The organism is Microcoleus sp. POL10_C6, from assembly GCF_036701585.1.
Classification (GTDB): domain Bacteria; phylum Cyanobacteriota; class Cyanobacteriia; order Cyanobacteriales; family Microcoleaceae; genus Microcoleus.
Map to the genome: position 1 here is coordinate 63,247 of NZ_JAUBRB010000017.1, position 54,848 is coordinate 118,094.

Below are 54,848 nucleotides of genomic sequence, written 5' to 3' on the forward strand. Positions count from 1 at the left end.
CAATGCAGGCAGTGAAGATATTTGGGCAACTAAGTACGACAGCAATGGCAATCAGTTGTGGCTCAAGCAATTCGGGAGTCCTGAAGATGATTTCCGCCCAAACTTAGCACTTGATAGCGCTGGCAATCTCTACCTGACGGGAGAAACCAACGGCTCTTTGGGAGGCCCCAATGCAGGCAGTGAAGATATTTGGGCAACTAAGTACGACAGCAATGGCAATCAGTTGTGGCTCAAGCAATTCGGGACTGCTAAATCTGACTCCCCCTCAGACTTAGCAGTCGATAGCGCTGGTAATGTCTACCTCACGGGCTCAACCGAGGGCGCTTTGGGAGACACCAATGCAGGCGGTCAAGATATTTGGGCAACTAAGTACGACAGCAATGGCAACCAGTTGTGGCTGAAGCAATTCGGGACTGCTGAATCTGACTCCTCCTCAGAATTAGCACTCGATAGCGTTGGCCATCTCTATCTCACGGGACAAACTAATGGCGCTTTGGGAGGTCCCAATGCAGGCGGTCAAGATATTTGGATTGCTAAACTCGGCACAATCACAGAGGTAGTCACACTAACGCCGACGCCTAGTTTTACACCAACTCCTACAACAACAACAACGCCATCTGTCACACCGACACCAAAGCCGACATCAACTCCGACGCCATCTGTCACGCCAACGCCCACTCCGACAACAACACCAACGCCATCTGTCACGCCGACACCAACGCCGACATCAACGCCAACGCCATCTGTCACACCGACACTAACGCAGTCTAATTCTGATCCAATTATCGGTACTGATGGCGACGATATGCTTGCAGGCGATCGCAGCAACGATACCATCAGTGGCAAACAGGGAAATGATACTCTCAGTGATCTTGATGGCAATGATGGAATGTATGGTCATCAAGGAAATGATTTTCTCGAAGGTGGTAATGGGGATGATAGCCTTTACGGTGGCAAGGGCAATGATACTTTGCTTGGCAATAACGGTGAGGATGTTTTATTTGGCGATCGCGCTTCTGACAGTCTCATTGGCGGTGAAGGCAATGATACTCTCTACGGCGGTAAAGGAAATGATACCCTATTTGGCAGCTTGGGAAATGATTGTTTAATTGGAGGTTTGGGGAGCGATCGATTCCTCTTAGGACTTGATGTCGGAACGGATACCATTTTAGATTTTGAAGACGAGAAAGATTTACTCACACTTGCTAGCGGTATCACCTTCTCTCAATTAGCAATTACTCAAAGTAACAGTGCAACTTTAATCCAGTTTGTGCCAACAGGAGAAATCTTGGCATCTCTGAGTACGATATCGGCGAGTCAAATTAATGCTGCCGACTTCACTTTCCTCTAAAACATGACTTACCCATAAACTCTATCTGTAGGGTACATCTCGCTCTAACTTCTCAATTTTTGCTCACTTCCTCAAAAGACTCCGACCCCAAAGGACTCGGAATCCAACCTTGAATATTCTTGCGTTTCCCTAAAAGCGGCTGCGAATGTACGATCGGCAAACGCACAGCTTCCCCATGCAAAATCTCGCTAACTTCCGCATAAATTTTCGCCCTAGCTGCTTTATCCCCACTCGCCCTCCCCCGATCCAAAAGTTCCAGAACTTTCGGATTTTTCCAATTTCCCAAATCCGCCGTGGAACCCGGCCCGAAGTGAGGATAATAAAAATTGTCTGGATCGCCATAATCTCCCGTCCAACCCATCATAAAAGCTTGAAATCCCGGAGGCTTGAGCCGATCTGCTAAATAAGCAGACCAATCCTTTGTCAGCAATTTTACCCGAATCCCGATCGCGCTCAAATCCGCCGCCAAAGCCTCAGCGATCGGCTTCGGCGTGGGAAAATAGGGACGGCTGACGGGCATATACCACAAATCCAAATCAAAACCGTTCGGATAACCGGCTTTCGCGAGCATTGCTTTAGCTTGCTGCGGGTTAAATTCATAATCTTTAACTTTATCCGACCCCGCCCAATTCAGCGCAGGGGGGATAAATTGGGAATCATGTTTTCCGAGTTCTCCCCAGAAAGCTTGGACTATTGCTGGCTTGTTAATTGTTTGGGCGATCGCCCGCCTGACTTCGGGTTTTGACAAAGGTTCGTAACTCGGATTTAAGGCTAAATAACCGACATTAAAAGAAGGTCGCACAACAGCTTCTAAATTAGCATCTCCCTGAACTTCTTTCAATTGATCCGGCGTTAAATCCACAGTAAAATCAAGTTGTCCAGCTCGCAACTGAGCCAATCTCGCCGCCGGATCGTCAACAAAACGAACTACCAATTGATTGACTTTTGGTGTACCCGTTTTCCAATAATTCGGATTTTTCTCCAAAACTATGCGATCGCCCGATCGCCATTCCTGAAACACAAAAGGCCCCGTCCCCACCGCCAGCGACCCCGGAGTGCCGTATTTAGCACCCGCTTTTTTCACCGCCGCCGGACTCGCCATCCCGAAATAAGCGGAACCTATCGCCGACGGAAAAGCCGCAAAAGGTCGATTCAAAACAAATTTAATTGTAGACTTATCAACAACTGTCACATCTTTTACTAAAGAATCTTTTTCTCCCTTAAACCCGCCAAAAAAATCTTTCCAAATCGAATAATTCTTGCCCGCTTCTCGAAAACCGTTAGGATTTTTGGCATCCCACCAGCGATCCACATTAAACTTAACAGCTTCCGCGTCAAAATCCGTACCGTCGTGAAACTTTACCCCGGAACGCAACTTAAAAGTCCAAGTTTTACCATCTTTAGAACTTGACCATTCCGTAGCCAGACTCGGTTCAAGTTCCACAGTTCCCGGTTTGAAATCAGTCAAGCGATTGTAAATTTGGTCGATAACAATCACCGAATTGCCATCAGTAATATTTCCCGGTTCCAGATTTACCGGCGGCCCGCCCGCACCGTAAACTAAAGCCCCAGCCGGAACCGCAGCAGGAGTTGGCCCAGTTGGAGAATTATTGCTAACCGTGTTTGAAGGAGTGCCGCAATTTGATAAAATTACAGCCATCCCAAAAAATAAACCTAATAAAACTAAACGCCAGGATTTTAACAATCTCATTTCAATAGCTCCGGTTTAATAGTAAATTGTACTCATATCAATAAATTCTAATTTGCTCTTTCTCTCCCCTCTGTGGTCTCTGCGTTCTCTGCGGTTCATTTAGTAAATTCTATATTAACAACCCATCTAAATTAACAAACCAAATAGAGCACCCTGATGATATCATGCTGGATGGCAAAATCTCAACCCACACATTTACATTAGGTGACGCAACCAGCATGAAAGCCAACGTTTACGCCCCAGCTAGAGGGGTCATTCGATTTTAGATTTTAGATTGTAGATTTTAGATTTCCTCCATGAATCTGGGGGGAGCCTAAACATTCCTTTTGACACCCAAAATATTTTTGAATATCTGCCTATAACAACCCGATTCAGGATTCGCCAACATCAATATTTTTATCTTTCTCTGCGCCAAGAGCGCCCTCTGCGGTTCGTTGAAAAAAATTTACACTTCAAGCAATACGATGGCTATATGCGATCGCACCCACCCTACAAATCCAAACTTTCTTCACCAATACTTCCCAGTTCCCCGCTACCCAGCAACTCTTCCTCCTCTACCTCCTCGCTCCCAGAGTCGAAACTTTCTACTACAAACGGCAAACCAGCCGCCATCAAACCCCGTTGAATCAGTTCCGGCGTTTCCTCAAACAAAACAAATAGCGGATGAACAGCCTCAGCTTCATCGCTGTAAATATGTCTGTAGCGGTACGGCATCACCCATTCGTAACCTTTATCCAGCCAAACCTGAGACTGTCGCCAGCGGCCAAGCAACTCAGAAAACTCTTCGCCCGGACGATGAATGAAAATCAAAATTTCCACTCCAATTTTAACTTTCCATTCAGGATCGCACATCAAAATCGCCAAATCGCAGGGCAAACAAACTGCCTGTCCGGGCGATATGCTAGTGCCGCCGCTTCCCGCATAAGAAACCCCGTCCCGCAAGCGCGCAATTGGCAAAGGAATTGTGATTAAACTCTCATGGGCGCGGCGGATACTCGGAATCATTTCCATGTAAACCCGATATTTTTTCAGCAGGGCGATCGCGGCCGAAGATTCGCTGTACTCTGCTAGTAAAGTCTCGTAATGTGATTGTTTAACAGACATTTTCAAACCAAAGAATAAGTAATTACTAATTGCTGCTAATTGCTAATCGATCGCTTCTCGTTACTAGGAAGACCCCATTGGTGACAACTTAAGCTCAAGTTCCCCCCTTCGGGGAACTGGATATTGCCTCCAGACCTTAGTGTGTAACGCGAACAGCGATTGAAGCATTGATGGCCATGGGCTACCAATGTCTGGAGAATGCTTACAGCATTTTTATTTACAAGGTTGGAGCCATTTGCCGTCTCAAGATTAAGCCCGATACAATGCCTCTTTGTTATTTTATGCCGCTCACATGAAGTTCATGTGAGCCAAAAAGGTAATCTGGTATGTAAGGTGTGACTCTGGGAGTTCGCCTCAACTGAAGTGATCGCAGCGAGATTGCAAGAATTGCCGTCAATTCCCCAAGCTCAAGATCGCCATGCAGCAATCTTATAAATCATAAGATTGCTCATAAGTCAACCTAAAACCTAAATTTTTACAAAAATCGGCTAATTTTAAAGACTTGTTAAAGCAATGAGGGGTTGTACCCCCCAGGATTTAGAGTCAGATATTATAGATGCACCCTGATGGCTTTCCCGTTCCACAAGAACGGGATTTTTATTATTGGAAGGCCGGAGCGTTAAGTTTCACAATAGCTACTACAGATAAAATGACGTGGGGATGCCAAGATTAAAGATATAGCAGAGCTAAAGCTCAAACTAGGACGCCGATCTATCAAACCTCACCCCTAACTCTGCGAAATAACCCAAAGGCGGTAGCATAGTTTGGGAAACGGCATCAACTGAAGATGAACTTAGCGCCAGCAACAGTCCTGCAACAGGGCAAATACACAATTAACGCGACTTTAGGGATAGGAGGATTCGGCATCACTTACCGAGCTATCCACACCCATTTAAACCAAACCGTCGTACTCAAAACCCTCAACGAAAGTCTGCGCCAACACCCAGAATCTGCCCAATTTCAGCAGCAGTTTATTGCCGAAGCCCAACGCCTGTCGCGGTGTCAGCATTCCAACATAGTCAGGGTAATCGACTTTTTTGAAGAAGCCGGACAGTCTTTTATTGCAATGGACTACATTCCGGGCCAAACTCTCGCCCAAATAGTCGAAACCGATCAGCCGCTGCCAGAAGCCCAGGCCCTGCACTATATTCGGCAAATAGCCTCAGCCGTAAGTACAGTTCATCACAGCGGATTGCTGCACGGAGATATCAAGCCAGAAAATATTATCCGGCGAGCTGATTCTCACGTAGTAATGTTAATAGACTTCGGAATTCCCCGTGGCTTTACCGTCGGCACCAAACAAACCCACACTAACTTGCTCTCCCCCGGATACGCGCCGATCGAACAATACGTCTATGACGGTAAATGTACACCGGCCACTGACATCTACGCGATCGCAGCCACCCTCTACTACTTACTCTCCGGCGTGGCCCCCGTAGCTGCACCCCTGCGCGATCGCATTCCCTTGGCCGAGTTGCGGCAATTTCAGCCCAACCTCAGCCCGGGAATCGAGCGAGCCATTCTTCAAGGACTCGAAATCGACCCCCACAACCGCCCTCAGACAGTGGAAAATTGGCTCACCATGCTGCAAGAAACAGAGCGAGTATCAGTAAAAAGAAAAGGCAAGCAAAGTCTCAGATTGCCCGCACCTCCCCCGCCACAGTTGACTTTTGTGGCGTTTGTGGTAACGGCTGCAATTGCAGGCTGGATGGGTTTTGACCTAGCATCGCAGTACAACAGCACCAGTCTCAGCAATCGTCCCAAAAGTGAATCCTTCCCATCTCTCGAAGATTTGCTCAAATCCCGCGATTTGTCAGAGCCGATGTTCGGACAGCCGTCTGTCGAAAGCACCCCTCTCTACCCGATCGAACTCAACAAGCGTCCCAAACCCCCCTTAGACAGCAGCAACATTCCCGAACAGATCGACGAACCCTCAGAAACTAGCGCCGAACCTTCTGAGTCCCCAAGCCAGGAAACTCGCGCCCCAGAGCCCGAAGCGGAACCTGAGCCATCGCCGACGCCCGAGCCCGCAGAGGAGCCTTCTGAGTCTCCCATTCCAGAGCCTCAAACCGAAATCGAGCCATATCCCCAACCAGAAGCCGCACCAGTACCTGAAGTTGCGCCCCTGCCGCCAGATCCGCCCGCCACACCCGCCCCGCCTGCCCCTGAGAGTGCTAGCGCTGAAACCTTGCCGCCGTCGGAATCCCCGTCGCCAGTAATAGCCTCGCCGATCGAGCGATCGCCTGAGCCTGCGATACCGAGCCGCAGTGGCAACAATTCAGATAGTTCGATCGCACCTGATTCACCACCCCCTGTGGCAGATCCCACGATGCCTTTTCCCGAACCTGCGACAAATTAGTATGGTTTTTGTTGGTTCAAAGTGGGGACAAATACTTGGTTTTATGAGTCAGCAAATATCCGCTCAGTAGTTGAGATAATAAGGCCATACCTAACCAACGACTATCTTCCAAAAACTTCCGTCTAATCTGAAAATCCCAACAGTCGCCGTCTGAGTTTATCGAATATTTCCTATTCCCTCTGCAATCCAAATGCCCGCAAAAAAATGCAGGACTATGTTCTATTTTGATTTAAATTATGTTAGAATATGTGCGCGACGCTGAGGTGGTGTGATGTCGCGTATTAATACTGCCAAGCTGCAAACATTTTGGTACAAAGCAACCCAAACCTCGAATTTGAGCCAGTGTAAACGAGGCTTTTGGGCTAAGCCGGGGCGCGTTAGACTGTTCTAACTCTCAACAATCCCATCCCCGACAATGGGGTGTGAGTGTCAATTCCCCCAAACTTCCTTCCTTTGGGAGCAAGCATCATTGGGGACAAGCAAGTTATAATTTGTTGCGGAAGCGCACAGAGATTTTTTATGAGTAAACCCCCAGTTCATGCTTTTTTTGTAGGCAGAGCACTTGCCGAAGCATTGTACGAGCAATTAGAAAGCGCAGCAACCAACGCTTTCTCTGAACTCGGCAAATTTGACGCAGAACAAAGAGAACGCCTGCGGCAGTTCACAGATCGAGTTGTGGAGCGCGCCAATCGAGCTTCGGATGAGGCGATGCAGACCAGAACTGGCACTGTAAGCACCACCACCATTCAAGACATCCATCCTGCAGATTTGCAAGCGACTATTGACGAGCTGCGCGCCGAAGTGGCTCTGGTGCGATCGGAATTGCAGCGTTACCGCAGCAGTTTGCCATAGCGATCGATTCGACCGCAACTATTATTTACTACGTGAGCGCATGGCTTTGCGCTCCTACTTTCAATCAAAGCAACAACATAAAATAAGCAAGTTGGGAACCCAAGTGTCTGCTCTCATTGATGACTCTGTTAATCGCCATCGCTCCCCCAAGCACACTGGCGAAGCCGATGAGCCAAAAACTGCTAGTAAATCCTACAAAAGTAAAGCTTATCGCTGGAATCGCGAAAAATACTCCCGGAAGCGGCGCTTCTTCGACATTTGGGCCTTTGTTTTGCTCTGGCTGGCTTCGCTGTGGCTCGACAGCAAAAATTGGAGCTACTGGGGAGGCGTGACTGAAGAAAAGAAAGTTGCCAGACGGCGCTTTCAAGCTATCTGGGTTCGAGAAACACTCTTGGATTTGGGGCCAACTTTCATTAAAGTTGGGCAGTTATTTTCTACCCGCGCCGATTTGTTCCCGGCAGAGTTTGTCGAGGAACTTTCTAAGCTGCAAGATAAAGTGCCTGCTTTTAGCTACGAGCAGTTAGAGGTAATTGTTGAGCAAGATTTGGGCAAGACAGTTCAAGAACTCTACCGCAGCTTTGACCCAGTGCCCCTAGCTGCTGCAAGTCTGGGTCAGGTACACAAAGCTCAACTGCATTCGGGCCCGGAAGTGGTCGTCAAGGTGCAGCGACCGGGACTGCGGAAACTGTTCGAGATCGATTTGCAAATTCTTAAGGGAATTGCCCGCTACTTTCAAAACCATCCTAAGTGGGGCCGCGGCCGCGATTGGATGGGGATTTATGAGGAATGCTGTCGCATTCTGTGGCTGGAAATTGACTATCTCCATGAAGGCCGCAATGCTGATACTTTTCGGCGCAATTTTAGCAACTGTGACTGGGTGCGGGTGCCGAGGGTTTATTGGCGGTACGCGGCTCCGCGAGTGCTGACTTTGGAATACCTGCCGGGGATTAAAATCAGCCACTACGAAGCTTTGGAAGCGGCGGGTATCGATCGTAAATTAATCGCTCAGTTGGGCGCAAAAGCTTATTTGCGCCAGTTGCTCAACGACGGCTTTTTCCACGCTGACCCACACCCCGGCAACATCGCTGTTAGTGCTGACGGTTGTCTGATTTTCTACGATTTTGGCATGATGGGGCAAATCCAGTCGAACGTCCGCGAAGGACTGATGGAGACGCTCTACGGCATTGCTTCCAAGGATGGACAGCGGATTATGGATTCTCTGATCAATTTGGGAGCTTTGGTGCCTACGGGTGATATGAGTCCGGTGCGCCGCAGCATCCAGTATATGCTGGACAACTTCATGGACAAGCCTTTTGAAAATCAGTCTGTGAGCGCGATTACCGACGACCTTTACGATATTGCCTACAACCAACCTTTTCGCTTCCCAGCTACTTTTACTTTTGTAATGCGAGCTTTTTCCACAATCGAAGGGGTGGGCCGAGGTTTAGATCCCGAGTTCAACTTTATGGAGGTGGCACAACCTTTTGCCATGCAGCTTATGACTAATGGAAATGGCCATGATACAAGTAGCAGCATTTTTAACGAAATCGGCCGTCAGGCGGCTCAGGTGAGTTCGAGTGCTTTGGGTTTGCCCCGCCGGATTGAGGAGACTATTGATAAACTCGAACAGGGAGATTTGCGGATTCGCGTCCGTTCTGCAGAAACAGAGCGCTTGCTGCGCCGGATGAGCAGCGCTCAAATGGGCACGAATTATGCTTTGCTGATGAGTGCTTTTACTTTGTCGGCGACAATTTTGTTTGTTAGCAATCAAGTCTGGCCGGCTGTCGCTGTTGCCGTGCTGGCGGCGGGTGCAGGGTTTGCTATGCTGCGTTTGTTCAAGCGGATCGATCGTTTAGACAGGATGTCATAATTGTGCAATTTGCGATTTGAAATTTCAGGTTTGAGATTTCTCGCCAGCCCAAATTTGACATCGAATGTTAAGTTTTGGCTGGCTGACCACAAATTGCTGAAATTTACAGCATTTACGCCCTTTGAGGCTAAAAACCCAGTTGCTGCCTAGATTTGTGGCCAGCGAAACCTCTAATTTTGGGTAGAAATCGAGTTTTTTTTGCAGGTGCTGCTAAATTTACTGGATTTACCGAAATTTTAAGATGGGATGACCATCATACGATCTACAATATGAGGTCAAGGAAGTGCAATTTTTCCAAAACTCGCGATCGCGGGCTGCAGAATTTCAAGCCCGTTCGGGATTTAAGTTTTGGAATAAAAAATCGCACCCCATTAAATCAAGCTTTCAAGTTCGATGAGTCCAATCACCCAATCTATGAAACGCTCTTTCGCAGGTAAGACAGACACAGGGCTAGTTCGTTCCGTAAATCAGGATTCGTACTACATAGACTCTGACGGGCGATTTTTCATAGTGGCCGATGGAATGGGAGGACACGCCGGAGGTCAAGAAGCCAGCCGGATTGCGACTCAGGCGATTCAATCTTATTTGCTCGAACATTGGGAAGGGCCAGAGGATTCTCCGCTGTTGTTGGAAAAGGCTTTTTTAATTGCCAATCAAGCAATTTTGACGGATCAGCTCGACCACCCGGAGCGTGCTGATATGGGAACTACGGCTGTGGTTCTAATGTTTAGGGATGAGGGCAGACCCTGGTGCGCTAATATCGGTGACTCTCGCTTGTATCGGCTACACGGCTCTCGCTTGGAGCAGATTACTGAAGACCAGACTTGGGTGGCTCAGGCTGTGAAAAGAAAGGCTCTAACTCCTGATCAGGCTCGCACTCATCCTTGGCGTCACGTTTTATCCCAGTGTTTGGGTCGCGATGATTTGCGGGAGATAGATATTTTGCCGGTGGACGTGCAGCCTGGGGATCGCTTGCTGCTCTGCAGCGATGGCTTGACTGAAGAACTTTCGGATCCTTTGATAGCTTCGCCTCTGAAGTCGATTCGCGCCTGCGAGGGCGCTGCAACTGCTTTAATTCAAGCAGCTAAAGATAAAGGTGGACGCGATAATATTACAGTGGTGATCGTGACGATCGACCTCAAATAATATTCGATCGCCCGATCGCACCCAATTATCTAAAATTGAACAATCTAAAATCTAAAATCTAAAATCTAAAATTGAATGACCCGTGTTATCGGTTTGATCAGCGGCACGTCGGTGGATGGCATTGATGCTGCTTTGGTGGATGTGGTCGGTTCCCAAACAGACTTGAAAGTGCAATTGGTTGCCGGCAAGACTTTCCCTTATCCTGCTAATTTGCGATCGCAAATTCTCTCGGTTTGCAGTGGCTCAGCTTTGTCAATGGCTGAACTAGCAGAATTAGATGATGCCATCGCCCAAGAATTTGCCACTGCGGCATTGACAATTCAAGCAGAATATGATAAAGCGGAATTAATCGGCTCTCACGGTCAAACCGTCTACCACCGACCTACTGGGAAAGCCCAGAAAGACAGCGCAGGTGCGTTAATGGGCTACAGCTTGCAACTCGGGCGGGGCGCGCTAATTGCGGAATTGACAGGAATTACTACTGTGAGTAACTTTCGATCGGCAGACATTGCTGCAGGGGGTCAAGGAGCACCCTTAGTGTCCATAGTTGATGCCTGCCTGCTGGCGGAACCCAACATCAGCCTCTGCATCCAAAATCTGGGCGGAATTGGCAATGTTACCTATCTTCCGGCAAGAGGAAAAGGGGGAAACAATGACGAGTCTGAGATTTTCAGTCTTGGGGATGGCATATCGGGCTGGGATACAGGCCCGGCGAATTCCCTGTTAGATTTGGCAGTGCAGCACTTCTCAGGCGGCACTAAGACGATCGACGAAGGTGGAGCTTGGGCGGCATCGGGAACTCCCTGTCAAGCTTTAGTCGAGGATTGGCTCGCATCAGAGTTCTTCCGTCAAGCACCGCCGAAATCAACGGGGCGAGAGCTATTTGGTGTAGACTATTTTGACAGGTGTTTGGTCGAGGCCGAAGGTTACAACCTCAGTCCTGCTGACGTGCTGGCTACTCTGACAGAACTGACTGTTGCCTCGATCGTTCACAGTTACCAAACTTTTTTACCGGCTATGCCCGATCGAGTTTTACTATGCGGGGGCGGCAGCCACAATCTCTACTTAAAACGCCGATTGCAATCTCAATTGCATCCAGTGCAAGTGTTGACTACTTCTGAGGCAGGCTTGAATGTAGATTTTAAAGAGGCGATCGCTTTCGCGGTTTTAGCCGCATGGCGGGTTCGGGGCATTCCCGGCAATCTGCCTCAAGTTACTGGTGCCCGGACACCGGTACTTTTAGGAGAAATTAACTCTTGTTGGCACAGTTGGGCGTGATAGCATAGAGTCTGAGGGACAACGGCTGTGCGTTGTTGCACCAGCATTGTAGCCAGCAGGAAAAGCATAGGAACAGCACTGTGGCTCACACGTTTTTAATGGAATCTGGCCAATGGACGCTCGAAGGAAGCTGGATTGAGCGCAATGGCGTGCCAATTACGGTTAAAGGCAAAACTTTAGTGAGCTGGAACCGAACAGATTGGTTCAGTATGGTGACAAAGCTCGTATTTCCTGGAGGCGATCGCGAAGAGATTATTTTGCAGTACCGAGGACACCTCAACAGCGATGAACGGCAGTATACTTTTGTACTCCAACACAGCGAACTCGCCCGCGTTGAGGGCGAAGGTTGGATTGCTCCCCAGTCGATCGTCCAGCGTTATTGGGTATTGGGAGACGAACGCCAGCGGCGGACGGGTTTTGATACCCTTCACCGGGTTGATGACAACCGCTACTACCAATCTAGCGGCATCATGTCTGGTCATTACTTGACGAGTACAATGGAGGCGACTCTGGAACGTCAGCCGGAATAACTCTTTCTAGAGTCCACAGTTGCCAGTTCTAGGGATTGATGTGAAAACTGAAGGTTTTGCTAGTCGGAGGTCGCGCTCAGATGTCCGACTAGGGCCATTGTTGTCAAACCTCATCCGCTGCAAATAAACACAAATATATTTAATTTGTTAAAAATTTTAGTTGGTTAAAAAATTAACACTTACTTATTATTAATAGTTATCCAATTTTCGAGTTGAGGCGCGATAAATTATCTTTGCACTCTCCAGTGGTGTCGAGCGACAAACTGCTGAGTTCGACTCCCCAATTCGAGTGAACTCCACAAAGAAACTTTCCAATTTTCCTCAAGTCTCTACACAGGTCTTCTAACTTCTGCCTTCGAGTGACGCCCCATCACCCCCAACTCCTTTCCGCCTGAGGGAAGTGAGTAAGAGACGGAGGTCGCCGACTGCGACTCTTGGTTACTCAACACCTGGGTTAGGTTCTAAACCCCAGTGGTGTTTCAGAAAATGGCGGTACATGGTTTCTCGTAGCATCATTTGCTCGTAAAGCTTGACCAAAAACTCCTGAGCTTGTTCGCGGCTCATGTCACTTACCTGTGTTTTGAAGGAACACAGGCTAAATTGCTGTTCCAAAGACAATTCTGCTGGTTGGCTCATGACTTTGACTCCTCTGTAAGTAAAGGTGACTTAAAAGTGAACACCTGGATTAACCAGATTTGTAAGTTGTTTCAGCGATCGACCGTTGGTTTCGGGATGCCCGATTGCCCATTTGGCTTTCGTCTATATTACAAAAGGTAACAATTATTTGACAAAATTACCATCTGTCCTAAGAAATACCTTATTTAGGGATAGAGATGGCGAGATGTCTGCAAAAGTTCCTTCCGCAGGCATATACAAGTGTATCTACTTGTCAAGAGAAAAAAGGCTCAGTACGAACCAAAAGAATTGAAGCCGTTTATACCAAATCCGGCGGAGATTCTCAAAGGCGGGGGGAGAAGGGGAGATGAGGAGAGGGGGAGATGAGGAGAGGGGGAGATGAGGAGAGGGGGAGATGAGGAGAGGGGGAGATTGAAAGATGAGGATATCAGGAGAGGGGGAGATGAGGAGAGCGGAAGAGCGGGAGATGAGGAAATTGGGAAAATTTCTATTTCTCTATTTCTCTGTTCTCCCTTCTTCCTTCTTCCTTCTCCCTTCTTTCTTCTTCCGACGGACATCCGTTACATCCGTTACACAATCCGTTGCCGAACCTTATTCCTTGTCACTAATTCGAGACCCCGCCATCCTGCGGTGGAATGGCGATTCCGGGTCTTGAATTAGGAGCAGCGGGTGCAGGCGAAACAGGAGGAATACCCAAATTGGCCCCAGAGTTGTTAGGCTGCCCTGGAGCCGGGAGAGGAGATTGAAACTGATTTGGATTGAACTGCTGCTGCCCTGGAGCCGGGAGAGGGGATTGAAACTGATTTGGATTGAACTGTTGCTGCCCTGGAGCCACAGGAGAAGGAAGAGGTTGACCGGAATTGCCCATCGCAGGTGCCGCAGGAATGCCAGAATTGGGAAGCGAGGTATTGGGCAATGGGGAGGAAGCCGAACTAGGAAGAGTTGCCAGGGCAACTCGATCGCCCCCTACCTCTCTCAATTTGTCTAAAACCTCGACAACTTTGGCATATCTAGCATTTTGAGGAGCGTACAGTACCATCAACCCCGTAGGATTTTGGCTTTGGAAACTCTTTAAAACTCGATCGAGCTGTTGGTAATTAACAGGCAATTGATCGATATAAGTTTGCCCGAAATCGTCAATGCTGACAATCAGCATCTCTCGCATCTGCGTTTGTCCAGTCTTTGCTTTAGGCAAATCGACATTAATGGCTTGCTGGCGAGTCAGTTGCAAAGCCGCCAGCAGAAAAAACGTCAGAATGCAAAAGATCACGTCAATTAAAGGCACCAGCTCAATCCGTGCCTCTTCAGCAGGAGTATCTAGATTAATCTTCATCAGTTCTCAGAAGTTTTAATTATTAGAAGGTGAATCTTCAGCCGGATCGGAACCTTTCAATTTCGGCTCCCGATTCCGTTCTCCCGATTCTTGAGAATTGAGAGAACGCCTGTTCAAACCCTCTGCACCAAAAGAAGAATTGCTGTATTCTGCACCGGGCGATCGACCTTTAGCATTAGCTGCCGGCCAGTATTGTCTGTAAAGCAATTCGAGTTCATTTCCAGCTTTGCGAAATATTTTTGCCTGGTTGAACAAAAAAGCTTGAAATATCCGATAAAACGCCAAGGTAAAAATTGCTACTACCATCCCAGTAGCAGTCGTGATCAGCGCCTCGCTAATCCCCAAAGTCACACCAGTTGTTGCCGCCGTGCCGATGTCGCCCAGACGGATAGAACTCAGGGAGTTAATCAAGCCCAGAACTGTTCCCAGCAAGCCCAACAAAGGGGCGAGAGCGATCGTAGCTTCTAAGATTTTGTCACCGCGACGCATCGAAGCCAACTCTTCATCGGCTGCAGCTTCGAGTGCGAGTCGAAATAAATCTGGTTCGGGATTGTAGAGCCGCAGGGGTGCAGAAAGAAATCGCCCGATCGGCTGTCGGTTAGCTTGTCTTGCCATCTCGTTAGCCGCCCCCCAATCGCTGCGAGCCGCTTCCAGAATGCGGTTAACAATCTGCTTTTCTTTGCTCAGAAGGCTTGCCCAAAACCACAAGCGCTCGATAATTGTACTCAAAGATAGAATCGATAACACCAACAGGGGCCACATGGCGGGGCCGCCTTTTTGAAACAGTTCTTGAATATTCACAATATTTTTGCTCCTGCAGTACCCGCTAACTTTTGCTTCTGTTCTACTTTTTTTAACAAATCTAAGGCCATTTAATTTTAGCTATTAATGTACTCAGGACTTACGCCCTCGCCACTAAAGACATTGGCTGCATGGGAACGGGGTCCGAGGACTGCAACCTCTATATTTTCCTCGCTCGAACCCAGTTTCGGGGTAAGTCTGGGTACTGTTTTCTAGCGCCTGCCGGCCATGGGCGGCGACTTCCTCACAATTCCTCTAAGTCTTGACACATATCTTGGAGTGACTGGTGTTGAAGACGGCGGGAAGAGCGGCGATATTTTTTAGTTTGCAGCTTCGGTTCGTAATGCTGCGTACCATCCGACTTGGTTTGCTGCTTCAAACTCGATTCGGCGCTGCTGGAGTTTTGCAGAGCTTGTTGGCGGACGATCGCCTCTTCGAGAAACTGCAAGTAATACTCATAGCGCTCCCAAGCGCCCCGCACGACACAGTTAGGCTCGTCTCGGTGCGAACAGTCGCTAAACTGGCAGCTACCCAAAGCCAGCCTCTGGCGCGCTTCTGGGAAATATTCCGCTAATTCTGAGGGATCGCATTCGAGAGCCGGCTGATTAAAGCCCGGAGTATCTGCCAAAAGTCCGCCGCCGGGGAGTTCAAATAGTTCGACGTGGCGAGTAGTATGGCGCCCGCGGCCGAGTTTGCCGGAAACAGCGTTCACTCGTAGGTTCAGCGCCGGGATCAGTTGGTTGATCAAGCTGGACTTGCCAACCCCAGAAGGGCCACAAATTACCGTTATTTTTCCTTGCAGGTGGTCTAGAAGCAAGTTCGGCAACGGGCTATGTACGGGGTTTAACGGATGTAACGGCTTGATCGAATTTGGAACTTGGGGGTTGTCCTCAGAACTCAGCAGAGATGGCTCTATTTTCTCCACTAAGTCATAGAAAGCTGGTTCCGATTCAGAAACTTCCTTTTGACCATTAGCGGGGGCTTCCTGAACTCCTGCACCGCTGCGGACACTAATAAACATTGGTTCGTAGCCCCAGCCTGAAAGCCGATCGCGCCACTGTTCCAACTCTTGGGGCGTGACCAAATCGCATTTGTTCAGGCACAAACTCACCTCTAAACCTGTAGATTCGGCCTTGACTAAAAACCGAGTTAATGATGCGGGATCTAAGTCGGGTTCGGCGAGGGCAAAAACCAGGAGAATGCGATCGGCATTAGCTACAGGCGGGCGGTTGAGTTCTGTTTGGCGCGGGAAGACTTCAGAAATTGCACCTCGGCGGTCAGTCCAGTCCGGTTCGTCTACCACCACGCGATCGCCCACCATCACCTGTTGACCAATTTTTTTCAGTCGAGTGCGACGAGTGCACAGGAGAATCGGAGAATCAGCGAGGGGAGCATTTTTCCCATCAATGGAGACTTCGGGATCTAACCTCACTTGGTAGAAGTTAGCCTGAACAGCAATTACAGTACCGACGATCGAGGGTGAATTCAGGCTCATCCCGCTTCCTTGTCTTCTGGGCGCTGCACTTTCATTGAAAAAAATCCCGACTCCGGCTCATCCGCGACAAATTGCGTTTCCAGAATCTGGTAGCCTTCCATTTTGAGACTATCAGGTACTTGTTCGATCGGCTCCCCAGCATCCAGCCACACCTCCAAAACAGCACCCGGTGCCATTTGCTCCAAGCGCAGTTTAGTGCGGACAAAATTCAGAGGACACGGAGTACCCCGCAGATCGATTTTGGCATCTGGGAATTTGGGATTTTCAATTTTCGATGTTGAATTCATAATGCTTTTTGCAATCTCAAATCCTGAAAGCCTTACTTTTTTAAACAAATTGCCTGGAAACTGGAGAATCTAAAATTTTCTTTCCAATTGGACACAGACTATTATTCTTTCTGAAAAAAGTGAGCGCAATTGCGCTCACTTTTTTGAGCGCTGCTGAAACGCAATGCCCAGGAAGCGTCCCACCTGAGATTTTTGTGAGCAATTGCACACAATTTTTTGACAGATACTAGAACAAGTGGCCTGGGAATCCTGAAACAGGAAAATTTGACACCAATTGGTGTCAAAAATTGCTTATTTCTGAAACAAATTACCCAGAAATCCTTCCAAGCCGCCTTTACCGGTACGATCGCCCTTCAGCTTAGCAAGCTGCATCAGCAATTCCCGTTCTTCAGCCGTCACCTTAGTCGGAATATCAATAGACACCGTAATCAAATGATCGCCGCGACTGACTGGATTTCCCAACCGAGGCACCCCTTTTTTCTCAAGAGTCAGAACAGTATTCGCCTGAGTTCCGCTAGGAATCAACAATTCCGTCGGCCCGTCTACGGTTTCTACTTCCAATCGGCACCCTAAAATTGCTTGCAAATAACTAATCTTAACTTCCGAGCTAACGTTAGTACCCTCGCGTTTAAATAGCGGGTCTTCATTCACCGCCAAAAACACGTAAAGATCCCCGGGCGGCCCGCCCAGTTTGCCGGCATCCCCTTCATTGGAAACGCGCAAGCGAGTACCGTTGTCAACCCCAGCCGGAATTGTGATTTTCAGCTTTTTCATCACTTCTTTCTGGCCTCGGCCGCCGCAAGTTTCGCACTTGTCCTCAATCACTTGCCCGGTGCCGTTGCAAGTAGGGCAAACTGAAACTTGAGTAAAGCTGCCGAAAGGAGTGCGAGTAGCGCGTCGGACTTGACCACTGCCGGTACAAGTCGAGCAAGTTTGGGGTCGGGTTCCCGGTTTCGCGCCAGTCCCGGTGCAAGTTTCGCAGGTTTCTAGATGCTTGATGCGGAGTTCTTTTTCCCCACCAAACACTGCTTCCCGAAAATCCAGCCGCAAATCCAGGCGCAAATCGTCTCCGCGCACCGGCCCGCTGCGCCTGCGACCTTGCTGTTGTTGGCCGACACCTCCCTGAAAGCCCTGAAAGAAGCTTTCAAAAATATCGGCAAAGCTGTCACCAAAGTCTTGGAACCCAGGTGCGCCTGCACCACTCACGCCTGCTTCGCCGAAACGATCGAAACGGGCGCGAGTTTCGGGTTCTGAGAGTACCTCGTAGGCGCGGTTAATTTCTTTAAACCGCTCCTCGGCACCGGGTTCTTTGTTGACATCTGGATGGTACTTGCGAGCTAGGCGGCGGTAAGCACGCTTAATTTCTTCTTTGTCTGCGCTGCGAGAAACGCCTAATATTTCATAGTAATCACCGGCCATAGAGCTGCTTGCCTGGAGGTAAATAACAAAAAGTGTACGAAAAAGAAACGGGCGACCTTTCCTGAAATTACAGATTAAAAATCAAAAATTCTCATTGTTAATTTTTAACTTTTAATTTTTAGTTTTTCAGTTTTAAAGGAAAGGATTCATATCATCAACTTCTGGTTCGGGAACCTTCTGTTTTTGTTTTGACTGTGGACTTGACTGTGGATTTGGCTGTGGACTTGACTGTCGTTTTGACTGTCGTTCCGGCTTTGGTTCCGACTTTGATTCCGGCTTTGATTCCGGCTTTGGTTCCGGCTTTGGTTCCGGCTTTGGTGTCGGCGGAGCTTGGGGCGCCACCAGCAGCTCTTCTTTCAGCAAAATACTGTCGTCGTCCGCTTTAACCTCTTCTGGTTCTGATGATTCTACTTCTGACATCATCTCGCTTTCAACAACAGCTCCTGACGGGGCTACCCCGCTGCGGGCTTGGTCGTAGACTGCGGTCCCCAGCGAGTATAGCAGTTGCTTGAAAGATTCGATTGCGGGCGTGAGTTCCTCGATTGTGATGTCGGGGTTAGTCATCGCTGCCCGCAAGGCTGCTGCGGCTGTTTCCGCTTCTGCCTTGAGCTCGTCACTCAGCAGTTGCGCGTTGGTTTTTAAAGTTACACCACAATTATAGACGAGGGAGTCAGCTTGATTTTTGAGTTCGACGAGTAGAGCGCGCTTGATGTCCTCGTCGGCGTAAAGTTCGGCTTCTTGTCGCATCCGCTCGACTTCGGTTTCGCTCAATCCCCCTGTATTGGAAATTTGGATGCTTTGTTCTTTTCCGGTTCCCTTGTCTTCAGCAGCCACTTTGAGAATCCCGTTGGCATCGATTTCAAAGGTAACTTCGATTTGAGGTACGCCGCGGGGGGCTGGGGGAATACCTTTGAGCAGGAACTTGCCGAGACTTTTATTGTCTTTAACCAATGCCCGCTCGCCTTGGAGTACGTGAATTTCTACCGAGGTTTGCCCGTCTGCCGCCGTGCTGTACATTTGCGATCGGCTGGTGGGAATAGTTGTATTGCGCTCGATAACTTTGGTGAATACCCCGCCCAAGGTTTCGAGTCCCAGGGAGAGCGGCGTCACATCGAGCAGCAGCAAGTCTTTGACTTCACCACCCAACACCCCGGCTTGAATTGCCGCGCCTACCGCTACAGCTTCGTCGGGATTGACCGATTTATCGGGAGAAACGCCCCCAAAATACTTGCTAATTGCCTTTTGAACTGCCGGAATCCGGGTTGAGCCTCCCACTAAAATAATTCTGTCTATGTCTTTGGGGGTCAAACTTGCGTCTTTGAGGGCTTGAGTCACCGGATCGATCGTCGCTTGCACCAAATGAGCCACCAGTTTTTCAAACTGAGCTTTGGAGAGTTCCATTTCCAAATGCTTCGGCCCTTTTTCGTCAGAAGAGATGAAAGGCAGATTGATTGAGGTGGATTCCCGGTTGGAGAGTTCGATTTTCGCTTTTTCGGCAGCTTCTCGGAGGCGCTGCAAAGCCATTTTGTCTTGTGAGAGGTCACTGCCTTCTTGAGTCCGGAAAGCTTCTACGAGCCACTGGACTATGCAGTCGTCAAAGTCATCTCCTCCCAGATGGTTGTTACCGGAGGTGGCGTTGACTTCAAAAATTCCGTCTCCCAGTTGCAGGATAGAAACGTCGAAAGTACCGCCGCCCAGGTCAAATACCAAGATTTTCTGTTCTATATTTTGCTTGTCGAGCCCGTAGGAAAGGGCTGCCGCCGTCGGTTCGTTGACGATCCGCAAGACTTCTAGGCCCGCGATCGTACCGGCGTCTTTAGTAGCTTGCCGTTGGGCGTCTGTGAAGTAGGCTGGCACTGTAATCACGGCTTGGGTAACAGTTTGTCCCAAATAAGCTTCAGCATCTTGCTTGAGCTTTTGGAGTACCATTGCCGAGATTTCTTGGGGAGTGTGAACCTTGTTCCGAATTTGGACGTTAACGGTATCGTCTTTGCCTTTTATACAGGTATAGGGAGTCCGCGCTCGTTCTTCTTCCGTGTCGTCCCACCGCCGTCCGATAAATCGTTTGATACTGTAGACAGTATTTACAGCATTAGTTACAGCTTGCCGCTTGGCTAGTTGACCTACTAAGCGATCGCCCGCCTTGCCGAATCCTACTATACTCGGAGTTGTACGGCCGCCCTCGGAATTGGCGATCACGACGGGTTTACCGCCCTCTAACACAGCTACGCAACTGTTAGTTGTGCCTAAGTCAATTCCAATAATTTTTCCCATAGCGCCTCATAAAACTTTGTGGGATGTTTGGAAATCTCCAACTACAGGTTGGGAGATGAAAAACGACTCAGCTTGTTTAAACAAGCATTCCCAGACTAGATTTGTAGGAAATAAACTTGATGTCCTAAAGCAGTATCAAAGACTGCTAAAAACATTTTTCAGAATTTTTGGATAAAGCGCTGACCTGCTTTTAGTCATCTTTAATTAAAAAGAAGTTGGTGAGTCGGCCACCTTGGACCCCCCGAATTCTATTCGGGGGTCAGTGACTTTGAGGAATGCAGTAGCTTATCTCCCGATTAACCTTCTGAACTATCGGGATTTTCATCTGAGGCTACCACAGATAGCCCAGCCGCTGCAACTTTCACTTTGGCGTGCCGCAAGACGCGATCGCCCAGAATGTAGCCGCGTTCTAGTTCTTGGATAATTGTTCCTTCCTCGTGTTCGTCAGTTGGCTCGCTCAGCAGAGCTTCGTGGAGGTTGGGGTCAAACTGTTCGCCTTCGGGGCGCATCGGAGAAACCCCGATTTGCTTGAGGCCGTCTACCATTTGCTTGTAAACGCTTTGGTAGCTTTTGTGAATGTTCATTTCGCCATCGGTTTGCGGCTTGATGTGCGATCGAGCGCGCTCGAAATTGTCAATTACCGGCAACAGGGGTTTGATCGTGAGACACCTTGCCTGTAAATCTAGCTCTTCTTTTTCCTTTTGGGTACGCCTGCGGAAGTTTTCAAAATCTGCTGCTAGGCGGAGATTTTGATTTTTCAGTTCTTCTAGTTGAGCGGATGCGGCTTGCAACTGAGTTTTTAAAGCCTCTTTTTCCTCGTTTGCCTGGGCCAGTTCCTTCTTCCAAGGCTCCGCCGCGTCTGCAGTCGGAATGCTGGTTGAACTGCCGGTGACGGTTGGCCCCGATGCGTTTGCTGGGGTGCGATCGCCCTGAGCACTTTGATAAGCTCGAGCAAGTTCGAGCTCCCAATCCGCCGATTCGTTCGAGTTTCCTGATGCCGCCGGATTTTCGCTTGCCATTGGCGAACCCTCTGGGGTGGTTTCCCCAGTTGAGTTAGGATCTTGATCTTGCTGTTTTTCCTCGTCCATCATAAAAAATATTCGGTAAGTGGGAAACTCAGAGTCTTTAGACCTGAGAGGAAAACGACTCGGCGGTTTCAACCGCCTTGAATCCCCTTTCGGGGTTAGAGGGGTATGGTTGCCCCTCCAATGGAGATACAGTTGTCTCCTTTCTCCCTTGCGGGGTAATGTTCGCCTCGACCTGGTTATAAAGGCTTGTTAGACCTGCAACACTGTTTCAGTGACTTTAAAACTGTTTAATTGCAGATGACAGAGCGGAAAACTGGCGTCGCACTCTCCGGTGTCGTGACCTGAATAACGTCTCCTCCTGAGAGGGGTCTGGTCAGAACAGCTTGTAATTTCTTACAAGCTCAGTGGCTTTAGCCCTGAGTTCCTGACAAAAGCTGCGCGACAGAACCCTATCAATTCTAGCAGATACAGTTAACCCGGTAAATCTAGAGGACTGGAATTTACTATGTATGGCACAATGTGAAAAGAGGAAAACTCGCCAGCTCTGGAGACATTGCTCAAAGCTTTCCATAAAATATTCAAAGACCCGTTTAGATATTTACGTATAATATGGCAGCAATGGAGGCAACCCAACGTTTGTTGGTTCCTCATTTTTCATTAACGCGATCGCCTTTGCCACAATTTTTATAAGTATATTTTGCTGTTAAGTCTACTACAATATTTCCCACCTAGGAGGCTTGATGTTTCAAGGTTTGCTTAAACGATACTGACTTAAATTATCATCGATCAGGCTGTTTTAGTTGCAAGCTGATGCTGGCATTTATTACCATTTGCTGAGTTTTCCAAGTCAGGAGAAAAAGGAATTTGTATTGAGTGAGTAAGTAGTTAACTGTGTGCTTGTGTAACTCAGATACTAGGTTGTTAATCTTGATGCGAATTGGGGCTGTGGTTTTTCTGATTCGATACCGCCGAAGTCGCTTGAAATCTCGAATTTTGGCCAGTCAAATGATAGACATTAGCTGGTGTGGCGGAGGTGCTCATCTTTAAGTACGATTGATATCTAGTTTGCCTCTTCCCAAGATTTTGGAACCGTCAAGCTTACGTCATAAAGGTTCGGACACCAGGGTAGAATCAAAGTAATATTTACTGACCCAAAACTAGAGTAGCTCAAAATTTGCCCTGGGAACTCATGCAGCCGACGATCGGGCAGTGACCGATCGCAGATAATTAATCAAAATATATTTCACAAGGGCGATCGAGGCTTTCGTAAAAGCTATCATCACAGAACATAGCTCATCTTTAATTTAGTACAGCTAACCGCGCCACCACGGACGGTGTAATTTGAGCAAACAATTTGGGAAAATAGAATTAGCCTGGGAAGGGGGCACACCCCGCCCCGCTTTTCTCTCCCGGTACGGGGAATCCCCAAGTGATGTGCCCTGACGCTATAACGAGAGTATCCCGCAAGTTAATCAAATAAGTAAGCAACTTAGCACTCAACGAACAAGATTTGATGGCAAGCATCGGCAAACCCCTCCAATGTCTCGTCAATTTGTGGACGAAGCTTAGAGGTGACTACGAGCTTACACTTGAGAGATAGGGATTGAGCAACAACATGATAGCTGATCCATAAGCAAAGAATACGGGGGTTAAAACCCCGCGTTGGTTTTCCTCTCAGCACTCTTTGTGACTGAGTTTCCCACCTATTGAGTGTTTTTTATGACTAGCACATCCGCGCCTCGATCCACATCGATAGTTGCTCTAAGCGTTTTTACTCCGGCTCTCACCAAGATGATTCAGTCGGGTTACGTCAACGGCGAGCAAGTCAAGCAAGCTCAAATTGAAAGCCAGAAGTCGGGCAAGCGTTTGACGGAGGTATTAGAAGCACTTACCGGGCAGCCGTTACCCCCAGAATTGCTGCGACTTTACAAGAAGCAGCAGATGTTTGAACGGAAGATAGTCTACGGGGTTGAAGCATTTGACCCGGAGATGAGCGAAATGTCTAACGAGCAACTGGGACTTATGCTCGAGACGTTGAAGATTTCGCTCGACATTTGTCACCAAGGTCGGTTTTTACCCGTAGCGAAGACGGAAACTGAGCCGGCGGCGGTTTTAGTGGCAATGGTAGATCCCGACAACCTCAACGCCATAGAAGATTTGCGGCGGATTTTACAGCCTCATGGCTTGGCTTTGCAGCGGCGAGTGATTACGCCGGACGACTACCAGGACATTACTTCTGCTTACCAAGACGAACAAGTTAAGAGGGAAGCTAAAAAAGCTGAAATCGAAAAACAGAGAAAGATGGATTTAGGGGAGGGAGATTTTGGCGAGCTCTCCCTAGAAGAGGAGAGTAGCGACCAAGAAGACCTCGCTAACACATTGGACGATGCTGAGGCGGCTCCCGTAATTAAGGCGGTCAATATCATTTTGGCTAAAGCTTTGTCGGAAAAGGTGTCTGACATCCACGTAGAACCTCAAGAAGAGTTCATGCGGATTCGGATGCGGAAAGACGGGGTGCTGCAAGAGTATTTCCGGTTTCCCAAGCAGGTAGTCGCATCGATTACCGCTCGTTTCAAGATTATTGCCAACCTGGATATTGCCGAACGCCGACAAGCTCAAGACGGCCGCATCCGCCGGGTATTTGAGGGACGCACGGTGGATTTCCGGGTGAATAGCTTGCCTTCCCGGTACGGCGAAAAAATCGTGCTGCGGATTTTGGACAGTTCCAGCACTCAGTTGGGTTTGGGTTTGTTAATCTCCGACGAAGAAACTCTGGCTTTAGTGCGAGAGAGTGCTAGCCGTCCGTTCGGACTGATTTTGGTGACGGGGCCGACGGGTTCGGGCAAGTCAACTACTCTGTACTCGATTCTGGCGGAACGGAACGATCCGGGGGTTAATATCAGTACGGCGGAAGACCCGATCGAATATGCTTTGCCAGGAATTACCCAATGTCAAGTAATTCGGGAAAAAGACTTGACTTTTTCCAACATTCTGCGGGCATTTTTGCGGCAAGACCCTGACGTGATGCTGGTGGGGGAAACGCGGGACAAGGAAACGGCCAAAACTGCTCTGGAAGCTGCTTTGACGGGACACTTGGTGCTGACGACGCTGCACACGAACGACGCGGCGGGGGCAGTGGCGCGTTTGGCAGAAATGGGCGTAGAACCGTTCATGGTTTCGGCCGCTCTGTTGGGCGTGTTGGCTCAGCGTCTGATGCGGCGCGTTTGCGACAAATGCTGCATTCCTTACCAGCCTACTGCCGCAGAACTCGGCAAGTACGGTCTGTCGGCTTCTCAAGAAATTGATCTGACTGTTTACAAAGCCAACGTTGTACCCGTGGAGGAAAGGAAGGAACTCGCAGAACGCGAGCAACTTTGTCGGAAGTGCGCCGGCCTAGGCTACAAAGGACGGGTAGGGGTTTACGAATTCCTGAAAAATACTGAGCGGCTTCAAACTCTGATCACTCAAGGAGCTCCCACAGAGCAAATTAAGGAAGCAGCAGTAGAAGAAGGGATGAAAACGCTGTTGGCTTACAGCTTGCAATTGGTGCGGGAAGGCGCGACTACCTTTGAAGAAGTCGAGCGTGTGACGTTTACTGACTCGGGGCTGGAGGCGGAAATGAAAGCCAAACGCAAGCAGGGACTTACCTGCAAAACTTGTCAGGCGGAATTGAAGCCGGAGATGCTGGATTGTCCGTACTGCTTGACCCCACGCTTTTTGGATTGATTCAGCAGCAGTTAACTGTTGACTATTAACTGTTGACTGTTAACTGAGCTAGATTGGTCAATAACTATCAATTTGATCGAGGAGAGGTATCTATGGGTCTGATGATTGAAGACGTACTGGAGTCCCTGGTAGAGCAAGGGGGTTCGGACATACACATCCAAGCGGGCGCGCCTATATTCTTCCGAGTCAGCGGTAAACTAACTCCTCAGACGCAATACGGCGACATTCTGTCTGCTGAGGAAGTGCAGATCCTGATTTTCCAAATGCTCAACAATATGCAGCGCAAGCAGTTGGAAATGGAGTGGGAACTCGACTGCGCTTACGGCGTTCGGGGATTGGCTCGGTTTCGCGTCAATGTCTACCGGGAGCGGGGTGCTTGGGCTGCTTGTATGCGGGCTCTAGCTTCTAAGATTCCTAACGCAGATGCTTTAGGCGTGCCGCAAATTTTGCGGGATCTGACGGAAAGACCCAGGGGTATGCTGTTGGTGACGGGACAAACGGGTTCCGGGAAAACTACTACGATGGCGGCGTTGTTGGATCTGGTCAACCGGACGCGGGCGGAACATATTCTAACAGTTGAAGACCCGATCGAATATGTGTTTCCTAATATCAAGAGTTTGTTTCACCAGCGCCAAAAGGGCGAAGATACTAAGAGCTTTGCTAATGCGCTGAAAGCTGCTTTGCGCGAAGATCCTGATGTAATTCTCGTGGGAGAAATGCGGGACTTGGAAACGATCGGTCTGGCAATTTCGGCGGCAGAAACGGGTCACATGGTGATGGGAACGTTGCACACTAATTCGGCGGCTGCAACGATCGATCGGATTTTGGACGTGTTCCCGCCCATTCAACAACCTCAAGTTCGCGCCCAGGTGTCTAACTCTTTGGTGGGAATTTGCAGCCAAAATTTGGTAATAAAAGTTGGGGGCGGCCGCTGCTGCGCTATGGAAATCATGGTAAATACTCCAGCTATGGCTAACTTGATCCGGGAGGGCAAAACTCCCATGATTTACTCTCAAATCCAAATGGGGGCAAAATTGGGTATGAGGACGATGGAAATGGCCCTCGCTGAACTTTACAAGAGCGGTAAAGTCACTTGGGAATCGGCAATGGCCAAGGCTTCTAAGGCTGACGAACTCGAACGCTTGATCGGCCCGGCACCTGTTGGTAGCGCCCCGGTAAAAGCTCATTAGTTCCGTCAGCAGTCATTAGTCAGGAGTTCGCAGGCTGAATTAATGACTGATGAGTCATAACTTTTAATAAATTTTCAGAGGTGAGCTGTGGCTACCAACGTTATCCGCCAAAAACCGAAAGGTGGCTTTGATTTCAGTAAGATTCAGGAGCAAATTGAATATAACCTTACCAGTCTTACTGTTAAGGATATGGCTATTTTTGCTCGTCAGTTTGCGGCTATGTTTAATGCAGGGGTGGCGATCGTTAGATGCCTTTCCGTGCTGCACGAGCAGTGTTCTAATGCTAAACTGAAGCGAGCGCTCAGGAGCATGAATGCTGACGTGCAGGAGGGGATAAACTTGGCAGAGGCGATGGCTAAGTTTCCTGATGTTTTTGACCAACTGTTTATCAGTATGGTGGCGGCGGGAGAAGTCGGGGGGGTGCTAGATGAAACCCTAGACCGTCTGGCGGTGATGATGGAAAAAAATCACAAGACGGAGGCTGAAATTAATTCGGCTATGTCTTATCCGAAGACTGTGTTTGGCATCGCGATCGTGATTTTTTTCGCAATGACCATATTCTTGCTACCAACTTTCGCTAAAATCTTTAAGGATATTGGTGCAGATTTGCCGGCTTTTACAGTGTTTATGTTGGGAATTAGTGCATTTTGTACGGCTTGGCCTCCCATCCAACAGATAACAGTTATTGGGGTAATTATAGCCCTAAAAATTGCCTTCGATATGTACTACAAAACTCCCATAGGTCGTCTACAAATTGATAGAATTGCGATGAAGTTGCCGATTTTTGGCGATTTGATCGAAAAATCTGCTGTGGCTCGGTTTTGCGTGATATTTGGGTCGCTGACGCGATCGGGCGTGCCGATTCTCAATTCTTTGGAAATTGTGCGAGATGTGGCGGGGAATCAGGCGATATCTAATGCGATCGAATATGCGAGACAGGAAATTCAAAGCGGCGGCATGATCAGTATTGCTTTGCAAGAACAAGCTGTTTTTCCGTCTTTGGCCATCCAAATGATGGCAATTGGCGAGGAGACAGGGGAACTTGACAAGATGCTGATGAAAGTTGGCGCTTTCTATGAAACGGAAGTTGAAGAAGCAGTAAAAGGACTTACGAGTATGCTAGAACCTCTGATGATTGTGGTCGTCGGTGGTATCGTAGGTTCGATTTTGCTCTCGATGTATCTGCCGATGTTCGCAGTGTTCCAGAAGCTGTAAAAAAGGGCTAATGAGTTATTAGTTATTAGTTAGTAGCAATTAACGCCTGACCAATGACTATTTCAAGTGTCCCCAGGCTCTGCCTGGCCAGACTTTTGGAGGAGGCACATCCTCGATTAAAAGGAGAAAACTATTTGGAGGCTCTGCCTCCAAATCTTCCTTACCAGGGTCTTTCCATTGGTGACAAGTTACGAAAATGTCACAAAAGTCAAGTAGGATAAGCAGACAGATTTAACTGCTGCCTAATCCTGGCTTTACGCTTCAGGGTAAACGCATCTTAATTTGAACCCAAAATATGCTACAGTTAAATCCGAATAAATTTCAATGTAGTTATTGTAGTTTATGGGTGCTATCAATGGAAAAAGGTTTGACTCAAATTTTAAATCACCAACAAAACAAACAGATTCATTGCCTTGGGTGAATATATTAAATGCCAGTTTTTTAGAAGAAAATGTTGCCAATTTGAACGATCCCAGAATAGAAAAAACAAAAAAAATACTCATAGATATTACAGGGTAATCGCATCTTAATTAACGTATAATGGCAAGGGAAATTTTTCAAATATTTGACAGCATCATTCAAGCGCAGCTCGTAAACTAAGGAATGAAAATTGAGTGTGATGCTGATAGCCAGCTAAGCACGCTAGCTGGGGTTCCACCTCGTTGATTTATCTCCATCACGTGCTTTTGCCTAGGGCGTGTTTTCAAACTATAACCACAACACAATGCAGGCGATCGTAATCATGGCTGTATAATTGGCAGTCAGCTTCTTATATCGAATAGCGATCCGACTCCATTACTTGAGTCGCTTGATAGCACGTTCCAGAATGTTCCGTTGGCGCTAGATTTGACGGCAGCCTTTTTCCATCTGCCTGAGTGAGGGATACCTGCCGGGAGTCCATTCCCAGTTTAACTGCTTGTTGGTCGCCGATCGCGTCTCCGCCGCAGCCCTACCTCTGGCGGGTGCATTTTCTGTCATTTGTCAAGTACAATTTATACCAAATCAGATGCGATTACCCTGCACTAATAACCAATAAATATGGTTCACTTTAACGTTGGTTTTCAACACTTTAATTCCTTCACCGACATTACCCTATCCCTGGCGAAAAGTTTACACCAAATGGGAATTCCTATTTCGGTCCCACCTTCAACAATAGCCTCTCATCTTAGCCGCAATTCCACCGCAGAAGAAAACGACCTGCTAGCGAAGTGGATGAGCACCACACCCTCAGATTTATTTCAGATCAAATGGTCTCATTATTGGAAACCTTATTTTTTAAAAGAACTCAACGGACATCTCAACTTAGAACTTTTTGCTATCAATTACGAATTCGCCCAAAACCATGATGATTATGATTACTGGATTTACGATGCTGTTAACACTTCATCCCACAAACTAGCCGTCAGCCAATACTCTAAAAACGTTTTAATAAAAGCTGGCTGTCCGCCAGCAAACGTATCCGTCATGCCTCTAGGTTTCAATCCTTTAATCTCGCACCTCTATTTGCCCAGACCGCAAAAAAACAAAAAAGATGTAAAGTATATTCTGCACATGACCAATTCTTTTGATTTCTATAGATTTGGCACGGATCTGGCTATTCAAGCTTTTTGTGAAGAGTTTAAAGATGATTCTAAGGTAGAGTTAATAATCAAAGATGGAGGGAAAAATCCCGATGTTATAGTGGAACATCTCGCCAATATCGAAAAGCAGCTCGGCAAGTTAAAGGCAAAAATTCTGATCATCCCTAAATTTTATAATAAAGCAGAACTAGCTAATTTATACTTGTCAGCCGATGCTTTTTTAGCTCCGTTTCGCGGGGAGGGTTTTGCAATTAAAATTTTAGATGCCTTTGCAGCAGGTTTGCCCGTTGCTATGACTATGTACGGCGGCCCGACTGAGTACGCCAATGCTGAAAACTGCTATCCCATTGCTTACGATCTAACTCCCGTAGGAAACTGTTACGATACTCAGTATCTACAAATCAGAAATGCTCCTCATTGGGCAGAACCAAATGTTCAGTCTGTTCGCGAACAGTTGCGAAAAATTGTTGAAGACCCCATGCGTTTTCAGGTAGCTGAAAAAGCTAAAGAGACGGCGGATTTATTTAATTGGGAAGCTGCCGCTCAAAAATTGCTAAGATTAATGCGAAAGTTGTTTTAGGATCAGAAATTATGGGACTCGAACGCAAAATGTTTAGGGGAATGTTTTCACCGGGGGAGGTGGTACGATTGAAACAGCCTTGTTTTACTCCCGGGCGATTGTTTGAGCCAGGAAAATATAACGCTGATGAGTTGCCGGATATTGCTTTTGATATGGGTTTGGTAGACCATTTGCCACGAGTAAAAGGCAACAGTTCCGAAAATCTCAATGCCCAGAACCAGCCAGATCAAAACCTTGAGGACTAAACTCCCGTTTGCAGTAAGGACTTCAGTCCTAAAAATCCCTGTTTGTAGTAAGGACTTTAGTGCTGAAAATTAAAATAAATAATCAAAGACTCAAGTCCTGACTGCAAAAAAGATAAAGCCAATTTAACCATTTTGCTCTATCTGGGCAATTAACTCTTTCAAAACTTGACTAGCTTGATCGTTCTCAATCTGACAAGTTCCGGCATTCTGGTGTCCACCGCCGCCATACCTTAACATTAACTCCCCAATATTAGTTTTAGAAGTTTTGTTAAAGATTGACTTGCCAACTGCGAAAACAGTATTTTGTTGTTTCAGTCCCCAAAGTACGTGAATCGATATATTGCACTGAGGGAACAAAGCATAAATTACAAAACGATTCCCCGCGTAAATCACCTCTTCGTTACGCAAATCTAAAACAACTAAATTATTATAAACTTTGGCGCATCGCTGTATTTGCTCTTTAAATTTTTCTTCTTGCTCGAAGTAGAGGTCTACTCTTTCTTTTACATCAGGAAGCTGCAAAATCTCATCGATGGTATGATTTTTGCAGTAATCGATTAACTGCATCATTAACTGATAATTGGAAACCGTAAATTCTTTAAACCTTCCCAAGCCAGTTCGGGCGTCCATGATGAAGTTTAACAACACCCATTCTTGTGGATGCAGAACCTCTTCTTGGGCAAATTGAGCGGAATCTGATTTGTCAACGGCTGCCATCATCGCCTCAGAAATATCAGGAAACTTTGCTTGGCCTCCATAATATTTGTACAGTACCCTAGCTGCTGAAGCTGCATAGGGATCGATGATGTGGTTAATTTTGATTTTCTCGTGTCTAAGAGTTTCGCTGAAATGGTGATCGAAAGCTAGATGAACTCCATCAACATAGGGTAAATTGGTGCTAATATCGTTATTTGTTATTTCGATTTTCCCATCCTGCATATCTTTAGGATGCACGAATTTAATCTCGTCGATCATATCGAGTTCTTTGAGCAAAACGGCACAGACAAGACCGTCAAAATCGCTGCGGGTGACTAATCTGTATTTTTTAGTGAGTGGCATATGCTTCTGTGATAGGGAGGAACTGATCACCAGCTAATATAACGTATTACCCGATCGCTTTCCAATATGAACACAGACCCTTACGCTTGGATAGAGAAGGCCCTGGACACAGTTCGCCGTGCCGATTGGTATCGATCGCCACAATCGATCGAAAGTTCCCCTGGGCCTGTGGTAAAGTTATCAGGCCACAGCCTGATTAACTTTGCCAGCAACGATTATCTCGGACTTGCCGGCGATGACAGGTTAATTCAAGCTGCTATGGCTGCAACTAAGGAATTTGGTACGGGTGCGACGGGTTCGAGGTTGGTCAGCGGACACCGCGATTTGCACCGACAGCTAGAACAAGCTATTGCTAATTTAAAACGAACTGAAGATGCTTTAGTATTCAGTTCGGGATATTTGGCGAATCTAGGGGCGATCGCATCCGTTGTCGGCAAGCGCGATTTGATATTATCTGACAAGTACAACCATTCGAGCCTGAAAAACGGAGCCGCACTCAGCGGTGCAACTGCCATAGAGTACAGTCACTGCAATCTTGAGGATTTAAAGACAAAGCTAGAGCAAAATCGCGCCCGATACCGCAAGTGTTTAATTATTACCGATAGCGTTTTTAGCATGGATGGGGACTTGTGTCCGCTACCGCAGTTGTTGGCTGTGGCCGAAACCTTTAACTGCATGGTATTAGTAGATGAAGCTCACGCTACAGGAGTTTTCGGTGCTAGCGGTGCCGGTTGTGCAGAACATTTCGGGTGTACGGGAACACCACTGATTCAAGTGGGGACACTCAGCAAAGCTTTGGGAAGTTTAGGTGGTTACGTTGCGGGCTCTGCTGCTTTAATTGATTTTCTGCGTAATCGAGCTCCGAGTTGGATTTATACTACAGCATTGACGCCTGCTGATGCGGCGGCTGCTTTGGAAGCTGTGAGAATTGTACAGCAAGAACCAGAACGCCGAGTTCGGTTGCGACAAAATATCGAAACTTTCAAATATTGCGCGATTACCAATCACCAATTACCAATTAGCCATTCCCTCTCCCCAATTTTCAGTCTTCCGTTAAAAGATGCAGCCTCCGCTTTAACAGTCGGCAGCAAACTCAAGGAGATGGGTATTTTTGCTCCGGCGATTCGGCCTCCGACTGTAAGCGTGAGTCGAATTCGGATTTCGCTGATGGCAACTCACGAGCTCGCACACCTTCAGCAGTTGGTAGAGGCGCTGAAGCAAGTTTTGAGTTTTGAGTAAATGTTGGGTACGTACCGCGCACCGCTTGACTAAATGTAAATGTTGGGCATCGGGCATCGGGCATCGGGCATCGGGCATCGGCCTAATGACTACTGACTAATGACTAATGACTTCTGATTGTCAAGATATCGCTATTGACTTATGACCAATCTTATACAGGAGTTTGGTCGATCGGTCAATAACTGTAAATTTTTTGTAAATTTAGATACTTTTTGGAATTTAGCGCTATATTAGAGAAGTAGCAGGTACACCAAATTTAATATAAGGAACGTCCACCATGAACACAAATCGTCAAAACGTAAAAAAAGTAGCAGAAACCCACCGCGCTAACATTCACAAGCAACTGATGCACCGCATAGAAGTAGCGAGATCCAGTGGCAATCAAGATTTGGTTCGGGTGCTTGAAGAGGAAATGAGACAGCTTTAAAGAAGCTGCAACTAGAATTTGCCCGTAGTTTGGTTTAGAGGGTTGTGCGAGAAATGCAGAATTCCGGCAACCGCTACCTGTGAAGTTTTGACTCCTCTCTGAGTTGGTAGGAAAAATCCCGGTTTCTTGAAGAAACCGGGATTTTTTATTGAGAAGGAAGAAGAAAGAGGGAACACTCCTGCACGCACAAACTCTATCTGTAGAGTGCGCCTCGTCCCAAAAAGATTTGCCAAAAATAGAATGTTATGTCGGTAAGTTGAATCAGATATTTATGAATTTGCTGAGCAATGCGATTCATGCCTTGAATTGCTATGACCAAAAACGCACCTCGGAGCAAATTAAAAATGACCATAGTACGATTACGATTTGTACTTCTATGCTGAATTACGATAGGGTAAGAATCGGTGTGAAAGACAATGGGCTGGGAATAACAAGCGAGGTAAGAACCGATCTATTTAGTCCTTTCTTTACAACTGAACCTGCGGGTCAAGACACTGGTTTGGGATGATCTGATTACCTATCAGATTGTGGTGGAGAAGCGTGGCGGAGATTTGAAGTGTTTATCACAGCCAAGAGAACCGGGTACATAATTTGTGATTGAGATTCCCATTAGGCAGAATAATCGGGTAGAGATGAAAGAAACTTAAGGGGAATTAAACAAAAAATTAGGGGAAAGCCTGGTAAAGTCTATAATTGCGATCGCACTTCCCCAATTTCTCTGTAATTTCTGAAGTCTCCCAAACACCGAACGACCTCGCTGAAGCCCTCAATAGTAGATTTTCAGTGGTTTGTCAACTTGTCAGTGTCCCGCACTGGCACATGGTGAAGGCGTGAGGGCGCGATCGTGCCTTCACCATGTGCCAATTGCGTAAGTTTTGAACTAATAATTAATGACTAATGACTAATGATTACCTTCCTCCGACGACGACATTTTTAATCCGCAAATGGGGACCGCCGACGCTTACTGGCAAACCGCTTTGACCGCCTTTACCGCAACCGCCGTAAGCATAAACCGAGTCGTTTCCTATAGACTCAATATCCTTTAAAGTCTGAAATACATTGCCGCTTAAAGTGACATCGCTCACCGGTTCGGCTAATTTGCCGTCGCGAATCATGAATCCTTGAGCCGCCGCAAAGGTAAACATTTCGCCGTTGGTTTGTCCTCCCAACATCCGCACTGCATAAACTCCTTCGTCAATGTCCGCAACCATTTCGTCAAAAGAATGTTCGCCAGACTCGATCGCAGTATTAGTCATCCGCACCAAAGGCATAAAAGTAGCACTCAGAGCTCGGGCATTTCCCGTCGGACTTTCGCCCATTTTGCCCGCAGTCTCGCGATTGTGCATTCGAGCCGCTAAAACTCCATTTTTAATTAAATGCTTGCACTGAGCCGGCACGCCTTCGTCGTCATATTTTAAAGTTCCCGGTAATCCCGGCACAGTTGCGTCGTCAATTACATTTAATTGTTCGATCGCCACAGGCTTGCCCAAAGTCAACAATTCCTGCATTTTTGGGTTTTCGTAAATGCCGTCTGCTTCCGACAAATGCCCGAAAGCTTCGTGAATAAAAACCCCCGACAAATAAGGGTCTAAAATCACCGGATACTGACCGCCTTTCACCGATTTTGCCTCTAGTTGGCCTACAGCTCGAACGGCAGCACTCTTAACACGATCTTCAATATTTGTCAAGACATCGTAATCCGATCGCGAGTGAATCGACTCGAACCCTTGGCGGACGACACCACCCTCCCCACGGGCGATCGCCCCGAAACGCCCCGTCACGTCCAAGCGCTCTTGAGCGATGCAAGTACCTTGAGAATTCACAAAATAAGTAATCCCAAATCTGTCGCTGTAACCTGCCATTGTCGTCTGAATTCGCGGGTCATAATCTAACAGCAACTGGTTGTAAGATTCGAGCAATTTCCGCTTTTCGGCTAGAGTAATAGAGCGCGGGTCGCGTCCCAATTCCACCGCTACATAATCTTGAATCGGGGTGACATCTGCTAGTAAAGTTTTTTCGCTGCCAACCAAACGAGACTGCACTACAGCTTCTTCAATGCGGTCTTTTAACTCATCTAAACCGTTAAAAGTTACAAAACTCCAGCCACCTTTGTGACAGGCGCGGATGCCGCCGGCGAGACTAAAACTGCGGTTGACAGCATCTAACTGAGGGCCGCGAAAACTAATCGCAGTTGACTCGCTTTGTTCGAGGCGAACTTCTAGATAATCTACGCGATCGCGGTAAGGTGCGATCGCTTCCATCAACTGTTCTTGCATCAAATTGCCCCTATGAATGATTAGCCGTAGCGCTGAAAAAAATTATTGCTAACCCTATTTTAGCTAATAACTCCCCTCTTTCGGGTGCGCGTTCCCCCACCGCTGTGGTGCGGGAGCATGGCGCGCCCTACCCGATCGAGGGCGAGTCAACCAATTTTAGATTTTAGATTTTAGATTTTAGATTGATCCCGTCCTCAGCCTGGGAAGGAATGAATCCGCGGGCTTTTTAGGAAAGATGCAAAGCTTTTTAAAGTCTCCGTCCTGAGTCTGCGAAAGAATTAATCCGGGGGCTTATGACCACATTACTTTCGGTCAGTCGATTGTAGATTTAAAACTTTTTCCATAGAATTAATGATGAGAGGCTTGGCGATCGCCCGCGTTCGACGGGTGTCCTCGAACACCACAAACTCGCGCCCGCTTGCGAAAAGCCCGGTATGCCGAAAATTTTGGATTGGCCTAGAGAAATCAAACTAAACTAAATCTATCTAAAGACGTAAAAAAATACCTTAACCCCCGGCAGATGGAATACTTTAAGGTTAAAAAATTCCAAATTTCACCGTATTTAGCAGCTATTTCGGCATCAATAGCAATTTTGGTCGGAGTTGGCATTTTAGATCGATCGGAACAGCGGCGGTTTTTTCACTACAACCGCGCTACCACGCTCGATCGCCTCAGCACAGTGCGTTCTAAGCTGGAAGGATCTTTGAATTCTCGCCTGTTTTTGATGCGGGGTTTGGGGGCTTACCTTTCCAATAACCCAAACATCACCGAAGCCGAGTTTACAGCGACGGCGAGAATTCTGGTGGGACAGCAACCGGGCATTCGCGCCATCACTTTAGTTAAAGGCACGACGGTCGCTTACATTTACCCGCGGGAGGGAAATGAAACGGTGATCGGGGTTGACTTGACGGCGCTACCCGAACAGCGGCAAATGGTCCAAGAGGTTATCCGAACCAGAAAAACTTTGCTTGCCGGGCCCGTGAAATTATTGGAGGGGGACGAGACTTTCATCAGCCGATCGCCGATTTTTCTCACACCCTCCGGCGCCGAGCCTGAAACAGGAGTTTACTGGGGCTTGACAGGTTTGATCATCGACAAAAATTCCCTGATTGAGGAAGCAGGACTGAACGACTCCTCAGCGAAGCTGCAATACGCTCTGCGGGGCAAAGACGGGAAGGGAGCATCCGGCCCTGTGTTTTTCGGTGACGGGTCAATTTTTCAGCACAATCCCGTGCTGCTGGAAGTGACTTTGCCCAACGGTTCCTGGCAGTTGGCAGCAATTCCGGCGGGAGGATGGCCTGCGAATTCGCCGTTTCGGGGCTGGCTGCTTTTTGGAGGTGGCTTACTGGCACTTTTGAGCGGGGCGGCGGTTTTTAACTGGGTGTACGGCCGTGCGAAACTGCGATCGAGCGAAGTTAAGTATCGGCAATTAGTTGAGAATGCTAACAGCATGATTGTCCAGTTAGACAGTGAAGGCAAGATTACTTTTTTTAACGAGTTTGCTGAAACTTTTTTCGGGTATTCAGAAGCAGAAATCATCGGCAAAAGTGCGATCGGCACAATTATACCGAAAACAGAGTTATTTGAAAGTGACCTCGCGACAAAGATTCGAGACTGTTTGGCACACCCGCAAAAATACTTCCAAAACGAAAATAAAAACATCCGCAGCAATGGAGAAAGGGTGTGGATAGCGTGGACAAATAAACCTTTACTAGATGCGAAGGGAAATGTGGCAGGACTGCTTTGTATCGGGACGGATATTAGCGATCGCAAACAAGCTGAAATCGCTCTACAAGCTTCTGAATCGGAACTTCGAGCTTTGTTCGCTGCCATGAACGATGTAATTTTTGAGCTCGATATTGAGGGACGGTTCCTGAAAGTTGCCCCGACCAATCCCCAATTATTGTACAAGCCGACGGCGGAATTTGCCGGTAAAAAAATTAACGATTTATTCGCTCCAGAAAAGGGAGAATTTTTTCTGGAGCAAATTCGCACCGCCATCGCTACAAATCAAACCTGTACTTTTGAGTATCACCTGGAAATTGCCAGCGTACAAAAGTGGTTTGCCGGTACCATTTCGCCAATGAAAAAAAACACGGTTCTGTGGGTTGCCCGCGACATTACGGAGCGCAAGCAAGCTGAAAATTGGTTAACCGGTCAAAAACAAATTTTAGAAATGATTGCTAAGGGCGCTCCTCTTGGCGATACTTTAAATACCTTAGTTGAAATTATGGAGCTGCAATCTAGAGATGTCATCGGTTCGATATTGCTTCTAGCTCCAGACGGCAAACATTTACTCCACGGAGCCGCGCCTAGTTTACCCGACAGTTACAATGCTGCTATTCATGGCAGACCCATCGGCCCGGAGGTAGGCTCCTGCGGCACTGCTGCGTTTACCCGCCAACAGGTGATCGTTACAGATATTGCCAGCGACCCTTTGTGGGAAAATTATCGAGATTTAGCCTTGAGTTTTGGACTGAGAGCTTGCTTGTCTACTCCTATTTTCTCATCTCAGGGTCAAGTTTTGGGAACTTTTGGAATGTATTATTCCCAACCGTGCCACCCCCCAATTGTTGATCTGCAATTGATAGAAGCGGCGATGAATTTAGCAGGAATTGCGATCGAACGCAACCAGGCAGAAGAAAGTCTCAAACAGCTCAATCAAGAACTAGAAAATAGAGTCAAAGATAGAACTGCTCAATTGATGCAAACTGAAGAACGCTGGCAGTTAGCACTCAAAGGCAACAATGACGGCATTTGGGACTGGAACTTGCAAACAGGGGAACTATTCCTGTCCGATAGATTTAAACAAATAACTGGATACGAACACAGCGAAACTCTCGATTACTTTGACGAATTGAACAGGGGTACGCATCCCGACGATTTAGCCTTAGTAATGCAAGCTCTCCAAGACCATTTAAACAAGAAAACGCCGCATTACATCATCGAATACCGCTGCTGGTGCTACAACAGCGCCTACAAATGGATATTGAGTCGGGGACAAGCTTTGTGGGACGCATCTGGAAAAGCAGTCCGCATGGTTGGTTCAATTACTGACATTACGGAGCGCAAACAAGCAGAGGAAGCACTACGGGAAAGCGAGGCAAGATTCCAAAAGCTGTCGGGTAATGTGCCGGGAGTAATTTATCAATTTGTATTGCGTACAGATAGCTCTTTCAGTTTCCCTTACATTAGTCCGGCTTGCCGAGAAATGTTTGAGCGAGAAGCCGAAGCTGTTATGCAAAATGCGGCTTTGATTACAGATTTAATTCATTCCGATGACCGCCAAAATCATGACGAATCTGTTGCTATTTCAGCCCAAACTTTGCAACCTTGGCACTGGGAAGGACGGTTCGTACTACCTTCCGGCAAAATTCGATGGTTTCAGATAATTTCGCGTCCTGAAGCTAAAGAAAACGGTGATATTATTTGGGACGCCATCGCCGTTGATGTTACGGATCGCAAACAAGCTGAGTTAGCTTTGCAAGAAAGTCAGCAGTTCATTCAAAAAGTAGCATCGGCTACTCCCGGTATTTTGTATCTCTACGACTTGGAAGAACAGCGAAATATCTACACTAATACTTCAATGATCCAGCTTTTGGGCTATACCAGCGACGACATTACAGCGATGGATTCGTCACTGATGCCTCAGTTAATACACCCGGAAGATTTGCCTAAAATTGTGAAACATCACGCCAGCTTTGCAGGAATTGAAGATGGCGAAACTAGGGAAATTGAGTACCGGGTGCGGGCAGTAGACGGTCAATTGTTGTGGCTGCAAAGTCGCGATACTATTTTTAGTAGGAATGGGGAGGGTCAGGCTAAGGTAATAATTGGAGTTTCCCAGGATATTACGACTCGCAAGGAAGCAGAGGAAGCACTGCGACAAAGCGAAGCGCGAGAAAGAGAAAAAGCTCGAGATTTAGAGTCGGCGCTCCTGGAATTGCGCTCTACTCAAACTCAGCTCATTCAAACTGAAAAAATGTCTTCTTTGGGGCAATTAGTTGCCGGGATTGCTCACGAAATTAATAATCCAGTTAACTTCATTTACGCTAATATTGATTATCTCAACCAGTATACAAAACAGTTGCTCGATCTGGTGAGTCTTTACGAACAGGAGTATTCCGAACCTAATTCACAAATTGTCGATCGCATTCAAGAGATTGATTTGGACTTCATGGCTGAGGATTTAAGAAAACTTGTGGGCTCGATGCAGGTAGGAACCGAGCGCATCCGGCAAATTGTGTTGTCCCTCCGAAATTTCTCGCGGCTGGACGAATCGGCAATGAAGCCGGTCGATATTCACGCGGGAATTGAAAGCACTTTGTTAATTTTGCAGCACCGCTTGAAGAGTCGGGAGAGTCGCCCGGAAATTGAAGTAGTTAAGGAGTTTGGAAAACTGCCACTGGTGGAGTGCTATGCGAGCCAACTGAATCAGGTTTTTATGAATATTATTGCTAATGGAATTGATGCTATTGAAGAACGATATCACCAGTTATCGGTTCCACAATCAGAGACAAAGAGTGGACGGATTGCTATTTCCACAGGTGTAACTCCCCAGAACACTGTTAGGGTAGAAATTTCGGACAACGGTACGGGAATTCCCGAGGGGATAGTCGATCGCATTTTTAACCCGTTTTTTACTACAAAAGCTGTGGGGAAAGGTACGGGTTTGGGAATGTCTATCGCACACTCGATTGTGGTGGAAAAGCACCAGGGCAAGATTGACTGTATTTCGTCCATAGGATGCGGAACAACTTTTAAGATTGAGATTCCGATCGACAAAGTTGATAAATAGTAGGGTGCGCCAGTCGATTTGAGATTTGAGATTTGAGATTTGAGATTTTAGAATTAACTCCACAGTGGTAGGGTTCGTCAGTCGATTTTAGATTTGAGATTGAGTCCCCACTGCTAGTATGCGTCAGCAGTTATTGATTTTCAGGCGCGCCGCGATAAGCTGACGCACCCTACAAGTTAACGACTAAAATATACTGAAGCTGCTAACGAAGCGGTGCTGCATCAAACCTTTAATTGTATAAAAATTGACATGATGGGATTAATCCTGGAAGCCCTGCAAGCAATGGGACACAATGTCCGCTGGATGTCTTGGAATTTGTTTTTGGGTTTAGTACCGCTGGGCCTGAGTTTTTGGCTGTTCCGCAAACCTCGATCGCGCTGGCTGCTGTGGGGTACGGGCATTCTCCTGGGCGCTACTTTTTTGCCCAGTATGCGCCATGTTTTAGGCTATCTGAAGCACATTGTGCAAGATGTGGGCACAACTTACGTTTTGGGGGCGATCGCCATTACACTCGCATTGATGGCTGTAGACATCTGGGTACTGCGGCAGCGCGGAGTTCGCTCTCTCCGGTGGTGGGTCGGCTTTTTCTGGTTTATCGCATTCTTACCCAATGCCCCCTATGTTTTAACTGATATCATTCACCTGATTGAGCAGATTAAAGAGGGAAACTCGGTGTGGACTGTGACTCTAGCTTTGATCCCGCAGTATCTAGCGTTTATGCTAGCCGGGTTTGGGGCTTACGTGCTGTCGGTGATGAATTTGGGCTACTATTTGAAGCAACAGGGTTTGAGTAGATTTATCCTGGCAACGGAGATAACTATACACGCACTTTCGGCGATCGGCATTTATTTAGGGCGATTTATCCGCTTCAACACTTGGGACATTCTGACCAACCCCGATGCGCTAGTTAACACAGTAATGAACGATTTGATAGGCAAGCGTCCGGTTTTAGTAATGGCTGTCACTTTTTTAGTAATTGCTGTTTTGTATTGGCTAATGAAACAAGTAATTTTAGGGATTAGCCAACGATTTTACAGCAGTAAGTTGCAGTCGGACTTGGCCGGCGATAGCGCAACTTCTTCGAGCTAGAGCGATTTGAGATTTGAGATTAAAGAATTGATTCAACAGATGAATCTAAGAGCTTGAAGTAAGCTCCCCCATTTTTTCTCTCCACCACTTAACTCGGAAAACAAGTTTCCGTGTGTGGGTGAGACAAATTTTTTCGCCAAACTCCCAAATAAATTACTGCTGCATTTTGTCACAAAACTTGATATGTTAGAACAGTCAAAGTAGTTTTGTAAACAGCAAAGATGAATCGATTTGACCGTCAGTTGTGGCAGAGATTTATTGCGATCGCCCAACCTTACTTTTATCCTTTAGAGCCTGGGGGAGGCAGAATCTTTTTAGGATTAGTAGCGCTGTTGTTGATATTTCTCTTCGCTGCGATGTTTGTGTTCGTCAGCGCTGTATGTTTGGGTACTCAAGTCTTATTCCCAGAGGCTTTTAATGGAGTTGCGGCTGGTTTAGCTACTTTAATCAAAGGAATTATCTACTCACCGAAAATTGCGATCGTTGGTTTAATGCTAATCCTCCCGCTAGCTGCTTTTGTCTTTTTTAGAAGCAAGTTTATCCCGCGCTGGAAACAGTGGATCATGTTAGCTCTGCTGGTATTTTTGTCGCTGTCTGTTAGCGGAATTAACGTAATTATTAGCTATATTAGTAATTTTTTCACGACAGCGCTGGCTGAAAAAGATCAGATTACTTTTTGGCGGTTTATGTGGGTTTATGCTGGAGTTTTTATTATCGCTACCCCGATAGTTGTTATTTACGAGTATACCCAAGATAAACTGGGATTATACTGGCGAGAGTGGATGACTGATAGTTTCCTGGGTAGTTATTTTCAAAACCGCGCTTATTACGAAATCAATTCTCAGAAGAAAATTGACAATCCCGACCAGCGGATTGCTGAAGATATCAAATCTTTCACTAGCACAAGTTTAGAGTTTTTGCTGCTGATATTGGGGGCAATTATCGATATTATTTCTTTTACCGGCATTCTGTGGTCTATTTCCAAAGGTCTTTCGATCGGACTAATTATTTACGCTGTCTTTGGCACGACAGTCATGATATTTTTTGGCAAAAGGTTGATATTTTTGAACTTCAATCAGCTCTCCACAGAGGCTGACTTTCGCTATGGATTGGTTCACATTCGGGATAATGCAGAATCAATTGCTTTTTACCGGGGAGAAGCACAGGAATCGGTTCAGGTAAAACACCGATTTTTAGCAGCAGTTCGGAACTTTAATTTCTTAATTGGTTGGCAGCGAAATGTAGGATATTTTAGAGTTAGCTATAGATATGCAACTTATATTATCCCCTCTTTATTCCTGGCTTCTATCTACTTTGCGGGTGAGATCCGATACGGCGATATCACTCAAGCTGAATTTGCTTTTCGTCAGGTTTCAGAAGCATTTTCTTTGGTGGTATATAGGATTGAAAGTTTGAGTTTTTTTGCAGCAGGCATTAATCGTTTAGCCACGTTCAATGAGGCTCTAAGAGATGAAAAAAGTGCTGTAAAACTAGACTTCAGAACAATCGATACAGTTATAAGTTCGCCATTGACACTGGAACACGTTACTTTAGATACTCCGCAGCATCAAAAGACTTTGATTAGGGATTTGTCGGTAGCCGTGTCGCCCGGTGAAGGACTGTTAATTGTCGGTCAAAGCGGTGCTGGGAAGAGTTCTTTGCTGCGGGCAATTGCGGGATTGTGGGAATCGGGAACCGGCCGTTTGGCGCGGCCGGAATTGGAGGAAATGCTGTTTTTGCCACAGCGTCCTTATATGATTTTGGGGAGTTTGCGATCGCAACTTCTCTATCCCAACAGCAGCAGCGAGGTTGATGAAGAAAAATTGCGCCGCGTTTTGGCATCAGTAAACTTAGCAGATTTGCCGGACAGATTGGGCGGTTTTGAGGCGGATTTAGATTGGGGTGAGATTTTGTCGCTGGGAGAACAGCAACGTTTAGGTTTTGCTAGATTGTTATTGACGGAACCGAAATACACTATTTTAGATGAGGCGACCAGTGCTTTGGATTTGAAGAACGAGCAACATTTATACGAGCAGTTGCAAGCCACTAAAACTACGTTTGTGAGTGTCGGCCACCGATTGAGTTTAGTGAAATATCACCAGCAGGTTTTGGAACTTCTGGGCGATGGGAGTTGGCGGCTGCTTTCGGCCCAAGAATACCGCGCTAGTGCGACAAATTTTAGCTGATACAGCCCTGCTTTCAAGAATTGTGAATTTACCCGGTTGTTGGTTCGCGGTGGGTTGTGGTGCGGTTGGAGATTTATGGTTGGGTGCTATAAATTAAGCGTCGCGCCTCCACTCTACAATAGGTTTTAGGGGTAGGGAAATAGCAACAATTAATGCAGATTAACTCCCCCCTTTCTCATACCATCTTAGATTAAAGGATTAAAGAATTGAGAATGACTGATTGTGTATTGGTTTGGATCAGGGGCCTAGAGTTGCATTTTTTTAAACTGGTATCACAATCGATAATTGGGTATAAATATCTAAAACTGCCCAAACAACAAAAAGCAAGCTGAACGTTAATAGATTCGATTCAATTGCTCGCCTGCGAGAACTCACACAATATAATAGAAGATAGATTTTTAGTATAGACGAGATTCCTACCTTGACTACTCCGATTCCTCAAAACTTTGTGCAAACGATCGCCAAACAGCGCGGTGTCACAGATGCCGAGTTAGAAACTGTGTTTATGGCTCTCGACGGTCAATCTACAGCGACCATCGCCACAAAGCTTGGCATTAGCGACATCGCCGTTCGCAAAAGACTCGGCGAAGTTTACAAAAAGTTTCAGATCGGGGGGAACGGCCCTGGAAAGCTTTCGGAATTGAGGCATCAGTTGCTGTTTTCATACCACATCGATCAGGGAACGAGCGATTTTAGTGGAGGTAAAGGCTCTCTATTGAAGATGGCGATTGGACACCGACAGGAAGATTGGGGCCAAGCACCGGATGTTTCGGTTTTTTACGGACGGACTGAAGAATTAACTACTTTAAAGCAGTGGATTGTATCAGATAATTGTCGCGTGGTAGCCCTGCTTGGTTTGGCAGGTAGCGGCAAAACAACTTTGTCGGTGCAGTTGGCAAAACAGGTACAGAATGAGTTTGATTTTGTGATTTGGCGATCGCTGCGATCGGCACCAGCACCATCCGACTTCCTAGGAAGCTTAATTCAACTTTTTTCTAACCAACACAAACCCGATGTGCCCATCGACCTCAACAGCAAAATTTCGCGCTTGGTCGAGTATCTGCGGAAACACCGCTGTCTGGTAATTTTAGACGATTTTGAAGCGGTTCTCAAACCCGAAGAATTAGCGGGACACTACCGGGAAGGCTGCGAAGGATATCGAGATTTAATTGTGCGGCTGTGTGAGGTCAATCACAATAGCTGTTTAGTCCTAGTTAGTTCGGAAGAACCTACGGAACTGGCTTTGCTGGCGGGAGAAAAAGTGCGGTCTTTAAAACCTGCTATTTCCGAGGAAATAGCGCGGGAAATTTTCCAAGAAAAAGGTTTGTCGCCTCAAGAGCAAGAGTTGAAAATCTTGTTATCCAGGTACGGAGGCAATCTGTTAGCATTAAAGATTGTAGCGACAACAATTAACGAGTTTTTCGAGGGAAATGTTTTAAAGCTTTTGGAAGCAACGGCGTTATTTATTGAAGAACATATCAGCAATTTGCTGGCGCAGCAGTTCGATCGAATGTCGAGTTCCGAACAAGATATTGCCTACTGGATTGCTATTGCTCAAAGCCAGATTTCCCTGGCAACTTTACGAGAGCAGATGTTGGTCAATTCATCGCTGTCAGATTTGCTGAAAAATCTCGATTCTATGGGTCGTCGCTCGCTGATTGACAAAATCAGTGAGGGCGGGGAAACTGTTTTTATGCTTCAGCCTTTGATCGTGCAATATGTAACCGACAGATTAGTGGATCAGATTCGAGCTGAGGTTTTGGAGACGGTTAAGACCCAAGGAATAGAAAGAATGCGACTGTTGAAAACTCACCAATTGAGCATCAACATTGCTAAACGGAAAGGGGATAAAGGCGCACAAAGTAGCTCTATTTTAGTATTAGTAAAAAATCGGTTGCAAGTGTTGTTTTTGAAGACGACAGGCTCTGAAGAACCTCTAAATATCTTGAAGAAAGTTGCCTCTGATCTGGAAAATAAATCGATCCTTGAGGTGGGATATGCTAGGGAGAATCTGGCGCAGATTATTTCAGAAATTCAGCGATAAGAAAAAAGCGATCGCCTTTTGACAAAAGCGATCGCCCAATTTTCAACACAAACAGAGTTCGATAAAATTATTTGACAATGCCAAAAACCGATGCAGATTCAGACCGTGTAATTTTGTCCAAAGCAGGCGATTTTTGAGCTTGGGCAATCTTGGGAACCAAAAGTTGATTCGCATAAATCCGAGGATTTTGTTGAGCAATTTGGATGTAAGATTGGCGGACTTCTGCGTTGACTGCGACAGTCTTGGCATCGTAGACTTGCATCGCCATGTTGGGATAAAAACCAATGCCGACAATCGGTATCAAAAAGCAAAATGCGATCGCCACTTCCCGAGGTTTAGCATCAATAAACGGTGCATCACCAGGCAAAACGCAACTATTACCAAAACAAACCGCTTCATCCAGATTGTTTCTCTGATTCTGCAAATTTAGATCCTCAAGGTCGCAAGCCGCGAGTGTCCCACAGTTGTAAAATAACTGTCGCAGCATCGAGAGCAAATAAATCGGCGTCAAAATCAGTCCTACTGCCGCCAGGAACACTGTCACCGCGCGGAAAGAACCGCTGTACATATCGCTAGTTGCGACGCCCACAAACACGGACAATTCGCTAGCAAAACCGCTCATTCCGGGGAGTGCCAAAGATGCCATCGCGCCTGCGGTAAACAAGGCAAACACTTTCGGCATGACTTTCCCAATCTCGCCCATCTCGTCCATGATCATTGTATGGGTGCGATCGTAAGTAACGCCAGCCAGGAAAAACAATACTGAGGCGATTAAACCGTGGGAAATCATTTGCAACAGCGCCCCGTTGATTCCCAAATCCGTGAAGGAAGCAATACCCAACAACACGAATCCCATGTGAGAAATCGACGAATTCGCTAAGCGGCGCTTCATGTTCGATTGGCCGAAGGAATTCAGCGCGCCGTAGATAATGTTGACCACGCCGAGCACCGCCATAATCGGTGCAAAGTAAACGTGTGCTTGGGGAAGAAGTTCCAAATTCAGGCGAATCAGTCCGTATCCACCCATTTTCAGCAATACGCCGGCCAGAATCATCGACACGGGAGAAGATGCTTCGCCGTGGGCATCAGGTAGCCAAGTGTGGAAGGGGAAAATCGCCAGTTTTACACCGAAGGCAATTAACAATCCCGCATAAAGCAGTAATTCTAAACCCAGTGGGTAGTCCTTCAAGCCTAGTTCTACCATGTCGAAGGTGGGGGTGCCTCCGCCGTAGAATGCCATTGCTAAGGCAGCTATCAAAATAAAGATGGAAGCGCCTGCGGTGTAAATCAAGAATTTGGTAGCTGCGTAGCGACGGTTTTGTCCGCCCCAAATCGAGATTAGCAGGTACACCGGAATTAGTTCTAGTTCCCAGACAATGAACAGCAGCATGATGTCTTGGGCGACGAACACTCCTATTTGTGCGGAGTACATCACCAGCATTAAGAAGTAGAAGAGTCGTGGCTTGCGATCGACTTCCCAGGCTGCAAAGATTGATAGTGTCGTCACCAATCCCGCTAACAGTACCAACGGCACAGACAGTCCGTCAACGGAAACAGACCAGTTGAGACCTAAAGAAGGTATCCAGGGATATTGTTCTACGATTTGGAAACTAGAGATGCTTGGATCGTAATGAGTCCAAAACACCCAGCACATTAATACAAAATCTGCAATGCCTACGCCTAGGGCATACCAGCGCACGGTTTTGCCGTCTGTATCCGGCAGAAAAGGGATGGCGAGGGAAGCTACCAGGGGTAGGATGACAATTGCGGTCAGCCAAGGAAATTGATCCGCTATCATAGTGAGAATAAATACTTAGTTGGAAGTTACCAAAATTATAATACTAAATTTAATTAAAACTTAAGATTTATTCATAAATATTTTTTATATGTAGGGCGTGTCATTAATTAGGTTGGTTGACAAAACAGAATTAACGTGTAGTGAGTAGCGATCGGAGGGTTAAGCCAGCCAAATGACTGATGCTGCCAGTAGCGCCGTGTCATCGGGTTTTCCTGAAGCTTGAGTGAGCGATCCGAACCCTACGCACATTCGCCAGCTTTTGTCAACTCTTTTAATTGATGACACACCCTAGATAAACGCGAAGACACGTGTCACGAATTGCTACACACGTCAATTGATTGTCGATTTTTGATTTTTGATTTTCGATTCAGGACTTACGAACAACAAAATATAGCGTTTTGTAGGCGCAATCTGCCTGTGGTTGCGCCTATTCTGGTAGATGGTGGGGTAAGTCCTGTGTATTAAGGGCGATCGCAAATTAGCTTTAAATCAGCGTTCAATCTGGATCAACTCCCAATTCGCCCAACTTAGCCGCCAATCGTTGAACCCTTTGGCTTTCCTGGTCAGCCCTTTGCCTTTCTTGCTCAGCTTGTTCTGAACTCCACAGCAACAAATTACCTAAATTATCCGGCGTTGCTGATTTAGGGTATGAAAGGCTAAATATGCAAGTCATAGAAACCAGTATTCACAAAACTTCGGGATTTTCAATTGATTTTTTTCATACCCTGATTAACCAACGCCAATTATTTATCTGGTTCCTGGGAATTGTCACCCTTGATTTAAAACCTTGCCTAACAGATTACCAATTAACAGTAATTGGGCGATCACCATTTTCATTAATTATTAGAAACTTTCATGATCCAATACTTCGGACAGTTTTTTAACCGCCCTGTAAGCCTTATGGAGGAAGCCCTGCCATTTTTTACGCATTTTCTGAAACTTAGCGCGCTTACTTAAACCTTGAAAAAATAGTCCAGCATATAGCCAGCAAGGGTTTCGGAGACTCGACTCGACTATATCTAAAACTGTCCGAAGTATTGATGATCACCCATTAGCCCACACACTTTTGAGTTTAAATCGGTTTCTCTTCTCCTGCTTGCTTGTGACGGAAATATTCGCGGATCGCATCAATACCTTGTTCGGCAATTTCAATTGGGGGGTCTTCGAGGGGGTTGCTACCTAAATAAATTTGGGATAAATTGGTTAGACGGGTGATAGTTGATGGTACTATCGTCAGTTGGTTGCAAGCTAAATCGAGATAAGATAAGTGAATCATGCGAGTGATAGCATCTGGTAGGCTTGTCAGTTTATTTCCACGTAAATCAAGTACGGATAAATTTGTCATACGGGTGATAGCTTCTGGCACGCTCGTCAGTTGGTTTAAAGTTAAATTAAGTTCCGATAAATTTGTCATCCTGTTTATAGCCTCTGGTAGGCTCGTCAGTTGGTTAAAAGTTAAATTAAGTTCGGATAAATTGGTCAGACGGGTGAGCGCTTCTGGTAAGCTTGTCAGTTTGTTGAAACTTAAATTAAGTTCGGATAAAGTTGTCAGAAGGTTGAACGTTTCTGGCAGGTTTGTCAGTTGGTTTAAACTTAAATTAAGTTGGGATAAATTGGTGAGACGGGTGAGCGCTTCTGGTACGCTCGTCAGTTGATTGGAACGCAAATTAAGTTGGGATAAATTGGTGAGATGGGTGAGCGCTTCTGGTACGCTCAGCAGTTGGTTGTTACCTAAATCTAGTTGAGATAAATTGGTCAGAAGTTTGAGCGTTTTTGGTACACTTGTCAGTTGGTTGTAACTTAAATCTAGTTGGGATAAATTGGTGAGATAGGTGAGCGCTTCTGGTACGCTCGTCAGTTGATTGGCAGCCAAATTAAGTTGGGATAAATTGGTAAGACGAGTGATAGCTTCTGGTAGACCAGTCAGTTTATTTCCACCTAAACTAAGTACGGATAAACGTGTTAAACTGGTGATAGCTTCGGGGACACTTTTTAGTTGATTGGAAGCTAAATTAAGTACAGATAAATGGGTTAACCGGGTGATAAGCTTTGGTAACTTTGTCAATTTATTGTGACTTAAATTAAGTTGGGACAAATTAGTCAGACGGGAGATTGCTTCTGGTACAGTAGTCAGTTTGTTGCAACTTAAATTTAACTTTTCTATCCATTCTAAATCGAACACCTCTGTCGGAATTCCGGTTAATAAATTACCGCTCAAATCTAATGAATTAGTCAGTGGCGTGATATTTTTTGGTACGGTTACCACTTTCTTTACACGTAATTTAACTACGTCTAAATTGGTCGAACGGGGGGTAGTCTCTTGTAAACATATGAGTTTGTTTGTACCTAAATTGAGGTGGGACAAATGGGTCAGTCGGTTGAAAAAGTTTGGTCAGTTTGTTGTGACTTAAATTGAGTTGGGATAAATTGGTCAGACGGGTGATAGCTTCTGGTACAGTAGTCAGTTTGTTGTAACTTAAATTCAAGGTTTCCAACCATGTTAACTCAAACACCTCCGTAGGAATTTCGGTTAATAATTTAGCGCTCAAATCTAATTCAGTGAGGCGTTGTTCCTTGACTTGTTGAATTTTTGAGCGAATTTTGTAAGAAGTCATTTTTCTGTCCCCAGATATCTTTAAAGATGGCGTTAAATGGCAAATCTGACCACTCAGGCTAATATTGATGTTAACCTGTCCATACCCGAACTCAGACCTGTCCATGACACCCGATGCCACCGCCGGAGCCACTTCCGCCCCTGCCCCTCAATCAACACCCGAAGTCAGCTTAGAGCTGCAAGTCCGACTCAAAACCGAAGATGGACAGCTACTACTGCTACTCCCCTCAGAAACTAACACCAGTGAATTACCAACAGCCACGGCCTCGACTTGGACTGAACTTTGGCAGCAGCTAAAAGTCAGACTGAATGCAGGAGAACGCTTTTGGCAGGCAAATGCCGAAGTACAATTGATGGCGAACGATCGACTTTTAGATATCCGCCAACTACAAGAAATCGCTGATGCCCTCTCCGAAGTGGAACTGCAACTCAAACGAGTCCACACCAGTCGCCGCCAAACCGCCGTTGCTGCTGCTACAGCAGGCTATTGTGTAGAACAGCAGCCTCCGGTTTCTTCCCTGAATAAAGCCGCAGCCGAAAAACCGCAATCCCTGGCGGAACCTTTATATTTGCAGATGACAGTGCGATCGGGCGTAGAAATTCGCCATCCGGGCACCGTCGTACTTTTGGGAGACGTAAATCCCGGCGGATCAGTTATCGCTGGAGGCGATATCCTAGTTTGGGGCCGTTTGCGGGGAGTCGTGCACGCCGGTGCCGGTGGCAACACCAAAAGCGTGATTATGACCTTGCAGATGGAACCGATGGTGATTAGGATTGCTAAGTATGTTGCCAGAGGCCCAGAAACCTCACCCGCTCAGTTTTTCCCGGAAGTCGCCTATGTGACGCCCCAAGGGATTCGGATCGGTAGAGCCTCTGATTTTGACAAATCGCAGTTAGTTGGGGGTAATGAGTAATTGGGAATTGGTGATTGGGAATTGGTGATTGGGAATAGGTAATGGGTAATTTGTAATACTATTTCTCTTTAAGCCTGCACTTGATAATTTTTCTCTTGGCTAAATCAGCCACTAAAGGACGATTGAACAATCCAGTACAAATTAATAGAGAATTAGTATTACAAGGAGAGTTTTGAGTGTTGAGTTAATTCACTGAATAACAGATTGCTGCAAAATTACCAAAGAATAATTGCTAATTATCAACCAATAATAAAATCAATTCCCAATTCCCAATTCCCAATTCCCAATTCCCAATTCCCAATTCCCGATCACCAATTCCAAAAAAATCTAAAATCGCTTATGGCTCGCATTATTGTTGTTACATCAGGGAAAGGCGGGGTAGGAAAAACCACCTCCACAGCCAATCTCGGCATGGCTTTAGCTAAGCGGGGGCGCAACGTTGCCGTAATTGATGCCGATTTCGGTCTCAGAAATTTAGACTTGCTGCTGGGCTTAGAAAATCGGATTGTTTACACGGCATTAGAAGTTCTTGCTGGAGAGTGCCGATTAGAGCAAGCTTTGGTGAAAGATAAGCGGCAGCCGCGCTTGGTGCTGTTGCCGGCTGCCCAAACTCGGATGAAAGATGCCATCAGCGCTGAGCAAATGAAGCAGCTTGTGGGGATGTTGGGAGCAAAATACGACTATATTTTGATCGACTCTCCTGCTGGAATTGAACAAGGTTTTCAAAATGCGATCGCCCCGGCTCAAGAAGGGATAATTGTCACTACTCCCGAAATCGCTGCGGTCCGCGATGCCGATCGAGTCATCGGCCTGCTGGAAGCCAACAACGTCAAGAAAATCAACCTGATCGTCAACCGGATCAGACCCGCAATGGTGCTGGCAAATGATATGATGTCGGTGCAAGACGTGCGGGAAATCCTCGCCATTCCGCTGTTAGGCGTGGTTCCCGACGACGAGCGCGTCATCGTTTCCACCAACCGAGGCGAACCATTAGTATTGTCGGAAACGGCCTCTTTAGCTGGAACTGCCTTCGACAATATTGCCCGCCGCTTAGAAGGCGAAAAAGTTGATTTTCTAGATCTCAATCCCCGTCGAGAAAACTTTTTTACTCGCCTCCGCAAGTTCTTAAATACTAAAATTATGTGATGTGCTGCAATATTGGCGATCGATCTTTAACAGCAGCGACCGCATCACATAAACTAGCCCAAATTTTCTCCCCGTGACACCAGTTCCCAAAAAGAATGAAACTGTAGGTCAACTTCAAACCATTAGGGAATGAGTGATTCCCCAATCGAAAATCGAAAATCGTATAACGTTTTCTATGCCTAACCCTTGACAAATCAGCCTGACCCATGATACACACACTTCTCGAACGACTTTTCCCGCGCACCCCTGACAACAGCCGCGACGAGGTAAAACGGCGCCTCAAACTGGTTCTAGCCCACGATCGCTCAGAACTCAGCCCAGAAATGGTTGAGTCTATGCGCCGAGAAATTCTAGAGGTGGTGTCTCGCTACGTGGAAATCGATACCACCGGGTCTGAGTTCTCGCTGGAGAGCGACCAGCGGGCCACAGCACTAATTGCGAATCTCCCGATCCGGCGAGTCAGGCTGGAGCATCCACCGGAGAATTTGCCCCAGAATTTGCCCGCGAATTTGCCCGAAAATCGACTCGAATATGTACCGGAGTATGTAGTCGAAATTCTCCCCGACACTAGAGATTAACAGGGATTGAGCTTTTATTGTCAGGCAAAGAGTTCGATGCGAGCCGATCGGCATTTAAATTAAACTATAGCAACCGCTTTCGTCGGTTAGAAAATAGACTACAATTAGTGGCCAGTTTTGCAGAGCGATCGCGCAGACTTTGGGGCCCCAACCGTACATTTATATCTCCTTCATCAGGTCATCCGAGCGATCAAGTTAAATGGCATGAAGAAAATCGAAGTTGCTCAAGCTTTGGGAATCCGTCGCAACACCATCGACGCCACAAGTCGATGGTATTGCAACGCAGGAGACTTCCCAGCGGAGCGCCTTGTGGAAACGGCCTGCTAATGGTCACGGGCATCACAAAACACGGTCAAGTTCCGAGACTTCAAAATAAATACACAAGCACAATAACCCAAGCTGAGATTACACAACTGTGGGAGGCAGGGCATGATTGCTTTGTACTCATACAAAAAAAATAATTAAGAGTTGTAACCCCTATTGACATCGGCACAGTTAGCTAATATTCTTATTGTTTAAGATTTAAAATTCTCCAACTATTTCCAGCAAAAACTTAATAAAGTTTTCCAGTCCGCGCCTCCCTCCATAACCACTTCTAATTCTAATAAAGAGGAAGATTGAATCATGGCAGTATCTCTGACCAAAGGACAACGGGTATCGCTTGAGAAAGTTTCACCCGGTCTCTCAGAAGTATTCATAGGACTGGGATGGGACGTTAAAGCTACAGACACGGGTTCTGACTTTGACCTAGACTCATCATTGTTCCTCTTAGGTGCTAATGAAAAATTAATTTCTGACAATCACTTCATTTTTTATAACAATCTCACAAGTCCAGATCCAGACAAATCCGTGCAGCACATGGGAGATAATCTCACGGGGGCCGGCGAGGGGGATGATGAAGTTATCAAAATCAACCTCAAAAAAGTGCCTAATGATGTCCAAAAAATTCTTGTAACTGTAACCATCCATGAAGCACAGCAACGGCGTCAAAATTTTGGTCAGGTGCAAAATGCCTTCGTGCGGATCGTTAATGCCCAAACACAACAGGAAGCTGTTCGCTATGACCTTGTAGAAGATTATTCCATAGAGACGGCACTGATCATGGCTGAACTTTACCGGAAAGACGGTGAGTGGCGTCTCAATGCAGTGGGAGCCGGCTATCAAGGTGGTTTGCAAGCATTACTCGATCGCTATAGCTAAAAGGTAAAACACATGGGAATTAACCTACAAAAAGGACAGCGCATCTCGCTTTCCAAAGAAGCGCCAGGGCTAACAAAACTGATCTGCGGATTAGGCTGGGATGTGGCGAAACGCTCAGGTGGGGGTTTGTTTGGGGCTTTTAGCAGTGCTCCAGATTATGACTTGGATGCCTCAGTGATTTGTTTAGATCGAAATGACAAAGTGAATGATATGACCAATATCGTTTATTTTGGCAATCTCTCCCACCGTTCAGGAGCTATTACGCATCTAGGTGATAATCTGACTGGAGCGGGAGAGGGAGATGACGAGCAAATTCTCGTCGATTTATCTCGAATTCCCTCGCAAATTGTCAAACTGGTATTTACAGTTAACATTTACGATTGCATTGCACGCAAGCAAGACTTCGGACAAGTTCAAAATGCGTTTGTGCGTTTGGTTAATACGTCTAATAATCAAGAACTCGCAAAATATAACCTATCAGGTTCTGAATACAAAGGCATGACGGGGATGCTCATGGCAGAAATCTACAAGCATAATGATGAGTGGAAAATGGCGGCGATCGGTAACGGTGTTAAGGTTAATGGGTTACAGGAACTTGTGAAAACCTATGCTTAACAACTCCTTCGGTACATAGATGCTCCTTACTTCCTGGAATCAGAAGTGGACAACAACGATCGAAACCTTTTTTTGTTGACAATAGCTAATCAGCCGGATTTACATTGAAGGAAAACCAATAGAATGGGAATCCAATTAACCAAAGGTGAAAGGTTAAATCTTTCTAAAGCTGCTCCCGATTTAAAACAGGTGGCGATTGGCTTAGGTTGGGATGTGAGCCAGGTTGGCCCAAGCTATGATATTGATGCTTCTGTGTTTATGTTAGGTGCTGCCGGCAAAATAATTCATGAAAAATACTTTGTATTCTATAATAATCTGAAATCACTGGATGGCTCTTTAAGACATTCAGGAGATAACAGAACTGGGCAAGGCGAAGATGATGATGAGACGATCTACGTAGATTTGACAAAAGTCAAGATTGCTATTGAGCAAATAGTTTTTGTTGTCACTATTCACGAAGGGCTGGAAAACAATCAAAATTTCAGCCAAGTTAAAAATGCGTTTATCAGGCTTTACAACCAGGAAACAGGAGTCGAGTTAGCTCGGTACGATTTAAAAGAAGCTTTTTCTCAAGAGACAGCGTTGGAGTTTGGCAGATTGTATAGAAAAGACTTAGAATGGAGATTTCGAGCAGTAGGAGAAGGCTATAAAGCCGGCTTGCAAAGTTTTGTTGATAGGTATTTTGTCGAGAATAAACAGGAAGAGAAGAAAGTAGATAGTTCTGTACTAACTCATCAAAAAGAAACCCAACAGCAACCTATTGATATTACAAAAAAAGGGCTCTTCCGTACTTATTGTGCTAATTTTTTATTAAAATGCCAAAAAAGTAATGCCCGTATTTCAAAATTTATTAAA

At 46.5% G+C, this 54,848-nt stretch carries 43 protein-coding genes; 26 read left to right on the forward strand and 17 right to left on the reverse strand.

What is annotated here, in order from left to right; genetic code table 11:
• On the forward strand, positions 1–1,351 hold a 1,351-nt coding region (locus QUA34_RS11840), incomplete at its 5' end, for an SBBP repeat-containing protein (protein ID WP_333386770.1).
• Positions 1,352–1,403: 52 nt separating this feature from the next.
• On the opposite strand, the gene QUA34_RS11845 is transcribed toward QUA34_RS11840, so the two are convergent.
• On the reverse strand, positions 1,404–3,062 hold the full coding sequence (locus QUA34_RS11845; RefSeq protein WP_333386773.1) for an ABC transporter substrate-binding protein: 1,659 nt from the start codon (positions 3,060–3,062) through the stop codon (positions 1,404–1,406).
• A gap of 489 nt (positions 3,063–3,551) precedes the next feature.
• Positions 3,552–4,166, reverse strand: a complete 615-nt coding sequence (locus QUA34_RS11850; RefSeq protein WP_333326076.1) for a hypothetical protein — start codon at positions 4,164–4,166, stop codon at positions 3,552–3,554.
• Between the two features lie 787 nt (positions 4,167–4,953).
• Here QUA34_RS11850 and QUA34_RS11855 point away from each other — a divergent pair.
• The 6 genes from QUA34_RS11855 (at position 4,954) to QUA34_RS11880 (ending at position 12,201) form a co-directional block, all read left to right on the forward strand.
• Positions 4,954–6,525 carry a serine/threonine-protein kinase gene (locus QUA34_RS11855; protein ID WP_333386775.1) on the forward strand — a complete coding sequence of 524 codons (1,572 nt, stop codon included), beginning with the start codon at positions 4,954–4,956 and terminating at the stop codon, positions 6,523–6,525.
• Positions 6,526–7,044: 519 nt separating this feature from the next.
• Positions 7,045–7,377 carry a DUF6825 family protein gene (locus tag QUA34_RS11860; RefSeq protein WP_333326080.1) on the forward strand — a complete coding sequence of 111 codons (333 nt, stop codon included), beginning with the start codon at positions 7,045–7,047 and terminating at the stop codon, positions 7,375–7,377.
• A 103-nt stretch (positions 7,378–7,480) separates the two neighbouring features.
• Positions 7,481–9,247, forward strand: a complete 1,767-nt coding sequence (locus QUA34_RS11865; protein ID WP_333386778.1) for an AarF/ABC1/UbiB kinase family protein — start codon at positions 7,481–7,483, stop codon at positions 9,245–9,247.
• A 414-nt stretch (positions 9,248–9,661) separates the two neighbouring features.
• Entirely contained in the window at positions 9,662–10,393 is a 732-nt protein-coding gene (locus tag QUA34_RS11870; protein ID WP_333386846.1) for a PP2C family serine/threonine-protein phosphatase, read from the forward strand.
• A 75-nt stretch (positions 10,394–10,468) separates the two neighbouring features.
• Complete coding sequence (locus QUA34_RS11875) at positions 10,469–11,671, forward strand: anhydro-N-acetylmuramic acid kinase (RefSeq protein ID WP_333386780.1); 1,203 nt, start codon at positions 10,469–10,471, stop codon at positions 11,669–11,671.
• Positions 11,672–11,751: 80 nt separating this feature from the next.
• On the forward strand, positions 11,752–12,201 hold the full coding sequence (locus QUA34_RS11880; protein WP_333042233.1) for a hypothetical protein: 450 nt from the start codon (positions 11,752–11,754) through the stop codon (positions 12,199–12,201).
• A gap of 438 nt (positions 12,202–12,639) precedes the next feature.
• On the opposite strand, the gene QUA34_RS11885 is transcribed toward QUA34_RS11880, so the two are convergent.
• The 8 genes from QUA34_RS11885 to grpE form a co-directional block, all read right to left on the reverse strand.
• On the reverse strand, positions 12,640–12,837 hold the full coding sequence (locus QUA34_RS11885; RefSeq protein ID WP_006635253.1) for an NblA/ycf18 family protein: 198 nt from the start codon (positions 12,835–12,837) through the stop codon (positions 12,640–12,642).
• Positions 12,838–13,441: 604 nt separating this feature from the next.
• On the reverse strand, positions 13,442–14,170 hold the full coding sequence (locus QUA34_RS11890) for a biopolymer transporter ExbD (protein ID WP_333386783.1): 729 nt from the start codon (positions 14,168–14,170) through the stop codon (positions 13,442–13,444).
• A 15-nt stretch (positions 14,171–14,185) separates the two neighbouring features.
• The gene (locus QUA34_RS11895; protein ID WP_333386786.1) at positions 14,186–14,971 is read right to left on the reverse strand and encodes a MotA/TolQ/ExbB proton channel family protein; all 786 of its coding nucleotides are present in this window, start codon (positions 14,969–14,971) and stop codon (positions 14,186–14,188) included.
• Positions 14,972–15,215: 244 nt separating this feature from the next.
• Positions 15,216–16,466 (reverse strand): ribosome small subunit-dependent GTPase A, encoded by a 1,251-nt coding sequence (rsgA, locus tag QUA34_RS11900; protein ID WP_333386789.1) that lies wholly within the window; start codon positions 16,464–16,466, stop codon positions 15,216–15,218.
• Positions 16,463–16,753: a sulfurtransferase TusA family protein gene (locus QUA34_RS11905; protein ID WP_333386792.1), complete on the reverse strand. Its 291-nt coding sequence runs from the start codon at positions 16,751–16,753 to the stop codon at positions 16,463–16,465. Before QUA34_RS11905 ends, rsgA begins: the two co-directional genes overlap by 4 nt.
• A gap of 291 nt (positions 16,754–17,044) precedes the next feature.
• Positions 17,045–18,172, reverse strand: coding sequence for a molecular chaperone DnaJ (gene dnaJ / locus QUA34_RS11910; RefSeq protein WP_333386795.1), 1,128 nt, complete (start codon positions 18,170–18,172; stop codon positions 17,045–17,047).
• Between the two features lie 132 nt (positions 18,173–18,304).
• Complete coding sequence (dnaK, locus tag QUA34_RS11915; protein ID WP_333386798.1) at positions 18,305–20,446, reverse strand: molecular chaperone DnaK; 2,142 nt, start codon at positions 20,444–20,446, stop codon at positions 18,305–18,307.
• Between the two features lie 296 nt (positions 20,447–20,742).
• The gene (gene grpE / locus QUA34_RS11920) at positions 20,743–21,537 is read right to left on the reverse strand and encodes a nucleotide exchange factor GrpE (protein ID WP_333326097.1); all 795 of its coding nucleotides are present in this window, start codon (positions 21,535–21,537) and stop codon (positions 20,743–20,745) included.
• A gap of 1,656 nt (positions 21,538–23,193) precedes the next feature.
• Between grpE and QUA34_RS11925 the strand changes: the two genes are divergently transcribed.
• From QUA34_RS11925 to QUA34_RS11940, 4 genes are all read left to right on the forward strand, one after another.
• Positions 23,194–25,200: a GspE/PulE family protein gene (locus QUA34_RS11925; RefSeq protein WP_333326099.1), complete on the forward strand. Its 2,007-nt coding sequence runs from the start codon at positions 23,194–23,196 to the stop codon at positions 25,198–25,200.
• Between the two features lie 92 nt (positions 25,201–25,292).
• Positions 25,293–26,390, forward strand: coding sequence for a type IV pilus twitching motility protein PilT (locus QUA34_RS11930; protein WP_333085111.1), 1,098 nt, complete (start codon positions 25,293–25,295; stop codon positions 26,388–26,390).
• Between the two features lie 87 nt (positions 26,391–26,477).
• Complete coding sequence (locus QUA34_RS11935) at positions 26,478–27,605, forward strand: type II secretion system F family protein (protein ID WP_333386802.1); 1,128 nt, start codon at positions 26,478–26,480, stop codon at positions 27,603–27,605.
• Between the two features lie 342 nt (positions 27,606–27,947).
• Positions 27,948–28,124 carry a hypothetical protein gene (locus QUA34_RS11940; RefSeq protein WP_333386805.1) on the forward strand — a complete coding sequence of 59 codons (177 nt, stop codon included), beginning with the start codon at positions 27,948–27,950 and terminating at the stop codon, positions 28,122–28,124.
• A gap of 321 nt (positions 28,125–28,445) precedes the next feature.
• On the opposite strand, the gene QUA34_RS11945 is transcribed toward QUA34_RS11940, so the two are convergent.
• Positions 28,446–28,583, reverse strand: coding sequence for a hypothetical protein (locus QUA34_RS11945; protein ID WP_333386808.1), 138 nt, complete (start codon positions 28,581–28,583; stop codon positions 28,446–28,448).
• A 60-nt stretch (positions 28,584–28,643) separates the two neighbouring features.
• On the opposite strand from QUA34_RS11945, the gene QUA34_RS11950 reads away from it, so the two are divergent.
• Both QUA34_RS11950 and QUA34_RS11955 read left to right on the forward strand, forming a co-directional pair.
• Complete coding sequence (locus tag QUA34_RS11950) at positions 28,644–29,765, forward strand: glycosyltransferase family 4 protein (RefSeq protein WP_333386811.1); 1,122 nt, start codon at positions 28,644–28,646, stop codon at positions 29,763–29,765.
• Positions 29,766–29,776: 11 nt separating this feature from the next.
• Complete coding sequence (locus QUA34_RS11955) at positions 29,777–30,010, forward strand: hypothetical protein (RefSeq protein WP_333326105.1); 234 nt, start codon at positions 29,777–29,779, stop codon at positions 30,008–30,010.
• Positions 30,011–30,133: 123 nt separating this feature from the next.
• On the opposite strand, the gene QUA34_RS11960 is transcribed toward QUA34_RS11955, so the two are convergent.
• A complete protein-coding gene (locus tag QUA34_RS11960) occupies positions 30,134–31,069 on the reverse strand; it encodes an exopolyphosphatase (protein ID WP_333085106.1) in 936 nt (311 codons plus the stop codon).
• Positions 31,070–31,135: 66 nt separating this feature from the next.
• Between QUA34_RS11960 and bioF the strand changes: the two genes are divergently transcribed.
• The 3 genes from bioF (at position 31,136) to QUA34_RS11975 (ending at position 33,243) form a co-directional block, all read left to right on the forward strand.
• On the forward strand, positions 31,136–32,308 hold the full coding sequence (gene bioF / locus QUA34_RS11965; RefSeq protein WP_333326107.1) for an 8-amino-7-oxononanoate synthase: 1,173 nt from the start codon (positions 31,136–31,138) through the stop codon (positions 32,306–32,308).
• Positions 32,309–32,585: 277 nt separating this feature from the next.
• Entirely contained in the window at positions 32,586–32,735 is a 150-nt protein-coding gene (gene pirA, locus QUA34_RS11970; protein WP_172185012.1) for an arginine synthesis PII-interacting regulator PirA, read from the forward strand.
• 148 nt (positions 32,736–32,883) lie between these two features.
• On the forward strand, positions 32,884–33,243 hold the full coding sequence (locus QUA34_RS11975) for an ATP-binding protein (protein ID WP_333386815.1): 360 nt from the start codon (positions 32,884–32,886) through the stop codon (positions 33,241–33,243).
• A gap of 400 nt (positions 33,244–33,643) precedes the next feature.
• Here QUA34_RS11975 and QUA34_RS11980 read toward each other — a convergent pair whose 3' ends face one another.
• Positions 33,644–35,011 carry a TldD/PmbA family protein gene (locus QUA34_RS11980; RefSeq protein ID WP_333106075.1) on the reverse strand — a complete coding sequence of 456 codons (1,368 nt, stop codon included), beginning with the start codon at positions 35,009–35,011 and terminating at the stop codon, positions 33,644–33,646.
• 520 nt (positions 35,012–35,531) lie between these two features.
• On the opposite strand from QUA34_RS11980, the gene QUA34_RS11985 reads away from it, so the two are divergent.
• The 4 genes from QUA34_RS11985 (at position 35,532) to QUA34_RS12000 (ending at position 45,128) form a co-directional block, all read left to right on the forward strand.
• Complete coding sequence (locus tag QUA34_RS11985; RefSeq protein WP_333326109.1) at positions 35,532–39,809, forward strand: PAS domain S-box protein; 4,278 nt, start codon at positions 35,532–35,534, stop codon at positions 39,807–39,809.
• 249 nt (positions 39,810–40,058) lie between these two features.
• The gene (locus QUA34_RS11990) at positions 40,059–40,898 is read left to right on the forward strand and encodes a DUF1361 domain-containing protein (RefSeq protein ID WP_333326111.1); all 840 of its coding nucleotides are present in this window, start codon (positions 40,059–40,061) and stop codon (positions 40,896–40,898) included.
• Between the two features lie 221 nt (positions 40,899–41,119).
• The gene (locus QUA34_RS11995) at positions 41,120–43,084 is read left to right on the forward strand and encodes an ABC transporter ATP-binding protein/permease (RefSeq protein ID WP_333386819.1); all 1,965 of its coding nucleotides are present in this window, start codon (positions 41,120–41,122) and stop codon (positions 43,082–43,084) included.
• A 421-nt stretch (positions 43,085–43,505) separates the two neighbouring features.
• A complete protein-coding gene (locus QUA34_RS12000; protein ID WP_333386822.1) occupies positions 43,506–45,128 on the forward strand; it encodes an NB-ARC domain-containing protein in 1,623 nt (540 codons plus the stop codon).
• A 67-nt stretch (positions 45,129–45,195) separates the two neighbouring features.
• Here QUA34_RS12000 and QUA34_RS12005 read toward each other — a convergent pair whose 3' ends face one another.
• The 4 genes from QUA34_RS12005 to QUA34_RS12020 all read right to left on the reverse strand — a co-directional run bounded on the left by QUA34_RS12005 (position 45,196) and on the right by QUA34_RS12020 (position 49,541).
• Positions 45,196–46,926 (reverse strand): NAD(P)H-quinone oxidoreductase subunit 4, encoded by a 1,731-nt coding sequence (locus QUA34_RS12005; RefSeq protein WP_333232278.1) that lies wholly within the window; start codon positions 46,924–46,926, stop codon positions 45,196–45,198.
• Positions 46,927–47,422: 496 nt separating this feature from the next.
• Positions 47,423–47,599 (reverse strand): hypothetical protein, encoded by a 177-nt coding sequence (locus QUA34_RS12010; protein ID WP_333386825.1) that lies wholly within the window; start codon positions 47,597–47,599, stop codon positions 47,423–47,425.
• A 399-nt stretch (positions 47,600–47,998) separates the two neighbouring features.
• The gene (locus QUA34_RS12015) at positions 47,999–49,192 is read right to left on the reverse strand and encodes a leucine-rich repeat domain-containing protein (RefSeq protein ID WP_333386828.1); all 1,194 of its coding nucleotides are present in this window, start codon (positions 49,190–49,192) and stop codon (positions 47,999–48,001) included.
• Positions 49,193–49,208: 16 nt separating this feature from the next.
• Entirely contained in the window at positions 49,209–49,541 is a 333-nt protein-coding gene (locus QUA34_RS12020; RefSeq protein ID WP_333386830.1) for a leucine-rich repeat domain-containing protein, read from the reverse strand.
• A gap of 103 nt (positions 49,542–49,644) precedes the next feature.
• On the opposite strand from QUA34_RS12020, the gene minC reads away from it, so the two are divergent.
• The 6 genes from minC to QUA34_RS12050 all read left to right on the forward strand — a co-directional run.
• Positions 49,645–50,454 carry a septum site-determining protein MinC gene (gene minC, locus QUA34_RS12025; RefSeq protein WP_333386849.1) on the forward strand — a complete coding sequence of 270 codons (810 nt, stop codon included), beginning with the start codon at positions 49,645–49,647 and terminating at the stop codon, positions 50,452–50,454.
• A 339-nt stretch (positions 50,455–50,793) separates the two neighbouring features.
• Positions 50,794–51,600 (forward strand): septum site-determining protein MinD, encoded by an 807-nt coding sequence (gene minD, locus QUA34_RS12030; RefSeq protein WP_006635273.1) that lies wholly within the window; start codon positions 50,794–50,796, stop codon positions 51,598–51,600.
• Between the two features lie 206 nt (positions 51,601–51,806).
• Positions 51,807–52,178, forward strand: coding sequence for a cell division topological specificity factor MinE (minE, locus tag QUA34_RS12035; protein WP_333083446.1), 372 nt, complete (start codon positions 51,807–51,809; stop codon positions 52,176–52,178).
• A 624-nt stretch (positions 52,179–52,802) separates the two neighbouring features.
• Complete coding sequence (locus QUA34_RS12040) at positions 52,803–53,378, forward strand: TerD family protein (RefSeq protein WP_333083448.1); 576 nt, start codon at positions 52,803–52,805, stop codon at positions 53,376–53,378.
• 12 nt (positions 53,379–53,390) lie between these two features.
• A complete protein-coding gene (locus tag QUA34_RS12045) occupies positions 53,391–53,993 on the forward strand; it encodes a TerD family protein (RefSeq protein ID WP_333041586.1) in 603 nt (200 codons plus the stop codon).
• 123 nt (positions 53,994–54,116) lie between these two features.
• A partial coding sequence (locus tag QUA34_RS12050; protein ID WP_333386835.1) for a TerD family protein occupies positions 54,117–54,848 on the forward strand: 732 nt, incomplete at its 3' end.

Excerpts from the sequence above, each read along its gene's own strand:
- QUA34_RS11845 (WP_333386773.1), bottom strand. The coding sequence starts at position 3,062 with ATGAGATTGTTAAAATCCTGGCGTTTAGTTTTATTAGGTTTATTTTTT.
- QUA34_RS11850 (WP_333326076.1), bottom strand. The coding sequence starts at position 4,166 with ATGTCTGTTAAACAATCACATTACGAGACTTTACTAGCAGAGTACAGC.
- QUA34_RS11855 (WP_333386775.1), top strand. The coding sequence starts at position 4,954 with ATGAACTTAGCGCCAGCAACAGTCCTGCAACAGGGCAAATACACAATT.
- QUA34_RS11860 (WP_333326080.1), top strand. The coding sequence starts at position 7,045 with ATGAGTAAACCCCCAGTTCATGCTTTTTTTGTAGGCAGAGCACTTGCC.
- QUA34_RS11870 (WP_333386846.1), top strand. The coding sequence starts at position 9,662 with ATGAAACGCTCTTTCGCAGGTAAGACAGACACAGGGCTAGTTCGTTCC.
- QUA34_RS11875 (WP_333386780.1), top strand. The coding sequence starts at position 10,469 with ATGACCCGTGTTATCGGTTTGATCAGCGGCACGTCGGTGGATGGCATT.
- QUA34_RS11885 (WP_006635253.1), bottom strand. The coding sequence starts at position 12,837 with ATGAGCCAACCAGCAGAATTGTCTTTGGAACAGCAATTTAGCCTGTGT.
- QUA34_RS11890 (WP_333386783.1), bottom strand. The coding sequence starts at position 14,170 with ATGAAGATTAATCTAGATACTCCTGCTGAAGAGGCACGGATTGAGCTG.
- rsgA (WP_333386789.1), bottom strand. The coding sequence starts at position 16,466 with ATGAGCCTGAATTCACCCTCGATCGTCGGTACTGTAATTGCTGTTCAG.
- QUA34_RS11905 (WP_333386792.1), bottom strand. The coding sequence starts at position 16,753 with ATGAATTCAACATCGAAAATTGAAAATCCCAAATTCCCAGATGCCAAA.
- dnaJ (WP_333386795.1), bottom strand. The coding sequence starts at position 18,172 with ATGGCCGGTGATTACTATGAAATATTAGGCGTTTCTCGCAGCGCAGAC.
- dnaK (WP_333386798.1), bottom strand. The coding sequence starts at position 20,446 with ATGGGAAAAATTATTGGAATTGACTTAGGCACAACTAACAGTTGCGTA.
- grpE (WP_333326097.1), bottom strand. The coding sequence starts at position 21,537 with ATGATGGACGAGGAAAAACAGCAAGATCAAGATCCTAACTCAACTGGG.
- QUA34_RS11925 (WP_333326099.1), top strand. The coding sequence starts at position 23,194 with ATGACTAGCACATCCGCGCCTCGATCCACATCGATAGTTGCTCTAAGC.
- QUA34_RS11930 (WP_333085111.1), top strand. The coding sequence starts at position 25,293 with ATGGGTCTGATGATTGAAGACGTACTGGAGTCCCTGGTAGAGCAAGGG.
- QUA34_RS11940 (WP_333386805.1), top strand. The coding sequence starts at position 27,948 with ATGGGTGCTATCAATGGAAAAAGGTTTGACTCAAATTTTAAATCACCA.
- QUA34_RS11945 (WP_333386808.1), bottom strand. The coding sequence starts at position 28,583 with ATGACAGAAAATGCACCCGCCAGAGGTAGGGCTGCGGCGGAGACGCGA.
- QUA34_RS11950 (WP_333386811.1), top strand. The coding sequence starts at position 28,644 with ATGGTTCACTTTAACGTTGGTTTTCAACACTTTAATTCCTTCACCGAC.
- QUA34_RS11955 (WP_333326105.1), top strand. The coding sequence starts at position 29,777 with ATGGGACTCGAACGCAAAATGTTTAGGGGAATGTTTTCACCGGGGGAG.
- QUA34_RS11960 (WP_333085106.1), bottom strand. The coding sequence starts at position 31,069 with ATGCCACTCACTAAAAAATACAGATTAGTCACCCGCAGCGATTTTGAC.
- bioF (WP_333326107.1), top strand. The coding sequence starts at position 31,136 with ATGAACACAGACCCTTACGCTTGGATAGAGAAGGCCCTGGACACAGTT.
- pirA (WP_172185012.1), top strand. The coding sequence starts at position 32,586 with ATGAACACAAATCGTCAAAACGTAAAAAAAGTAGCAGAAACCCACCGC.
- QUA34_RS11980 (WP_333106075.1), bottom strand. The coding sequence starts at position 35,011 with ATGCAAGAACAGTTGATGGAAGCGATCGCACCTTACCGCGATCGCGTA.
- QUA34_RS11985 (WP_333326109.1), top strand. The coding sequence starts at position 35,532 with ATGGAATACTTTAAGGTTAAAAAATTCCAAATTTCACCGTATTTAGCA.
- QUA34_RS11990 (WP_333326111.1), top strand. The coding sequence starts at position 40,059 with ATGATGGGATTAATCCTGGAAGCCCTGCAAGCAATGGGACACAATGTC.
- QUA34_RS11995 (WP_333386819.1), top strand. The coding sequence starts at position 41,120 with ATGAATCGATTTGACCGTCAGTTGTGGCAGAGATTTATTGCGATCGCC.
- QUA34_RS12005 (WP_333232278.1), bottom strand. The coding sequence starts at position 46,926 with ATGATAGCGGATCAATTTCCTTGGCTGACCGCAATTGTCATCCTACCC.
- QUA34_RS12010 (WP_333386825.1), bottom strand. The coding sequence starts at position 47,599 with ATGACTTGCATATTTAGCCTTTCATACCCTAAATCAGCAACGCCGGAT.
- QUA34_RS12020 (WP_333386830.1), bottom strand. The coding sequence starts at position 49,541 with ATGACTTCTTACAAAATTCGCTCAAAAATTCAACAAGTCAAGGAACAA.
- minC (WP_333386849.1), top strand. The coding sequence starts at position 49,645 with ATGACACCCGATGCCACCGCCGGAGCCACTTCCGCCCCTGCCCCTCAA.
- minD (WP_006635273.1), top strand. The coding sequence starts at position 50,794 with ATGGCTCGCATTATTGTTGTTACATCAGGGAAAGGCGGGGTAGGAAAA.
- minE (WP_333083446.1), top strand. The coding sequence starts at position 51,807 with ATGATACACACACTTCTCGAACGACTTTTCCCGCGCACCCCTGACAAC.
- QUA34_RS12040 (WP_333083448.1), top strand. The coding sequence starts at position 52,803 with ATGGCAGTATCTCTGACCAAAGGACAACGGGTATCGCTTGAGAAAGTT.
- QUA34_RS12045 (WP_333041586.1), top strand. The coding sequence starts at position 53,391 with ATGGGAATTAACCTACAAAAAGGACAGCGCATCTCGCTTTCCAAAGAA.